The sequence below is a fragment of the Rhodospirillaceae bacterium genome (assembly GCA_040219235.1).
Taxonomy (GTDB): Bacteria; Pseudomonadota; Alphaproteobacteria; order Rhodospirillales; family Rhodospirillaceae; genus WLXB01.
In genome coordinates this window covers 519044-576051 of sequence record JAVJSV010000011.1, presented here as the reverse complement: position 1 = coordinate 576051, position 57008 = coordinate 519044, and the positions used below count along the sequence as shown (strand labels likewise).

The 57008-nt window shown below is 52.1% G+C and carries 56 protein-coding genes (2 of these 56 running past the window's edge); 15 read left to right on the top strand and 41 right to left on the bottom strand.

The window, feature by feature from the left end; all coding sequences use genetic code 11:
- Together RIC29_06710 and RIC29_06705 are read left to right on the top strand one after the other, a co-directional pair.
- Positions 1-703, top strand: partial view of a sulfotransferase gene (locus RIC29_06710; protein MEQ8734596.1) — the 3' portion only. Its footprint begins 1250 nt before the window's first position; 703 of the gene's 1953 nt are visible here — the last part of the coding sequence; its start codon lies off the left edge, out of view; it ends in the stop codon at positions 701-703.
- Positions 704-761: 58 nt separating this feature from the next.
- Positions 762-1946, top strand: a complete 1185-nt coding sequence (locus RIC29_06705; protein MEQ8734595.1) for a serine hydrolase — start codon at positions 762-764, stop codon at positions 1944-1946.
- A gap of 143 nt (positions 1947-2089) precedes the next feature.
- Here RIC29_06705 and RIC29_06700 read toward each other — a convergent pair whose 3' ends face one another.
- The 9 genes from RIC29_06700 to RIC29_06660 form a co-directional block, all read right to left on the bottom strand.
- Positions 2090-2287 carry a CsbD family protein gene (locus RIC29_06700; protein MEQ8734594.1) on the bottom strand — a complete coding sequence of 66 codons (198 nt, stop codon included), beginning with the start codon at positions 2285-2287 and terminating at the stop codon, positions 2090-2092.
- 157 nt (positions 2288-2444) lie between these two features.
- Positions 2445-2672, bottom strand: a complete 228-nt coding sequence (locus tag RIC29_06695) for a hypothetical protein (GenBank protein ID MEQ8734593.1) — start codon at positions 2670-2672, stop codon at positions 2445-2447.
- A gap of 341 nt (positions 2673-3013) precedes the next feature.
- Positions 3014-4444, bottom strand: coding sequence for a DUF3526 domain-containing protein (locus tag RIC29_06690; GenBank protein ID MEQ8734592.1), 1431 nt, complete (start codon positions 4442-4444; stop codon positions 3014-3016).
- Between the two features lie 10 nt (positions 4445-4454).
- Positions 4455-5870 carry a DUF3526 domain-containing protein gene (locus RIC29_06685; protein ID MEQ8734591.1) on the bottom strand — a complete coding sequence of 472 codons (1416 nt, stop codon included), beginning with the start codon at positions 5868-5870 and terminating at the stop codon, positions 4455-4457.
- Positions 5871-5926: 56 nt separating this feature from the next.
- Positions 5927-7561: a CopD family protein gene (locus tag RIC29_06680; protein ID MEQ8734590.1), complete on the bottom strand. Its 1635-nt coding sequence runs from the start codon at positions 7559-7561 to the stop codon at positions 5927-5929.
- 125 nt (positions 7562-7686) lie between these two features.
- The gene (locus RIC29_06675) at positions 7687-8343 is read right to left on the bottom strand and encodes a DUF1775 domain-containing protein (protein MEQ8734589.1); all 657 of its coding nucleotides are present in this window, start codon (positions 8341-8343) and stop codon (positions 7687-7689) included.
- Positions 8344-8441: 98 nt separating this feature from the next.
- Positions 8442-9686 (bottom strand): copper oxidase, encoded by a 1245-nt coding sequence (locus RIC29_06670; GenBank protein ID MEQ8734588.1) that lies wholly within the window; start codon positions 9684-9686, stop codon positions 8442-8444.
- The gene (locus tag RIC29_06665; protein MEQ8734587.1) at positions 9683-11113 is read right to left on the bottom strand and encodes a TolC family protein; all 1431 of its coding nucleotides are present in this window, start codon (positions 11111-11113) and stop codon (positions 9683-9685) included. Before RIC29_06665 ends, RIC29_06670 begins: the two co-directional genes overlap by 4 nt.
- Positions 11114-11200: 87 nt before the next feature.
- A complete protein-coding gene (locus RIC29_06660) occupies positions 11201-11593 on the bottom strand; it encodes a hypothetical protein (protein ID MEQ8734586.1) in 393 nt (130 codons plus the stop codon).
- Between the two features lie 166 nt (positions 11594-11759).
- Between RIC29_06660 and RIC29_06655 the strand changes: the two genes are divergently transcribed.
- The gene (locus RIC29_06655) at positions 11760-12623 is read left to right on the top strand and encodes an NmrA family NAD(P)-binding protein (GenBank protein ID MEQ8734585.1); all 864 of its coding nucleotides are present in this window, start codon (positions 11760-11762) and stop codon (positions 12621-12623) included.
- Positions 12624-12644: 21 nt separating this feature from the next.
- Here the strand turns inward: RIC29_06655 and RIC29_06650 are convergent, their stop codons facing one another.
- Positions 12645-12992: a hypothetical protein gene (locus tag RIC29_06650; GenBank protein MEQ8734584.1), complete on the bottom strand. Its 348-nt coding sequence runs from the start codon at positions 12990-12992 to the stop codon at positions 12645-12647.
- 201 nt (positions 12993-13193) lie between these two features.
- Here RIC29_06650 and RIC29_06645 point away from each other — a divergent pair, with 201 nt between their 5' ends.
- Positions 13194-14096: an NAD(P)-dependent oxidoreductase gene (locus tag RIC29_06645; protein MEQ8734583.1), complete on the top strand. Its 903-nt coding sequence runs from the start codon at positions 13194-13196 to the stop codon at positions 14094-14096.
- A 24-nt stretch (positions 14097-14120) separates the two neighbouring features.
- Here the strand turns inward: RIC29_06645 and RIC29_06640 are convergent, their stop codons facing one another.
- Genes RIC29_06640 through RIC29_06620 form a run of 5 tightly spaced genes read right to left on the bottom strand, consistent with a single transcriptional unit; the run spans position 14121 to position 19801 of the window.
- Positions 14121-16076, bottom strand: coding sequence for an FAD-dependent oxidoreductase (locus tag RIC29_06640; protein ID MEQ8734582.1), 1956 nt, complete (start codon positions 16074-16076; stop codon positions 14121-14123).
- A complete protein-coding gene (locus RIC29_06635) occupies positions 16073-16570 on the bottom strand; it encodes a cytochrome c (protein ID MEQ8734581.1) in 498 nt (165 codons plus the stop codon). The genes RIC29_06640 and RIC29_06635 overlap by 4 nt, the downstream gene beginning before the upstream one ends.
- A 35-nt stretch (positions 16571-16605) precedes the next feature.
- On the bottom strand, positions 16606-17391 hold the full coding sequence (locus tag RIC29_06630) for a glutaredoxin family protein (GenBank protein ID MEQ8734580.1): 786 nt from the start codon (positions 17389-17391) through the stop codon (positions 16606-16608).
- 16 nt (positions 17392-17407) lie between these two features.
- Positions 17408-18073 carry a hypothetical protein gene (locus tag RIC29_06625; GenBank protein ID MEQ8734579.1) on the bottom strand — a complete coding sequence of 222 codons (666 nt, stop codon included), beginning with the start codon at positions 18071-18073 and terminating at the stop codon, positions 17408-17410.
- Between the two features lie 48 nt (positions 18074-18121).
- Entirely contained in the window at positions 18122-19801 is a 1680-nt protein-coding gene (locus RIC29_06620; protein ID MEQ8734578.1) for an alpha/beta fold hydrolase, read from the bottom strand.
- 147 nt (positions 19802-19948) lie between these two features.
- On the opposite strand from RIC29_06620, the gene RIC29_06615 reads away from it, so the two are divergent.
- Positions 19949-20515 carry an ureidoglycolate lyase gene (locus tag RIC29_06615; GenBank protein ID MEQ8734577.1) on the top strand — a complete coding sequence of 189 codons (567 nt, stop codon included), beginning with the start codon at positions 19949-19951 and terminating at the stop codon, positions 20513-20515.
- Positions 20516-20838: 323 nt separating this feature from the next.
- Here RIC29_06615 and RIC29_06610 read toward each other — a convergent pair whose 3' ends face one another.
- From RIC29_06610 to RIC29_06595, 4 genes are read right to left on the bottom strand one after another with little or no spacing between them, the layout of a single operon-like run.
- Positions 20839-22134: a PLP-dependent transferase gene (locus RIC29_06610; protein MEQ8734576.1), complete on the bottom strand. Its 1296-nt coding sequence runs from the start codon at positions 22132-22134 to the stop codon at positions 20839-20841.
- Positions 22135-22175: 41 nt separating this feature from the next.
- Positions 22176-23138: a hypothetical protein gene (locus RIC29_06605; GenBank protein MEQ8734575.1), complete on the bottom strand. Its 963-nt coding sequence runs from the start codon at positions 23136-23138 to the stop codon at positions 22176-22178.
- Positions 23139-23163: 25 nt separating this feature from the next.
- Positions 23164-24138 carry a zinc-binding dehydrogenase gene (locus tag RIC29_06600; GenBank protein MEQ8734574.1) on the bottom strand — a complete coding sequence of 325 codons (975 nt, stop codon included), beginning with the start codon at positions 24136-24138 and terminating at the stop codon, positions 23164-23166.
- A 54-nt stretch (positions 24139-24192) separates the two neighbouring features.
- Positions 24193-25503 carry an MFS transporter gene (locus tag RIC29_06595; protein ID MEQ8734573.1) on the bottom strand — a complete coding sequence of 437 codons (1311 nt, stop codon included), beginning with the start codon at positions 25501-25503 and terminating at the stop codon, positions 24193-24195.
- A gap of 197 nt (positions 25504-25700) precedes the next feature.
- Here RIC29_06595 and RIC29_06590 point away from each other — a divergent pair, with 197 nt between their 5' ends.
- Positions 25701-26615 (top strand): alpha/beta hydrolase, encoded by a 915-nt coding sequence (locus RIC29_06590; protein MEQ8734572.1) that lies wholly within the window; start codon positions 25701-25703, stop codon positions 26613-26615.
- Between the two features lie 38 nt (positions 26616-26653).
- Here RIC29_06590 and RIC29_06585 read toward each other — a convergent pair whose 3' ends face one another.
- The 4 genes from RIC29_06585 to RIC29_06570 form a co-directional block, all read right to left on the bottom strand.
- On the bottom strand, positions 26654-27316 hold the full coding sequence (locus RIC29_06585) for a type 1 glutamine amidotransferase (protein ID MEQ8734571.1): 663 nt from the start codon (positions 27314-27316) through the stop codon (positions 26654-26656).
- Positions 27313-28302 (bottom strand): amidoligase family protein, encoded by a 990-nt coding sequence (locus RIC29_06580; protein ID MEQ8734570.1) that lies wholly within the window; start codon positions 28300-28302, stop codon positions 27313-27315. The genes RIC29_06585 and RIC29_06580 overlap by 4 nt, the downstream gene beginning before the upstream one ends.
- A gap of 93 nt (positions 28303-28395) precedes the next feature.
- Positions 28396-28902, bottom strand: coding sequence for a Dps family protein (locus RIC29_06575; GenBank protein MEQ8734569.1), 507 nt, complete (start codon positions 28900-28902; stop codon positions 28396-28398).
- Between the two features lie 91 nt (positions 28903-28993).
- Positions 28994-29200, bottom strand: a complete 207-nt coding sequence (locus RIC29_06570; protein ID MEQ8734568.1) for a hypothetical protein — start codon at positions 29198-29200, stop codon at positions 28994-28996.
- Between the two features lie 225 nt (positions 29201-29425).
- Here RIC29_06570 and RIC29_06565 point away from each other — a divergent pair, with 225 nt between their 5' ends.
- Positions 29426-29641, top strand: coding sequence for a hypothetical protein (locus RIC29_06565; protein ID MEQ8734567.1), 216 nt, complete (start codon positions 29426-29428; stop codon positions 29639-29641).
- 64 nt (positions 29642-29705) lie between these two features.
- Here RIC29_06565 and RIC29_06560 read toward each other — a convergent pair whose 3' ends face one another.
- Positions 29706-30689 (bottom strand): zinc-binding alcohol dehydrogenase family protein, encoded by a 984-nt coding sequence (locus RIC29_06560; GenBank protein MEQ8734566.1) that lies wholly within the window; start codon positions 30687-30689, stop codon positions 29706-29708.
- A gap of 108 nt (positions 30690-30797) precedes the next feature.
- Between RIC29_06560 and RIC29_06555 the strand changes: the two genes are divergently transcribed.
- Entirely contained in the window at positions 30798-31466 is a 669-nt protein-coding gene (locus tag RIC29_06555; GenBank protein MEQ8734565.1) for an HAD-IA family hydrolase, read from the top strand.
- Positions 31467-31476: 10 nt separating this feature from the next.
- Here RIC29_06555 and RIC29_06550 read toward each other — a convergent pair whose 3' ends face one another.
- The 8 genes from RIC29_06550 to RIC29_06515 all read right to left on the bottom strand — a co-directional run bounded on the left by RIC29_06550 (position 31477) and on the right by RIC29_06515 (position 39129).
- On the bottom strand, positions 31477-32826 hold the full coding sequence (locus RIC29_06550) for an MFS transporter (protein ID MEQ8734564.1): 1350 nt from the start codon (positions 32824-32826) through the stop codon (positions 31477-31479).
- A 120-nt stretch (positions 32827-32946) separates the two neighbouring features.
- Positions 32947-33711, bottom strand: a complete 765-nt coding sequence (locus tag RIC29_06545) for an SDR family oxidoreductase (GenBank protein ID MEQ8734563.1) — start codon at positions 33709-33711, stop codon at positions 32947-32949.
- 52 nt (positions 33712-33763) lie between these two features.
- On the bottom strand, positions 33764-34777 hold the full coding sequence (locus tag RIC29_06540) for a hypothetical protein (protein ID MEQ8734562.1): 1014 nt from the start codon (positions 34775-34777) through the stop codon (positions 33764-33766).
- A 64-nt stretch (positions 34778-34841) separates the two neighbouring features.
- The gene (locus RIC29_06535) at positions 34842-36695 is read right to left on the bottom strand and encodes a cytochrome c (protein MEQ8734561.1); all 1854 of its coding nucleotides are present in this window, start codon (positions 36693-36695) and stop codon (positions 34842-34844) included.
- Between the two features lie 142 nt (positions 36696-36837).
- Positions 36838-37476: a hypothetical protein gene (locus RIC29_06530; protein MEQ8734560.1), complete on the bottom strand. Its 639-nt coding sequence runs from the start codon at positions 37474-37476 to the stop codon at positions 36838-36840.
- 170 nt (positions 37477-37646) lie between these two features.
- Positions 37647-38276 (bottom strand): hypothetical protein, encoded by a 630-nt coding sequence (locus RIC29_06525; GenBank protein ID MEQ8734559.1) that lies wholly within the window; start codon positions 38274-38276, stop codon positions 37647-37649.
- Between the two features lie 132 nt (positions 38277-38408).
- Positions 38409-38978, bottom strand: a complete 570-nt coding sequence (locus tag RIC29_06520; protein MEQ8734558.1) for a hypothetical protein — start codon at positions 38976-38978, stop codon at positions 38409-38411.
- Between the two features lie 7 nt (positions 38979-38985).
- Complete coding sequence (locus RIC29_06515) at positions 38986-39129, bottom strand: hypothetical protein (GenBank protein MEQ8734557.1); 144 nt, start codon at positions 39127-39129, stop codon at positions 38986-38988.
- A gap of 298 nt (positions 39130-39427) precedes the next feature.
- Between RIC29_06515 and RIC29_06510 the strand changes: the two genes are divergently transcribed.
- Positions 39428-39910, top strand: coding sequence for a hypothetical protein (locus tag RIC29_06510; GenBank protein ID MEQ8734556.1), 483 nt, complete (start codon positions 39428-39430; stop codon positions 39908-39910).
- A 56-nt stretch (positions 39911-39966) separates the two neighbouring features.
- Here the strand turns inward: RIC29_06510 and RIC29_06505 are convergent, their stop codons facing one another.
- From RIC29_06505 to mutY, 7 genes are all read right to left on the bottom strand, one after another.
- A complete protein-coding gene (locus RIC29_06505) occupies positions 39967-41649 on the bottom strand; it encodes an FAD-binding oxidoreductase (protein ID MEQ8734555.1) in 1683 nt (560 codons plus the stop codon).
- Positions 41650-41796: 147 nt separating this feature from the next.
- Entirely contained in the window at positions 41797-42789 is a 993-nt protein-coding gene (locus RIC29_06500) for an MDR family oxidoreductase (GenBank protein ID MEQ8734554.1), read from the bottom strand.
- Positions 42790-42826: 37 nt separating this feature from the next.
- Positions 42827-43192, bottom strand: a complete 366-nt coding sequence (locus RIC29_06495) for a cyclic nucleotide-binding domain-containing protein (GenBank protein MEQ8734553.1) — start codon at positions 43190-43192, stop codon at positions 42827-42829.
- A gap of 79 nt (positions 43193-43271) precedes the next feature.
- Positions 43272-43637, bottom strand: a complete 366-nt coding sequence (locus RIC29_06490) for a cyclic nucleotide-binding domain-containing protein (GenBank protein MEQ8734552.1) — start codon at positions 43635-43637, stop codon at positions 43272-43274.
- A gap of 54 nt (positions 43638-43691) precedes the next feature.
- Positions 43692-45209 (bottom strand): peptide ABC transporter substrate-binding protein, encoded by a 1518-nt coding sequence (locus tag RIC29_06485; protein ID MEQ8734551.1) that lies wholly within the window; start codon positions 45207-45209, stop codon positions 43692-43694.
- A gap of 78 nt (positions 45210-45287) precedes the next feature.
- Entirely contained in the window at positions 45288-47597 is a 2310-nt protein-coding gene (locus RIC29_06480) for an NADP-dependent malic enzyme (GenBank protein ID MEQ8734550.1), read from the bottom strand.
- A 36-nt stretch (positions 47598-47633) separates the two neighbouring features.
- Positions 47634-48728 (bottom strand): A/G-specific adenine glycosylase, encoded by a 1095-nt coding sequence (gene mutY, locus RIC29_06475; protein ID MEQ8734549.1) that lies wholly within the window; start codon positions 48726-48728, stop codon positions 47634-47636.
- 127 nt (positions 48729-48855) lie between these two features.
- On the opposite strand from mutY, the gene RIC29_06470 reads away from it, so the two are divergent.
- The 5 genes from RIC29_06470 to RIC29_06450 all read left to right on the top strand — a co-directional run bounded on the left by RIC29_06470 (position 48856) and on the right by RIC29_06450 (position 54568).
- Positions 48856-49338: a DciA family protein gene (locus RIC29_06470; GenBank protein MEQ8734548.1), complete on the top strand. Its 483-nt coding sequence runs from the start codon at positions 48856-48858 to the stop codon at positions 49336-49338.
- Between the two features lie 102 nt (positions 49339-49440).
- On the top strand, positions 49441-50283 hold the full coding sequence (locus RIC29_06465; protein MEQ8734547.1) for a MipA/OmpV family protein: 843 nt from the start codon (positions 49441-49443) through the stop codon (positions 50281-50283).
- An 80-nt stretch (positions 50284-50363) separates the two neighbouring features.
- Entirely contained in the window at positions 50364-50969 is a 606-nt protein-coding gene (locus RIC29_06460; GenBank protein MEQ8734546.1) for a DUF6491 family protein, read from the top strand.
- A 262-nt stretch (positions 50970-51231) separates the two neighbouring features.
- Complete coding sequence (locus tag RIC29_06455) at positions 51232-54162, top strand: PAS domain S-box protein (GenBank protein MEQ8734545.1); 2931 nt, start codon at positions 51232-51234, stop codon at positions 54160-54162.
- Between the two features lie 16 nt (positions 54163-54178).
- Positions 54179-54568 (top strand): response regulator, encoded by a 390-nt coding sequence (locus tag RIC29_06450; protein MEQ8734544.1) that lies wholly within the window; start codon positions 54179-54181, stop codon positions 54566-54568.
- A gap of 64 nt (positions 54569-54632) precedes the next feature.
- Here RIC29_06450 and RIC29_06445 read toward each other — a convergent pair whose 3' ends face one another.
- The gene (locus tag RIC29_06445) at positions 54633-55553 is read right to left on the bottom strand and encodes a DUF1838 family protein (GenBank protein ID MEQ8734543.1); all 921 of its coding nucleotides are present in this window, start codon (positions 55551-55553) and stop codon (positions 54633-54635) included.
- The gene (locus tag RIC29_06440) at positions 55550-56473 is read right to left on the bottom strand and encodes a DUF1838 family protein (protein ID MEQ8734542.1); all 924 of its coding nucleotides are present in this window, start codon (positions 56471-56473) and stop codon (positions 55550-55552) included. The genes RIC29_06445 and RIC29_06440 overlap by 4 nt, the downstream gene beginning before the upstream one ends.
- Before the next feature lie 403 nt (positions 56474-56876).
- Between RIC29_06440 and RIC29_06435 the strand changes: the two genes are divergently transcribed.
- Positions 56877-57008, top strand: the beginning of a protein-coding gene (locus RIC29_06435) for a DsbA family protein (GenBank protein ID MEQ8734541.1). Its footprint extends 618 nt past the window's final position; only the first 132 of its 750 coding nucleotides appear in the window; it begins with the start codon at positions 56877-56879; its stop codon lies beyond the right edge, outside the window.

Genomic DNA, 57008 nt, shown 5'->3' with positions numbered 1-57008 from the left:
AGATGTGGCGGTGATGGAAGAGCGCCCCCCATTGGTGCAGGTGCACGAACGCCTAACCGCGTTGGAACTGAAGTCTGGAATCCCATTCACCCGGTTGGATGAAGAACAACGCCAAGCGGCCCGCCGGTATTATTTTGATATGGCGCGCACGTTTGTGCCCGATCTGGACAACCGACTGTTTATCGACAAATACCCCCTGAGCACAGCGAAAATCCGGATCATTAAACTGCTGTTTCCCGAGGCGCGCATTATCTTTGCCCTGCGTCATCCCTGCGACGTGGTGCTCAGCTGTTTCATGCAGCGTTTTGCATTGAACATGGCGATGACACATTTTACGTCTTTAAGTGGCGCAACTAATTTATACGCCCTGGTGATGGGGTTGTGGATCAAACACCATGCCGCACTGAATTTTAAAGTGCACACAATTCGCTATGAAGATGTCGTGCAAGACTTTGAATCTCAGATCAAAGGCGTATTGACCTTTCTCGGCCTGCCTTGGGACGAAGCCGTGTTGTCTTTTCATAAACATGCCCAGCAGCGCCACTTGCGTACAGCCAGTTCCAGTCAGGTCACACAACCTTTGTATACATCCGCGCTGGGCCGTTGGGAAAAATACGCAACGCATCTTGAGCCACACATGCACACCCTGCAACCATTCATAAAAAAATTTGGCTATGACAGTGATATTAGTGAGGGTAATTGACGCGAGACACAGGCCCCGGATGTTGTGAGACGGAACCGGGTGAGCGATAGTCCCTTGCATGAGTCACATTAAAACCTATGCGTTATTGAGTGTCGGTGCCATTTTGCTTTTGGTTACTGGCTTTGCTCTGAGCGAACGCGTTTTTCTCACCCGCTATCTCACTTACGAGGGGGACCCGCTGGCGTTACCCCTTGCCTGGTATGCCCCCTTAGAACCTGTGCGCGGTGCACAACAAGATGACCTGCCAATCGCGGATGCGCAGGACAGGCGTGTGCCGTCAGATGTTTTAGACTCTGTGACACAGTATTCTGCCGAGCAAGGGTCGCATTCTCTGATCATTGTTCATGACGGCGTGATTCAAACTGAGCAGTATTGGGGCGACGCAACGCGCGACACCCGCTTTAATCCCCAATCCATGTCCAAAGTTCTTGTTGCCTTACTGACCGGAATCGCGATTGACGAGGGGCATATTGCTTCAGTTGATGATCCGTTAAGCCTGTACATCGACGAATGGCGCGATGATCCGCGAGGCACAGCAACCATCCAGCAGACCTTGTGGATGACAGCCGGACTTGAACAATTATTAACGTCCTATGAGGTCCGTCCGTTTGGCCGGGGCGGTCGGTATGCGTTTGGCGATGATTTCATTGCTGAAGTTTTAGACTTAAAACTGAAAGACGCACCCGGCACCACATTTGAATACAACAACGACGAAACCAATGTCCTTGGCCTGGCGATTGAACGCGCCACCGGCAAACGTTACGCCGATTATTTATCCGAGAAACTATGGCAACCTCTGGGGCTGGCTGACGCTGCGCTATACGTGGACCATGAAGGTGGCACCTCATTTAAACACTGTTGCGCATTCTCGCGCCCCTACGATTGGGCCAAGATTGGTCTGTTGATTGCAAATAATGGCCAATGGAAAGGCTATCAAATTGTTTCAGCAGACTGGATAAATGCCATGACGACAGGGTCCCCGCTGAACAAAAATTACGGGTATTTGATGTGGCTTGGCAGCGATTACATCCGTCGTGGGAAATCGGCCCCGCCAGGCAGTGGTCTTCCCGTTGCACCGGAAGGCTATGCTGCAGATGATATGATTGTATTGCTTGGGCTGGGAGAGCAACGGGTATGGATTTCTCCGGCCAACAAATTGGTTATTGTGCGCGGAACGCGCACCTGGGCACCTTCATGGAACGAAACAAAGATTGCTAACATGATCTTGCGCGCGCTGCAGTAGGTGATGTTTGCAGTGCGCGGAACGTATCTGCTGAACAAGACCCCCGTTTATATTAAGTCAAAAAAGCCCCGTGCGCTGCATGAGGGAGGAGAGCGCCGCACGGGGCTGAATTGTTCTATCGCGTCGTGTTTTTTCTACGAACTTTAGCTATTTTTTTCAAACTCTTTCATCTCCCGTTCAACTTCGTCCTTAGCTTTGCCGTATTTTTCCTGAATTTTCCCAACCAAAATTTTACGATCGCCATTGATTTGATCTAATTCATCATCGGTCAACTGGCCCCACTTCTTCTTGATACGGCCTTTAACTTGTTCCCAGTTGCCTTCAATAATGTTCTCATCCATCTATGATCTCCTTTGAGTTCTGTGGCGTAGAAATTTTCTTTATGTGCGTAGAAAGCAGTTCGCCAGAGTTCCCGCCCTACGCTTATTCTGGCGCATCTTGTAAATGCTTGCTCTTTCATCAGAACATCTTGCATCAGCGAATTTCACATGACTCAGATTAACGTCCTGCGGCGGGCCGTTTTCCCTTGTTTTCCGCATCTTTTAGATCTTGCTTTTCCGCGCTTTCGACGGCTTTTTTTGCTTTCTTAGCCGCGTCGTCGACTTTGCCAGACTCAATGAATTTTTTCTGGCGCTCGTTGTAGTCTCGTGCGGCTTCTCGATTGCCTTCGCCCTGATTCGGATTTGGGTTGGCGTTTGATTTTTTGTTATCACTTTCGCTTGTCATAACATTCTTCTCCATTTGAAAGAGTTAAACCGCCCCTCTCTCTTCTATTCGCTTAACGATGTGGAAAGACAAAAGTTTCCAAAAAACTGTAAAAAATGCTGTCTCACATTTTTGTCTTAGAATCGGCATGAGACCTGTCTATTGGGTCTTCTAAGCCGTAACGACAGTTTGTCATCACGACTTCTCATGTAAGGCACGAATATCTGATTGATCTGTGCGACTATTGGTGTGAAATGAGTCTGTGCAGTGAAGGGATGGAAAAATGCCGCAGCGCAGCCACATTCAACGCTGGCGCGGTGTCGCCGAGTAATCGTGCAATTTATAGAGTGAGGTTGCGTAATTTAGACGACTGGATATCTTGCATAGCGACGCACCGACCAAACCCCGAGGACCAAAACGAACACCGCTAAGCCCATTGCCGGCCCGAGTGTTGATCGCGCCACCTTGTCGATCCCCCAATCACTGTAGTCAAAGGTAGGAATCTGATCGAACTCTTCGGACGTCATACGACTGCCCTTGACCACACGACTGGTAAAAAACCCACGCCAGTTTTCGTGGAAATCCAAAACCTGCGTAACGAAGTCTGAAAACCGTTCCGTACCCGTACCAGACACCCCATTTAAGGCGTTCTGAGCGACAATGGCCGGAGACACATATTGCAACAGATCCACCAGACCTTGCCGACGCGCGGCTTGAAGATCAAAGGCTTCAAGGAGGGGTTGAGTGGCCCGCTCCACGGCTGAGTCCGTGGCCATCACCTGTATAAAAAACTGATCAGCGTTGGCGTCTCCGCCCGCCATTTCAGGGTGGTCAAAGAAAAAGGCTTCACGGGATTCAGCGGCTTCCTGATCCGCGACCTCGGTCGCTTCGCGCATTTCCGTTGTTAATTCCACCCGCGATGGTGCCGGAAACAGCGTTGTGGCGGCCACATTCACCAGCGCCGGAATGACCACAACAAACACCAGCCACAGGTTGGCAAGAATCACACCATTGGTGACGGAAGGTTTGTTCCAGGCATTCACAAACAGCGCCAGGCCAAACCAGAAAAAGGCATAGAGCGAGACCACCAGAAACCATAACCCAAAGCGCGCCCACACAGCGGCGGAAGACAGATTAGGTTCCGTCAGCGCCACGGCGGCAAGCCCGACCACTAGCAACAGCAGGAAAATCAGCACCGCGCGGGCTGCGCCTTTGGCCAAAATAAAGGCTGTTTTGGAAACCCCATGGGCCAGGACGAGGCTAAGCACACCGCTTTCTTTTTCCCGCGACATCAGATCGAACGTGAGGGCAACGATGAAGATGGGGAGCAAGAAGACAATAACGAAGGCAACATCAAAGCTGCCCGCCAAGACGTTCAAAGGGTTTTGAATTTCGGTTTCGTTGAGGAAGGTGAGCGCCGGATGTGCTGTGACTTTGTAGTAAGTGGGCTGCACATCGGTCTGACCGATCGACAAACCGGCCAAAGGCGTTGGAGGTAAGACTGTATAGTGACTGAGCACCGACAAGCCCACAGCCCCCGGACTGGCGGCTGGCGGTGGGGGTTGAGAGGTGTCGGCTTCCCAGCGTTCAACAGATCCCTTTAACGCAGATTGCGTAACCATCTCATCGCTGTTGAGAGCGCTTCCCATTTCGGCCATCTGGTCGATGCGAGCGGCGCCATTGAGGGCGGCGAGAATGGTCAGCACCAGAAGCAAGCCTAGCACCAACCACCACATACGATTGTGACGCAGAATAACCCACTCTTGCGCGAAGACAGACCCAAAACCGTTCATCACACTCTCCCTAGCCCAACGTGACTTTGACTTTGCGCGCCGACAGCACACCGGCAGCGATTGAGAGGCCGAGCCACAAGAACATCACCATAAAACTAGGACCCAGCCGGGTGAGAATTTGGCCCAAGGACGCTTGCTGATATTCAAAAGGTTCGACAGAAGCCCACAACCCGGAATCAGCCCGATAATCAGCTTGGCCTGCTTCAGAGTTAAAGGTGATGTCATTGTTCATTTTCTCGATCAATTCACGGCGGTAGGTCTCGGCCTGACGGGTAAAATCGAGGTGGTGCGTCAGGGATGTGCCAGAGAGTTCCATTGAAGCGAGTTGTGCCGCCAAGCGCGGCGAAGCGACGCTAAAAGTTTGATGCAAACCGGTTTGCTGATCGAAGATGCCATGCAGCTCGGAATAATATTTATCGAAAACCTGATTGCCCAGTTTTTCCTGCAGATCAAAGATCATGCCTTGGAAATTTATAGGCAGTTCCTCAACCGTTTCGGCTTTGTACAGGGCCAGTGTTTGTTCCTGGCGTTGCTGCACAATGGTATCGGGGCTGACGCCATCCAAACCCGATTGCAACGCTTCTTCGATATTCTTTTGAAAGGCCACAGCGGTTGGCGTTGGGTAGAGCAATCGGGACACATCTGATGCGGCGCGCGGCAATACAAAGCTGGAGATCGCCCAGAACCCAACCATGACAACCAGGGCCGCCTGCGCTGATTTCACATTGGCGGAGACAGCCAGGGTCAAAAACAAAAAGATCAAAGCATAAACGATATAGACCAGCACAAGGACAACGCCATGCGCCAGATACGCACTGCCACCGGGACTGATTAACAGACCAATCAAGCCCAACACCAGAACGGGACCGATAAAAACGCCGAGTGCCGCGCAGGCCCCAAGCGCCTTGCCAAACAGCAATTGCACCGGCGAGATTTGCATGCTGAGCACCTGACGCAAAGTGCCAGCTTCCCGTTCCCCGGCGAAAGAGGGAAAGGCCAACAGGATCACCAGCAGCGGCAGGAGCATTTGCAGCGTAAAGGCGGCGGTCAGTTCCCCAAAACGGGCGATGGCGGTCATATCGCGAGCCGGCTCGCCCTCGGCGTCATTCTGTTTGTGCGCTTCGAGCCAGATCGAGACGCCCGTATAACTGCCGATGCCTGTGTCAAAAAACGACAACGGCGTTACCGGTTTAAACGCATACAAACCATAGTGCGCAGCCGCATGGGGGTTTTTATCGCCCTGGGCGGCGAACTGCATGTTGACGATTTCCTGAGCGGACGCACGTTCGGTGGAAATATCAGCAAAGCGCTGCGCCGCCGTCCCCAAGGCTGCCACCAGCATCACGGCCAGAATCCCGGCCGACCATTTGATTCGCCCGTCGCGAATGATTTCCCGAAATTCCTTTCGGGCCACAGTCAAAATCATGGTGCGCTCCGTTTCTTAGCTGCGCGTGTCCAGCATGTTTCTATTGCACTGGCACTTTATTTTACTGGCACTGTGGTGCGGAAGATTTGTTTGTCGAAGTCATCCACAAACGCATCAATGCGCACGTCCCACTCTCCAGGGATGATTAATTGATCAAACATGAAATGGAACATACCGGGACTGACCATTTCACCTCGTCCTTCAATGCCTTCAAGCCCAGCGGTCGGCAGCGCCCAGCTCATGGTGACGTCGACCATTTCAACCGGGTTGCCGGCATCATCTTTAAACTCGACCATGACCATATTAGAAGCGGTCGTGCTGGCCGGATCGACACTCATATCGGCCGTATATTTGCCTTTAACCACTGTGGCCTGGAAACCGCCACCCATCATGCCGGCCATGCCACCACCGCCCATTTCCATAGTGGCGCGCGGTGGGGTGACGAGCGTCAGTGAAACCGCGGCCCCGATGATCAAGACCATGGCCGCGTATTCCATTTTAATTGTCCGGCGTAATTTTTCGGGGGCTGCCGGATCCGCTTTCTCCAAAGCCGGCGTGAGTTTTATCTTATTGATGGCGGCCAGACCAAGCAGCGCCAGGAAAACAATGATTTTTAAGGTCAGACGCAGACCATAATCTGTGGAGAGCATGTTTGCGGGTGACTCAACCTGGAACCAGGTGATCACAGCGCCTGAAACAAACAAGGCACCGACAGTCCAGACAGCACGCTCGGAGAACTGTACCATCACCGCACCAGCTTCTTTAACCTCGGCCACTTGCGCGGTTTTCGCGAGCGGATACAACGCCGCCAACCAATAGGCTGCACAGAACAGGTGAACAGCAACCATGGTCGCCATCAGCCACACCGGTGGAGCCGTAGCCGCATGGCCCGTGACCAAGAAACTGCCGACCGCAACGACACTGCCGAGTGTTAAAAGGGCCGTCGGTTTTTGAGCCGGGTCTTTGCCAAAGGCAAAAAATAGAATCAGCAAACCGGGAATCCCAATTAACGCGCTGGGGGCAAGGGTTGAATTGAGGCTCTGCATCCAGCTGTCTAGCGAGAAAATGGCGGTGACCCCGCCAAGCATCATTTCGGCCCCTCCGAACCCTAACGCGAGGACGTAGGTGACTGCCGCGACGACGGCAGACAGACGACCCATTTTGTAGACCGACGCTTCAACTGTGGCCGGAATGGTCATGGTGAGGATGAACAAAGCTGCTCCCGCTGCGAGCAACATGGTCCCGTATTGGACAAAGCGATTGATGGCCACGGGCACGACCCAACCACTGGTTTCGCCGCCACCGGCGGCAACGTCTTCCATGGACGCAACAGCTTCACCCACTGCAAACACGACACTGCCGCCGACGGGGTGAGTATCTGCTGAAATCACGCGATAGGTGGCGATGTAAGTGCCATTTGGCAATTCACCGTTCAGCGGCAAGATCACATCGTAGCCATCCACACGCCACTCTCCCGGATCACCGACTTCCTTACCCGTGCGGTCCAGCACTTTGATGAAAATAGGACCGACGTTTTCATTGAAGTTGAAAATGACTTCCTTGGGAGACACATCGAGACTGGAATCTGCGGCAGGGTTTGAGCCCAGCAAAACAGCATGGGACCAAGCGGGACCAATAAGGCCAATACTAAGCGCGATGGCAGCCAAAAGCAGAGTGTACAAGCGAGTCATGAGTCTTCCCCAAAATCAACCAGCCCCCAGAGCTGGTATAGCAGCGTTTAGATGATACGAGAGTTTATCTCAAACGAAGGCGCACAGGCCAGCCCATCTGGCCAGCCTGTGCCCAAAACCGAGCCCTATTGGGCTTCAGCCGTCTGTTCTGTTGGTGTTGTGCCCGTCATTTCCAGATCTTCGCGTGACCATTCCCATGGGTACTGTGGCATCTCTGGCTTGTAGAGCACCGTGTAGGGGGCCGGATGTGCAGTTGAGCCCATAAACTCTTCAAACTTTTTGCCGAACTCGGGATCTTTTATGTCCAAAGCGGTTTCTGGCAAGTCTGTGTAGGGATCCCGGCTGTCGGCACAGATATTAACCATCTGCCAGAACAAAATTTTTCCGGGTTCATCGGGCAGTTTCGCGCGAAACTTAAAGCCTTCGAATCGGTTGTATGGGGTCACCGAGGATGGATTTTTCCAAATGATGGTATCAACCGTGCGCGTGATCGGGCGGCCCCCATCTCCGGCAACCGGCGGATTCACTTCGCGCATTTCCACTTCGACTTCCCATTCCCGCGTGTTCATCGGAGTGACGCGATAAACGCCCTCGGGAATTTTGACACGTACTTCTTTGACGTCTTCTGCCAAACAGCCGTGCGCCACACGCGCTTCCATATCCGCCATATAGCCAGCCGGTGCACGCAGTGTGGTCATGTAGTTGTGCGCGGACGCAGAAGTTGCGGCAAGGAGTGCGGTGGCCCCGGCGGCAACGGTTGTGCGTAACATCTTCTTCATCATAAATCCCTCCCAGGATGTGTTGGTTGTGTGGTGTGTAACGACCTAACGAACTGAGGAGTTATGAGCCAAACAGACCAGAAAAAGCCCACCCGAGTGTCTTAGGAAACCTTGTAAGCGACCGTGCCTGGTGGATTATCAAACCAGCCTGGATCGCCATCCCCGTCCAGGGTTTCCCGTATTTTGACGACTGTAAACATGCCGCCCATCTCTAAATTACCAAACGGCCCGTTGCCCATCATCATCGGCAGCGTGTTCTCCGGGCCCATCATATGCATGGAGTGATCCTGATGATCCCCCATGCCATTTTCCCCCATAGCCATGAACCCTGGCACTTTTTGCATGATCCGCATAGCCACCTGACTTTGATCGACCCCCAGCGGATTTGGCACATCGTGTCCCATGGCGTTCATGGTGTGATGAGAGAAATGGCAGTGAAACGCCCAATCGCCTGGAATCGCATCAAACTCAATATCCCGGGTTTGACCAACGCCAACGATTTCCGTGGTTTCAGAACGCCATTGGACCTCGGGCCAGCGCCCGCCATCTGAGCCGGTGACTTGAAACTGATGGCCATGCAGATGCATAGGATGATTCCACATGGACAGATTGCCGATGCGGATTCGGACCCGGTCTCCCGCCTGTGCAATGGGATATTCAATGGCTGGGAAAACTTTGCTGTTCATCGTCCACAAATCAAACTCGACCATCACGGCGGGATCGGGCCGGTAGGTACCAGGATGAATCGCCCAGTTGTGCAGCATAATCGCGTAATCGCGATCGATCTTCTTCGGTTCACCGCCTTTCGGGTGGATGATGAACATGCCCATCATACCGACCGCCAATTGCACCATTTCATCGGCGTGCGGATGGTACATATGGGTGCCATGCTGAATGAGGTCAAACTCATAGGCAAAGGTTTCGCCGGGGGGGATATGCGGCTGACTAAGACCGCCAACGCCGTCCATACCACTCGGCAGCAACAGGCCATGCCAGTGAATAGTGGTGTGCTCAGGCAAGTTATTGGTGACGAGAATACGGACCCGATCACCCTCGAACGCTTCTATGGTTGGCCCCGGCGTGCTGCCGTTGTAGCCCCAGCACTTGGCCGTCGTACCTGGCGCAAACTCATGCTCGATTTCCTCGGCGACCAAACGGAACTCTTTGACCCCGTCGTTCATCTCAAAAGGCAGCGTTGATCCGTTGAGGGTCCGCACCGGTGTATAGCCCGTTGCATTACGAGGCGTTGCGGCAACCGTTTGCGCTTCGGCATCGGAACGACCGAGTAACGCGGCACCCGCGCCGGCGACAAGTGAAGATAAAAGAGAGCGGCGACCGCGGTTCATGAGGCGTCTCCTAGGATTTTTGCATCTGTATTGTTTGGATCGGTCTCTGTCTGGGCTTGCTGGGGCCGATCCAGCTGACCACCAACCGCGGCCATCAGCTCGGCCCGCGCAATCCAATAGTCTGTCAGGGCTTCGAGATGTTCGCGGTACACTTCGTTCTCATGTTGCTCCGCTTCTAAGACCTCAAAGGCTCCGGTTAGCATGTAATTATATTCCGCCAACGTGAGTCTGGTGAGGCGCTGCTTGAGCGGCAAAAGTATGTCCAACAAATGTGCCGCCTTTTGACGATTCACGGTGAGCGCTGTTGTGGCCCGGCGCACGTCCGCGCGCACACTGGCTTCTTTGGCCACGAGTTCATCCTGTAGCTGACGCAGTTCGAGCAGCGCGTGGGTCACGCGGCCCTGCCCTTGGTCAAAAATAGGTAGCGGAAATTCGAGGCTGGGACCGATCAACCACTCACCCTCGGGCTCGCGTTCGGCGCTGACCCCAAGTTCCATATCATCGAGCAGCCGAAAGTTCTGCTCGAGCCCAAGATGATCTGCCGCGGCTCGGAGCCCAGCGCGCATGGCCTGGAGATCAAAGCGCTCGCGCAACGCCTGATCTTCAAGTGTTGCCGTGACCAGGGTCTGATCCGGCAACGCGGGTAAGCGAGCTAGCAAAGACCAATCTGCCGTTGATGGCAAGCCGAGCAACTCGATCAGGTCGATCTCTGTTGCCGCAACCTCTTGCTCAGCGTCCATAGATGCCACAGTGGCTTCTTCCGCATCGGCCTGAAATTCTACCAGTTCTAATTCGGTGATGTTGCCTGCCGTATGAAAGGCTTTGGCAAGATCTGCAGCGTCGCGGGCTGTGCTGGCGATGGCAGCAACAGCCTCGCGCTGATTGCGGGCACCGACATGGGCAAAGTAGGCCGAGCGCACCTCAGCCGTGAACGCGATCAGGTCCGCAGCAAGTTCCAGTTGAACGTTTTCGTATTCTGCTTGGGCGATTTTTTGACGCGCCGGACGCATCAACAAAGAGACAAAATTCTGCACCAGTCCAAATTCTAGGTTGGTGCCAGACTCGGTCGATGGCCGGACCATGACCTCGAACATGGGGTTTTCCAAGAGACCGGCCTCAACCAGGTCCGCCTGGGCAATACCAAGCTCGGCATAGCGGGCCTGCTGGCCGCGATTGTTGAGAAGCGCAACAGCAACGGCGGCCTCTGCTGTCAGCGGCTCTGACAACAACCCTTGAACCCGCGCATCAACAGCGGCGTCTTCAGCACCACCGGTGCGCCAGACAATGGGATCTGACGTGCGCGTGGCAATCAAGGTGCCAAAATCACGCACAGCGGCTTCAGGGTCTGGCGTTGCGCAGGCCGATAAGGCGGCTACAGCGATTAGAGGGAGGATGGATGATGTAAATTTTGAGCTGGCCGGAGCCATAAGATTTCTCTCTGCAAATATAACACATTCGTTAAAAGGTCAGGCGGTAACGGCAGCCTATGCCGTGCCTGGACACGCAGAGAGTTTTTAGAGGCGGAGTCTTTGGGTGGTCAGGTAAAGCTGAGACCCAGGCGGATCATGACCGGTGACCAGCACTAGCGCACGTGACACCTGCGGCGATGGCAGTGTGGTTTGATCATAGATGAACAGGTCAAATGTCAGATCAGAGGGGGTGCTGCGGTCGGACGGAACACCAAGCAACATGTGCAGGTCCGTTGCATCACAGACAGAGGCGCAGGCATCGCCCCAAAAATCTTGGGGTTGTGGTGCGCTGTGCTCAGCACAGGGTGCTGCTGCTAAATCTTGAGCTTGGGCTCCAGTAGCTGGATGCGACTGGGCAAAAACCGACACAACCAATGCCACTGCCAGCGAGAAGGCAGTGAAAGATGCGGTCAAAGCTTTGGTCAAACGACGCAGCATGGAATGTCCGGTGTTGTTATCTTGTGTATATTTATGACTCTGCTTCCCGCTACGAGTCTAGTGTTTCCGGTACAGTGCTCATAAAACCCCGATAAAATATTGATTCCACAGCACAAAAGAGCATGCTGCACCTCATCTATTTTATAAAATGAGAGCGAGTTCTGAGATGACAACATTGATCATTGGCGGCACAGGCCGCGTTGGCGGACCGGCGGCACAGGCGCTCGCGGCACAAGGCAAAGACGTGCGTGTCCTCACACGCTCGGCTGAAAAGGCTGACGCTTTGTCAGACGGCATTACTGGTGTTGTTGGAGATCTCGACACCGCAAACAGTTTGGCAGCCGCTTTCGACGGTGTCGATCAACTGCTGCTGATCACCGCCAATGGCGAGACAGAACAACAGCGTGGCACCAATGCGGTGCAGGCGGCGGTCGATGCTGGTGTGAAGAAGATTGTGTTCTTATCGGTTAAGCTTTCGGACGAAGCGATGAAGGTGCCACACTACGCCAGCAAGGTTGTCATTGAAGACGCCATTCGCGCCTCGGGCATCATTTCTGTCATCTTGCGGCCTGATTTCTTCTTTCAAAATGACCTGTTGCTGGGACGCGCCATTGCCGGTGCAGGCTTGTACACCATGCCCATCGGCAATAAAGGACAAAACAGAATCGATACCCGTGACATCGCGGATGCCGCTGCGCGCGCGCTAACCACCAAGGAGTTAGACAGTCACGATATCGCCTTGTACGGACCAAAAACCTGGACTGCGGACGAAATCGCCACGTTGTATGGTGAGCACCTTGGCCGGGAGGTGCGCTACGCTGGCGATGATCTGGACGCCTGGGAAGCAAGCTCCAAAGCGTTCATGCCGCCCTGGCTGCTAGGCGCTTTAAAAGCCGGGTTTGCCAAGATGCAAAAGATGGGCAGCGTGGCCTCTAACAATGAAATTGCGAAGAGTGAACAAGCTGTCGGACATCCCTTACGACGGTTTGAAGACTTCGTTGCCGAAGTGACGCCCGCCTGGAAAAATTAGCGGGCGTACTCCACGAACCTTTTAGTCTGTCGCTACAGGCGCACTCTGAGGCGACGTTGCAATGGTCGAAAGCGGTTTGCAGCTCTGTGTTGTGCATAGGCTGACAATTCCGGTCCAACGGTCGAGACGGTACATAAACGTGGTCTCGGATTTACCAGATGCAACGAGGTCATAGCGTGCAGAATACAGGTTCTGCGTCCATAATGTTGCACTCAAGATTAAGGTGGAGATGACAACTGCCCGGGACAAACCGGTGGGCAGGAGACGGCCCATCAGTCCCGTTTTCTTCGGCATCTTCGCCATTAGTGGTTCCTCATCCTCGGGAACCTTTGGGCGCGGTGGAATGATTTTGGTTTTTACGTCAGACATTTAAACCTCCTTCTCCCTGAGTTGGGCTGGCCGGAGGACACCGACCAATATGTAACGTTTGGGAGACACATATAGTTGCAGAATTTTGAATAAATTCTTAGGTCTTTAAATTAAAGCACAGAAAATAAGACTGCGATGGTCAAAATATGGCCTAATGAAACACACTGATGAGGATTATCCGATGAACTGGAGACCGAGAACATGACAAGCCTATCGCCTTACGCCCCTGCCGCAGATCGATCTTTAAAAGGGCGAACATTGTTCATCACCGGCGGCAGCCGCGGCATCGGGCTGGCCATTGCCAAACGCGCGGCTCAGGACGGGGCGAATGTGGCCATTGCGGCGAAGACCACCAAGCCCCATCCTAAGCTACCTGGCACCATTCATACGGCAGCGGAAGACATTCAACAGGCTGGGGGTCAAGCGCTGGCCATACAAATGGATTTGCGAAATGACGCAGAAGTGGCTGAGGCGGTCGCCGCAACGGTAGAGAAATTCGGCGCTATAGATATTCTGATTAACAATGCCAGTGCCGTGGCGTTGGGTGGCGTTGCAGATGTGCCGATGCGGCGCATCGACCTAATGCATCAAATCAATCTGCGTGGCACGTTATTGGCTGCACGCACCTGCCTGCCGCACCTCAAGGCTGGAACCAACCCACACATCCTAACGCTATCACCGCCGCCGAGCCTGGACCCGAAGTGGTACAAAGGGACTCTGCCCTACACCTTGGCGAAAATGGGCATGAGCTTTGCCACCATTGGCCTCTCTGAAGACTTTAAGGAACACGGTGTTGCCGCCAATGCCCTGTGGCCACGCACCGCTATCGACACGGCAGCCATCCGGCATGAGTTGGGAGGTGATGCCATGATCAAGCATTGTCGTACCACAGACATTGTTGCGGATGCGGCGCATGCCATTCTGACCCGCGATGCCAAGACCACCACGGGCAATTTCTTTCTGGATGATAAAGTTCTGGCGGAAGAAGGCGTGTCAGATCTGACATCTTACGCCGTTGAGCCTGGTCAGCCGTTGGTTCTGGATTTCTATTTAGATGCCGGCCCGGACGGCACCATGGACGGATACCTACGGCTGCCCATGTAAAAGAAGGGTCGCTTCGAAAGCTGCCTAGAGCGTCTGCGCCAATTTAATGGCATCGGACGTCGCCGCCCAAATGCCACGTGGCGCGACACAATCGCCAATCGCCAAGGCACCTTCAGGAACACTGTTCGCCGTGGTGCCTGTGTTCAACACAATGGCATCAAAGGGCCCAATGTGCTCTCCGTTGGTCAAGTGGACTGTATTGCTTACAACCTCTTTGACCATGCTTTCGGTAAGCACGGTGATGCCGTCCTGACGCAAACGCGGGGTCACCGATTTAATCTCCCACGTAAGAGTTAATGCGGCTTCTCCAAGAGAGCGCTCAGGCGTTGTCACTGTGACATGGGACACTGCCGGATCCGCCGCCAGTGTTTCCACTAGAGAGACCGCAGGCCAGCCGCCCTCTTCATCAATCACCAGAACATTGCCACTGACGCTGGATTTACCAGAAAGAACATCGCGTCCTGATGGCAAGCCTTCCTTGCCGGGAATGCCATCAAACAAATAGGGTCGGCGTTGCCATAGCGCCGTGTGACCAGGATCGGCACCGATGGCCCAGATCACGCTGTCGGCCTCAACGTCATCTTCTGACGTCACTTCATGATTGAGCACCACGCGGACTTGCAAGCGTTCCAGTTCGTCTTTCCACCAGGCCAAAGCAGGCAACATCTCCGCGCGATGCGGGGCAGAGGCCGCAAGACGCATTTGACCGCCCAGCTCCGCATACTTTTCATAAACGGTGACGCGATGGCCACGCTTGGCCAGAACCCGCGCAGCTTCTAAACCCGCGGGTCCGGCACCGATGACGGCGACAGATTTGGGAGCGCCCGTAGCATTCGTATCATTCAACTCTGTCTCACGACCAGCCGCCGGGTTGATAACGCAGGATCCAGGCATGCCACGGAATACAAAACCGACACAAGCTTGGTTGCACGACATACATGGGCGAATGGTATGAGCTAGCCCGGACTCCACCTTCCGGCCCCATTCGGGGTCAGCAATCCAGGTGCGCGCCATGGCAATAATGTCAGCACCACCTTCGGCGATAACCTGTTCTGCATCTTCCGGTGAGCGAATACGACCGGCGAGGACAACAGGCACGGAAAGCGCCTGCTTGAACACCTGACCTTCATCACGCAATTGCACGCGCGGTTGCGCCATATGTGGGATAGAGGAAGATTGCGGCGGCGACCAGCCAGATCCCGTCATCACGCTGACGTAATCCACCAGACCCGCTTCAGCCAGTGCTTTCATGTTGGCGGTGGATTCTTCCAGCCCATAATCCATGGGTGAGCCTGGAATATCGTGACGGGCGGAGGTGCGCACGCCGACCGCGATGGCATCGCCAACATTTTCCCGAACAGATTCGAAAATTTGACGAATGAAGCGTAAGCGGTTTTCGAATGAGCCACCGTAACAATCTGTGCGACGGTTCAACACCGGTGATAGGAACGATCCTAATAGGTAATCCGTAGACGTTTGTATTTCGATGGCATCCAGGCCCGCCTGCTTGCAGCGGGCCGCGGCCTCGCCATAAGCTTTGATCAGTTCGTTGATCTCGGCTTGTGTAATTTGTTTTGGCACTTCACCTGCCGTATTGGGAACCGGTGATGGTGCTAAGGCAACACCACCGCGAATAAAGCTATCTTTATGGCCGCCGTGCCACAGCGTGATCGCAAGTCGAGATCCGGCTGCACGAATATCTTCAGCTGTACGGCGCAAGCTCGGGATCACCTCATCGGTATACAGTCGAATACCAAGGCTACGGCTAACGGTGCTGGTGTGCACAGGCGCGGACTCACTGCCAACCATCGCCGCACCACCTTTGGCACGGGCCATAAGATAACCGTGAAAGCGATCACTAATTCCCACCTGTCCATCCCCCAGCGCCATGCCATGGCCGCTGACCACCGCGCGATGGCGGAGTTCAATTGGGCCAAGCTTTATGGGCGCAAGAAGGTTGGGATAGGTGGACTGGCTCATTGTGCGCTAGGAACGACGAAGTTGTAGTAGAAGGATGTGGGTGTTTCTGTGGGACCAAACGGACCTGGCACCTTGTTGCTGACCGGCTCCATGCTTTTCAGATAAGCCGCCAATGCATAGGCGTCTTGATCTTTTAAATTCGCAAAAGCGCGCCACGGCATCACCGGCGACAGTATGCGACCGTCAGGCCGCACACCCGTGCGCAGAGCGGTAACAATATCCTCTTCCGACCAGGACCCCAGACCGGTTTCCATATCGGGTGTGAGGTTCGGGCCATAGTACACACCCAGGCCAGGAATGCCGTAACCCACTTCACTGCCTGACAGACTTGGCCCATGCGGCGCTCCTATCAACACACCAGGTGTGTGACACTCAACACAGACCATGACTTCTGATAAATACTCGCCGCGCTCTTCCGGCGATTCTGCAAAAGCTGTTGAGGTGAAGGACAAACAAAAAAATGCTGCAGCAAATGCAAAAACTTTAGTCACCATGGGGGTGCTCCGAAAAAACCGTGCTGATAATCTGTCTAGCGGGTTTCAGCGTTCAGGGGAACCTCGTCATCATAGACATGATCTGGCAACGGCAGACCTGCGAGATCAGCCGTAGACAGATGATCTGATAGGGTAATATTTAGGCTTTCAATGACGGCTGCTAATTGGCGGGTGTGTTGCGCCATATGCCAAGCTGTGCGCTCTAACAAATCATCGACTGACTGCGCACCATAGTAGGTTTCGAGTGTTTCGGGAAGCCGGCTTCCAGCATTCGTACTATACCACCATGCCTGAAAATCGACTGCGACCAAAGCGCCAAAATCAGAAACAGCATCGCCATCACAAATAGCCTCGGACGGCTGACGTTCAAAAAACTCAAACGTTAGAACGCCACCCTTAGCCGCTTCGAGAAACGCCTGAGCGATGACAAAGATGTGATAGCTGAGAGCTAAATAGGTGCGGTCGCGACCCGGCAATTTTTTTCGCAGTACTTTAAGCGGCAACTGTCGCGCATGAGATTGCGCAACAGTCAGAATACGCTCAACTTTTGCAACCAATTCTGTAACGGCGAGACCTTTGGCCGGGCCATCAACTCCAACAAAGACCGCCACATCACGCAGGTTTTGGGCGAAGACAAAGCGTTGCCCCTGGGAGACAACGGGGACGGACTTCGCCCCGAGTGCCTGCAAAGCAGCCAAGCCATCGTCATCCGCAAGGACGTTGACGCTTTCAAAAGCCACAGCGTGCTGGGTAAGGAATTCCTTGGCTTTCAAACAACTGGAGCATCCAGGTTGCCAGAACACGCGGTAAGGCTCAGGCATGAATGGAGTCCTTGTGTTAGAAGGGCTTCACTTTACCCAGGAACGCTACGGTGGCAATGAGCGCATACATAGTGAGAACCGCGACCAGTGTTTTATTAATGGTCTTGGTGATGATGGCTTCGCGCTCGGGGGTCGAGCCATGTTCGGCCAATTCCATGAACGGTTTGATGAACGGGCGGAAACAAATGTCAATCGCCATGGCCGCATAAAACACACAACCAAACAGCAGAATTTTTACTGCGAACCAGCCTTCTTGAAGCGGCCCATTGCCAAATAACGACCACAACCCAACACCGACGTAGACCGTGCCAAGCACGCCTTCGAGGCCGAACTGTGCCAGCATCAGCTTTTCAGCTAGGGGCTTGCCTTCGTTCTGGCCAATTAAAATGACCATATAAATCCAGCCCAGACCAACGCCCCAGCCCGCCACAAATAACCACGTGGGGATCTCATAAAGCCCCAGAGAAGCCGCGAGATGGAGACCAACCGGAAAGATCAGCGCAAAACAAATGCGCGGCAGGAAATCAATAAGAAGACCCATCTTCATGATGGTGGCCCGGGTTTCAAAACTCAGGTCCACGCGTTTGGCATAAACCGCCGAGAGGAACACACCAACATCGGCACCAAGCCAGAACACGAACAGGAGAATGTGGATAAACCCCCAGACCAAATAACTTTCCATACTCTTTTCTCTCCTTAAAACGACGTACCAATTCGCTGCGATCCGGCATTACCGATCAAAAAATTCCACAATGGTTTGCGCAACACCAGCATGATCAGCTGGCATGTCCTTGACCGTGTAATCGGCTGGCCCAGAAGCAACTGCAGACTTGGTCATGGGAGACTCAGGGCCACCCAACAACAAAGGACATTGCATCTTAGGCAGGCGTTCCGACATGGGATAGCTAAAGTGTGCTTTGTATGCCGCCTGGTAAATATCATAAGCCTTGAACAAATCGAGCGTGCGGCGCTGAATTACTTCTGGATCAATATCGGGCTCGCCAAAACGTGAAATATTAGCCGCCTTGCGTTCGAACCACGGGTTAAACAATTCTTGATCGCGCACCATGTTCCACACAAAAATCCAATGGCCGCCGAAGTCATCAAAGGGAATATCTGGCGTGTATTTCGACGAAAAATCTTCGAGGGCCTGGCCGTTCAGTTCCATAGCCATAATGCTTGGCACCGCCACATGCTTAACAAGGTTTGGATGTTGCACAGCGAGTTCTACAGCGACCGTACCGCCGCCCCAGGTGCCGAACACGTCAATCTCATCATAGCCAAGGGCATGAACGGCTTCCGCCAGGAACGACGCCTGCTTTTCAACCGTCAGAGCGCCCATAGGGTTTTCAGACTCACCATTGCCGGGAAGGTCAATGGCCAGCACCGGACGCGTGCCTATCAGCGGCTCCATGTAGCGATCCATGGAAAAACTTGAGGCCGCTGAGGCGTGTATAAAGAGTATGGGGCGACCAGCTCCATCTGTGTTGCGACGACAGTACAATGACCCACCGCCAACTTGAACGTACTCGCCCCACAATTTGCCCGGCACTGGTTCTGTCTTGACGACTGACGGGGCCGGTTTTGGGGATGGGTTTTCTTTGAGAACACGCTTGAGAATATCTATGGCGTCGGGGCCAGTATCCGGACGATACACTTCAACCGAGTCCGACGGTGGCGGCATGCGGTCCAAGCCTTCATACAGAACATCAGTCTTGGGACTCATGATAATGCACTTTACCTGCATCTCTTTGACGGAGTTATTGGCATCTTGAGTAAAAGCTGCGCGGTAGGGCTTGCGATAGTCAGGGCCAGAACGCAGAAACTCAATCACCGCTGTTTGCAAACGCTCCGGTGGTGGCAATGTCGCATCCATACGCGAGGCTAAGTCTGTGCGGTACCAGGGGAAGAAGATGAGCTGTTCGCGAAAACGCGCCCACGTCCAGGTCAGGTGCGAGCCACTCCAATTGTACTCAAGGGGCACAAAATAATTTTCCAGAATTTCCACAACCAGGTCTTCGGGCATATTGACGTAGCCATTGACCACCCCAACCGTGAGTTTTTCGGGGTGACGCCAAGCCAGTTCTAAAGAGCAGACAGCGCCGGTGTGGAATCCATAGACCGGACATTTTTCAATACCCAGCACATCCATCAGGTCGGCGACGTTTTGCGCGTAGTCCGTCATCACCGGAGAGTCGAGTTCGAGCGGGTCTGACAAGCCGTTGCCTGGGGTATCGGGTGCGATCACCGTGTAATCGTTGGCCAAATCTTCAATCAGCGGAATATATTCCTGGGAGGAATTGGGAGATTGGTGCAACAGAATGACCGGCGGACCAGAGCCAGCACGGCGGTAATGCACCTGGCGCTCGCCGCGAATCGTAGCCATATGTCTAGTAATCTTGGCAGCCATGCGTCTTCTCCCATATCCGTAAGGGCCAGAGATTAACCAGTGAACCCCTGTTCTGACCAGAGGAACAGTGCAACTTAGAATTCTGGTTTCGCCTGATGGCTGGCGTTACAGTGTTTTCAAACATATTTATATTTAAAGGAGCACACCATGGACGGGTCATCCCTTCAACGTCGGACCTTAGAGGTCAAACCAGCAACACCTGAGGCCCTTGCCCCCTACGGCAAAATTTTAGGCGCCGGAACCGGAGCGCCCGTTGGCGTGAGTGACTTTTACGAGGGCGCCGTGGCCATTTCAGCACCCGTGGACTTTAAATCAGACGACGACACTTGTTTATCTCTCGCCACACTCCAGCCCCGAGCCTTTGAACTGAAATACCTGGAGCGCCATTTCAAACATACCCAAACCTTTATCCCCTTGGGCGGAAAACCTTTTGTAGCCGTTTTTGGCGCCCCGACCGAAGGCGAAATGCCGGACGTGGAGACCTTGGAAGCTTTTCGATTCGACGGTCAGGCCGGGTTCACCATGCATATCGGGACCTGGCACGAGTTCCCGTTCGCTTTGGAAGCCGATACCAACATGGTGGTGATTCTGCGCAGCGAGACGACTCGCAATCTCGCCACCGAAAACGTCAAAGATAATGAGGCTCATGGGCCGGATTTGGACAAAAAGAATCTGGCGCAACGGACCGGCATGATCTTTGAAATCGCCGTTTAGGACGGAATTCCAGGCAAAACCCACCGCAAAATAAATAAAAAAATAAATGTGGGAATAATTCCCACAAAGTGTTAGGTTCTAACCGTGCCCGTCAGCGCATGGCCGGACTGGACCCACCCAATGGTGGCATAAGGTCCGGCCCCTTTGACCCAAGCTGGCCCGAATTGCTGAAGTTCCGTTTTCCCTCATCGGGATCACGGTTGCGGCCTCGGTCAGAGAGAATTGGAATAGCCGCGGCCTCTTACCCGGCGCTTCCGTTTTTTCCCGAGGCCGCTTTTATTTCTGGGCCTGAAGGAGTCGCAGCTACAAACCCCCTTTAGACTTCAGACTTTCCCAAGGGCCTGTTCAATATCCGCGATAATATCGGCGGCATGTTCGATGCCGATCGACAAGCGCACATATCCAGGTGTGACTCCTGTGGCAGCCTGATCTTCCACTGACAATTGGGAATGCGTGGTGCTGGCGGGATGAATCGCCAGGGACCGGGCATCACCAATGTTGGCAACGTGATAGAGCAGTTCCAGTGAATCGATAAACTTACGACCAGCCTCAACGCCACCGTCTAATTCAAAACCCAACAAGCCACCGTAGTGACCATCGGCCAAATATGTATCGGCTCGGCGGCGTGCCTCGCCGTCCATCAACCCAGGATAAATGACCCGTGAAACTTTGCTATGGCTCTGAAGGAACGCAGCAACAGTGGCCGCATTTTCACAGTGCTTACGAATACGCAGCGGCAAGGTCTCTACGCCCTGGATGAACTGAAAAGCATTCATCGGACTCATCGATGCCCCAATATCGCGGAGCAAAATAACACGCGCTCTAAGAATATAAGCGATTGGTCCAAGCGGCTTCGCCGCTTCGATCCAGACAGCCCCGTGATAGCTAGAGTCAGGCTCAGATAACAATGGGAAACGCTCTTTATGGGCTTCCCAATCAAACGTGCCACTGTCGATAATTACACCCCCGATAGAGGTGCCATGACCGCCGATATATTTGGTGGTGGAATACATAACAATGGCGGCACCATGATCAATAGGACGGCAGATCAGCGGTGCCGCCGTGTTATCGACGATCAGAGGTACGCCAAGACTGCGGCCAATATCAGCCACTTCTTTAATGGGGAACACTTCCAACTTCGGGTTGGGCAACGTTTCCGCATAGTAGCAGCGGGTTTTGTCGTCGGTCAGCTTGCGGAAAGACTCCGGGTCTGACGGATTAGCAAAGCGCGCCTCGATCCCCAGTTGCTTCAGCGTATTGGCAAACAAATTCCACGTGCCACCGTAAAGATCCGTGGACGTGACAAAGTTGTCGCCGGCCTGACAGAGATTGAGGATCGCAAAGGTCGATGCAGACTGGCCTGAGGCAACTGCCAGGGCCGCAACGCCGCCTTCCAAAGCGGCGAGACGTTGCTCGAGCACGTCATTGGTCGGGTTCATAATGCGTGTGTAGATGTTCCCAAGCTCAGCGAGCGCAAAGAGATTGGACGCATGTTCCGTGTCGCGAAACTCGTAAGACGTCGTCTGATAAATGGGGACGGCAACGGACGTGGTGGCTGGGTCAGACCGAAAACCAGCATGAAGCGCGAGCGTGTCAGGGTGCAATTTACGGTCGGTCATATCATATTCCTTAATTTAAGCGTTAGTATTGAGGCCCAGAGTTACTTGCGCTCCAGGCTCGCACGGTTATTTGTCAGGGATTGCACCTCAGCGTTCTCAAGAAAATCTTGAGCAGAGGCATCGTCTTTGAGATACGCGTCTAGGAACGCTGTGGATGTGCCCCGAATGATGGAGAGGCCTTCGTGGTCAGGGGTTCCTCCTGCTGTTTCGCGACAGATGAGACCACCGTAGTAGTGATCCCCCTCGTCCAACACAACGCCATAGCTATTGCCCGGAGGGGTTTCAAAATAAGCGGCCATACGCCAGGGCCAAGGATGTACCGGTCCCCTGCCTGTCGCGCCCAAATCTTTCGTGCCACCCGAAGAATAAACAGGCCCCGTATAACGTGCGAAAGCGCCCTCGGCGATGTTCGGCAATGGTCCGACACCACTCAGCACCACAGCCACATCGTAACGATCATCAGCGACATCCAGGAGTTCGCTAGTGTTCGGATCAACTATATCAAGGCCCGTCATGGTTAGCGCAATTTGACCACCGAAAGAATGGCCTGCCGCCGCAATATGATCGCGATCTATTTTTCCTTTTAAGCCTGGGACTGCGGTCTCAATGTTGTCCAGCATATCCAAGATATAACTCATGTCTTGGACGCGTTCGCCAACCAAGTCCTTACCTGCAAGGTCCTGAAACCCGAAACCGTTGGATTCTGAATCAAGATGCAGCGGTGAAATTGTGACGTAACCATGGGACGTCCAATGGTCCGTCACGGCTGTGTACATATTCTTCGGACATAAAGCGCCCTGTGAAAACACGACCAATGGATAAGGCCCAGCACCCGCCGGCCAGGTGACACGCACCGCAAGCGGAATCATCCGACCCGGCCTGTCCAGCACGACGGGATAGGTCACATTGACATCTTCTTCTCCACGCAACGACTTGTAGATATCTAAGACACCCGCATGAGCGGGCAGAGTTGTAGCCAGTGCGATTAAGAGAACGCGAAGCATAGCCCCTCCGAACGCCGGGCGCCTATTAGTCCTGAGGCACGGCTAGAATGATTTTACCAAAGTGATGCCGTTCGCCGACCATCTCGTGGGCTCTGGCCACTTCTGAAACAGGCAGTACGGTATCGATGATGGGACGGAACGTGCCATCTTTAAACATCGGGATCGCCTCATTGCGGAAGCTTGGGATAGTCTCAGGTACATATCGCGCTGAGCTATCAATGCTCATTGAGAGAAGCTGGATATTGCGGGCACCGATATTCAAACTAAAAGTGACCATGCGACCGCCGGTGGAGCCGTACATCGCAATGCGGCCTTCATGACCCATAGATTCGATCAGATCTGAGGCGGTTTCTTCGCCAATGGTCATGCAACCAACATCCAAGCCTTTGCCTTCGGTCAGTTCCATCACCCTTTCATGGACGTTTTGGGTTTTGTAATTGATCAACGCATCGCAGCCATACGCGGTGGCTTTGGCCAGTTTCTCGTCCTGACTCGCAGTTCCGACCACCCAGCAGCCTTTGGCTTTCGCGATTTGCAAGGCAGCCGTGCCGACCGATGACGCAATAGCTTCAATGAGAACTTTTTCACCGGGCTGGGCTTTGGTCACGATGTGCAAAGCGTGCCATGCGGTGAGCCAGCCCACACCAGCCGCAGCCCCTTGCTCAAACGTCCAACCATCGGGCAATGGAAACGCATGGTAGTCCTGAATCAGACATTTCGTGGCATGAGACCCGCGACCACGGAAAAAGACTTTATCGCCCACCGCACAACTGTCGACGCTCGCGCCAATGGCGGACACAACGCCCGCACCTTCGAGCCCAAGTATGATCGGCGAGGCCAAGCCTGTGTACGTTCCAGCGCGCATACGCGTCTCGGCAAAGTTGACGCCCGACGCATGCACATCGACCACCACTTCGTCTGGACCGGGCACGGGGTCTGGGATATCGGCCCACTGCATCACTTCTGGGCCACCAAATTCCTCGACCAGCCATCCCTTCATAATTTTTCTCCGTCTCGCATTCTTAATTCTAGGTTCAATGTGTCTGGGTTTACGTTAGGTCTGCGTCCGCATTTGGCGATCAACTTCCTCAACTTCTAGGCCCGACGGTATTGGCTTAAGTCTCAAGTATAACAACCCGGCCACTGCCAATGGAATGCCCACGACAACCGAGAAGGTCATGTTCCAATCGAAAAACTGAACGCCATAGGTGACGACCAAAGGTCCAATCGCAATGCCAAGGTTCACGGCCAAACTGGAACAAACCGCAAGCCCCGTGGCCCGCAGATGCGTTGGGAAAACCTCGGCGATATAGGCGAACTTCACAGCAGCTGTGCCGTAAAAGAACGTCGTCGCGATACACAACACGATGAGGGTGTCCCAATATCCGGACGTAAACCACACCATGCTAAGAAATGCAGCCGCACCCAACAAAGTAAAGAGGGTCACTGTGGTGCGGCGGGTTAGCACAAATTCACCGGTGACAGCCGCCACGACATAGCCGACGACGGCCACAGCATTGGCATAGCCGACAATATAGGTGGCATCGGCCTGAGCTAAACCACGCGACTCAATCAAGAATGTCGGCAACCACAGCGAGGCAGCCCCATAGGCGATCACAAAAATAAACTGAGCGATGAACAAGGTGACCGTGCGCACCCGTATATCCGGGGCGAACAACGCCGCCACTTTCGCCTGACTGGACTGACCGGAAGAGGAAGTCTTTTGCGCCTCGGTTTTATGACCCTCAAAACGTTTGGTTTCTCGCAGAAACTTATGAATCACCCAAATAAAAGGGATAGACAACAATCCGACAAGGAAAAGCGGGCGCCAGCCATAGGATTCTAGCATAGGCGCAGCGAACAAAGCCGCAAAGAAGGCTCCCAGAGGAAATGCAGTTTGCAACATGCCGGCCATGATGCCGCGATACCGTGCCGGTGCCTCTTCGGTGACGATTGCCCCGGTGGTGGGATACAACGCACCACCCGAAGAAATCGCAAAAGCCCGCAAGATCGTCATAACAACGATACCCAGCGAGAACGCAACACCCCCAACCACTATCTGTGCTGCACTCTCAGGCACAATGGCATGAGCGGCAATGAACAGTGAGGACGTTACAGTGATGATCATCAACATATGTTTGCGACCAAATCTGTCCGTTAGCGTGCCGATATAAACCTGCAAAATAGCGCCCACGGAATAGGACACAGCCACGACCCAGCCCATAGCCTGAAGACTCACGCCAAAGGTCTCCCGGATGGATGGCAAAGCGTATGAGAATAACGCCAAGTCTATTTGGCTGAACAAATAGGCCAAATGGCAGACGATAAAGGCTTGCAGCGGATAACCGCGAATTTGAGACCACATGAGACGGGAAACACTCAATTGAACGGGGCTGAACCCTAACCCAGGACAAGGCCCCTGTCGCCCCTAGACGTATGAGTATGATGCTGAAACGCCTTAAATACGTTCAGATCAGAACCGGGCGCTGCACACTCTGTGCTCTATAATGCTATGGTCAGATATATGGTGTAAGCTGAACCGTAGAACTTGAGGACGCAACGATGAGAATATTTCTAGGTGGTATAATTTCAGCGATGCTTATGTCTTGGACCGCCCACGCCACCGACTGGGTTTACGAGACTATTCCAGCGGAAGATGGCGTACCTTTGGTTGTGGCTGAAACCGGCAATCCTGACGGTCCTTCGATTTTGTTTATCCACGGTTTTTCTCAAAGTATTTTATCGTGGAAAATGCAGTTGGATGATCCGGGCCTTCAATCCAAGTACCGGATGGTGGCGTTTGATCTGCGCGGCCATGGAGCATCGGGTAAACCCTGGACATCCGAGGACTATGAAAGCCGGGATTGGGGTAGTGATGTCGCCGCCGTTATTGCCACTAAGAATCTGGATAAGCCGGTATTGGTCGGGTGGTCTTTTGGCGGCTCGGTGATGACGGCTTATTTGCGGCATCACGGCATGGAAGATGTCTCAGGTTTGGTTTTTGCGGCGGGGGCTATGTCTTTGTCTGGCGGCTCTTCATTCAGCGCTGAGATGACGGCTGAACAAGCTGAGATGATGAGCCGTATGGGTATGATGATGTCACCGGACGTCGCTAAAAACCTGGACGGCACATCGGCTTTTGTTGAGAGCTTATCGGCAAAACCGCTTGATGCAGAAACCCAGCGGGAGGCGCTTGTGTATAACATGATGATGCCAGCTTATGCGCGCATGGCGATGTTTGCCAATCAAACCTCCTACGAGGATTTGGCGGGTAAAATTACATTGCCGACGCTGCTTATTCACGGCGACGCGGATGCGGTTGTTGAGTTTGAATTAAGCGTGGTAAATCAAGGGCTCATTCCAGGTTCAGAGCTTGCGCGCTATGAGGGGATAGGCCACGCGCCATTCTTAGAAGACCCGGCACGGTTTAACAAAGATGTTGCGACGTTCACGGACCGCGTAAATACGCCAAAGTAAACCCGCACCGCCGACCTGAGAGGTAACCGGATCAGATACTAGGCGGCAGCGTCAACCAAGCCACGAAACACATTCACCTGATCCTCTCGCCAAAACAGAATTTCGGGGTGCCATTGGACGCCGACATAAAAGCGGTCGCCGCGGTGTTCAATCCCTTGGGTGATCCCAAGCGTATCCCGGGCACACACCTCTAGCCCATCGCCGAGCCGCTCTACTGACTGGTGATGAAGGCTGTTTACCCGAATACAATCGCCCTCACCTATGAGGTCGAACAGGCAACTCCATTCATAAACCTTAACCATTTTGCGTGGCCAGATTGAACGGTGACGCCTTGGACCACCGTGTTGCACGTAGCTATCTTGGTTTAAAGTACCGCCGTGAAAAATATTCATAAGCTGTGAGCCACGGCAAATTCCAAAGACAGGCAAGCCCTTCTTATCGGCAACGGCCAGAGCCTCAAGCTCTAAACGATCACGCTCACCATCTGGTACGGCCTTAAATCGCAACTCGTCATCATATAATACGGCGTCGATATCCTCGCCGCCGCCAATAAGAAACCCATCCATGTCGGCAAGTTGGGATTCGTCGCCAGGACGGGTTGCAATGGGAGTCCCACCAGCGCGCCAGATCGCCAAACAGTTCAACCAAGTGAGAAGTTTACCGCCACGCCTGGGGCCGGTGACGGCGATCTTGGGCTTCATGATTTATCTTCCGCAGAACCAAAAACCCGATGCCAGAAACTGTCGTCCGTCGCGAGGGTATTGAGAAAAGCATCCGCCGCTTTTCGCAAAGCCTTAGCGTCCGCGGCCAGTTGTTCCACTTCAACCCAACGATTCCACTCTGTCACCACAGACCAGGAGTCATCGGACAATTTCATATTGGGCAAGCGGTAGTGATAGGTCGGTCGGGCTTTAATTCGCGCATCGTTGAGCGCCTGAACGATGCGATCTTCATCGAGGTGTTTAAACAGAGGTAATAGATCCAATTCCCGATTGCGGGTCGGATTATGCTCCAAGTAGTCATCAATGAGTTGCTTTAAGTCAGGCTGGTAATCAGATGCGAGGAGCAGGTGCATATACGACTTCGGGAACGGATCTATGAAAGGTAAGACTCTGCGCGTTAAATCCACCTCGATGGAGGCCCGCAAATCTGGCGAGGAAATAACATAAGCTTGTAAAACGCTCGTTATGTCCTTGGGGTTCGTGCTTGCGACTTCTGGATTTAGGTGAAGACCGAAACCAGCCACAAAAGATTGGTCAGTGCCCCGCGCTCCGTCCTCTCTGAGAGCATCCAAGATAGGAGAAAACGTGTCCAACTCCGTGTAGGGCATCGGTGGACCGACAATTTCAGTCGGCACAATCCCTTGACTGAGATCGCCCACAGCCTTACTGACGGATTTGTCTATTTCGGCAAAAAAAGAGTCTGCATCCGCCGGATCTTGCCACTCTTCGCGCGGGTGCGCGTATTGGCTATCAATTTCAATGACAAACTCAGAAAAATCCGGCGTATCTACTTTGTAGCGATGCTCTGAAAGCGCCTTAATTTCACCGCCGCAAACGGATTGGACGATTTGGGCCGCTCGTTCAGCTGTCACCCCCCCAAATTCAAGTTCAACGCCAACACGACGTATTTTTCCGTCTGCTGTTTCTGGATTTGGCGGGTCGTTTACTTGAGGTGAATATGTCATCGCAATACTTTATCATTTAATACAGCTGCAAGGGAGCCACGTTCACACATGACTCCCTCGTTTTCTTAGCGGCGGCTTAATGGCTTTTGAGAATTACTCGGCCAGCGTTGAGCGCAACATCCATACGGCTTTCTCATGAAACTGCATGCGTTCCGTCAGCATATCGGCCGTGACCGAATCTTTCAGGTCGCCGGCAATCTCGGCGGTTTCACGCAAGCGACGCACAATTTTTTCATGATCATCTACCAGAGTTTCAATAATCTGCTGAGCCGTTGGAGACCCCTTCTCTTCTTCAATCACCGTCAAGGCTGCCATATCGGTGAAACTGGCCGGGGCCGGATGGCCAAGACTACGGATTCGCTCAGCCAAGTCATCAGCCGCTTGAAAAAGATCTTCATAATGCTCTTCTGTCATAAGGTGGACAGTACGAAACATCGGACCAACGACGTTCCAGTGATAGCCGTGGGTCTTAATCATTAGTGTATAGGTATCAGACAGCAAGCCAGACAGACCGTTAGCAAGACGCGTTTGATCTGTAGGTGCAATACCGGTCTTGGTTTCAACAACGTCAGCTTTTGGATTTAAAACTGTAATACTCATCTCGCGTGCTCCTTTCGAGAGTTATTAATCGGTGTGTGAAAAATCGAAATCCTAGACCGCGCTGATGAAAGCGCAGGTCATACGCGCAGTATTAATTATTTTTGCTTGTGTTTTGCGCGTGACCAGCATCGGAAAATGCTGAAGAACGAGATTGTTCCGAAATTTGAGAAATCAAATTTCTCACCGAACGATCTTCATTCATTAGTTGAAAAACCGCGCCTCTGCCATCTTCGTCCAAGCGACCTGACACATAGTCACGCAGGTCTTGCTCGGTGACAATTCTTAGGATGGCTTGCATGGTCTCCTCTGGTGTTTCGATTTACGTAACACCGCAAATATTAGCGCCATGTTTATATTTTTCAATAAAAAACGTGTACGTATATAGTACAGATTACTTAATATACTGAATAGTAACAATATACGTACACTAGATTACTTACACAAAGCCTGCAAGTATAGTAACTGGAGTTGCTGATGTAACTGGAGTAAGTTTCGCAATCTTCACGATACGAGAGCGTTGTCCATGCCTGATGAAAAACCACTCAAGCGCACAGAAAAACTGCAACTTATGCTCGATGACGACGAGCTAAAGGCAATCGATGACTGGCGCTTCACGCACCGCATGCCGACACGCGCCGCCGCCATTCGAGAACTCTTGCGCCGCGGCCTGCTCACCGAAGAGTTTGATAAACCAGAAACAGATGTCCCAACCGGGGACTACAGAGTCATTGATAAATGATGGAGTAAACGTCCGCGCAGATAAGAACAAGTTACCGGACAACTCACGCTTTATTTGATTTTATCTAAATCTGACCACCAACCGTGAAAATCGTGCGGCCCGTTGTGCGTCGGTTTTCGAAATCGTCATGGGCTTGGGCGATCTGACTCAACGGCCGAACGGGATTAAGCGGATAAATCCAGTCTTTTTTATCGAGCTTTGAATGAATTTCTGCGAACTCAGCGCCTTTGGTTTTGGCCATGGCGTGATATTGCACAAAACCACGCACCCCCGCCGACGCCCCAATTAACCCAGAGATATTCACCTCGGGTGCTTGACCCGCCATCGCGCCAATGTAAATAACTTGGCCCAGAGGCGCGAGACACGCAAGATTCTTAGGTGCATCAGGTCCTGCATTTCCATCAATAATGACATCGGCCCCATGACCGTCCGTGAGACTTTTGACCGTGGCGGGCCAATCAGCGTCTTCGCGCTCGTTGATCAGGTGATCAGCCCCAAACTGCTCGGCCCAGGCGATTTTTTCAGCACTTCCGACAAGACCGATCACTTTACATCCAGCATCTTTGGCAATCTGCGTTGTCATCACGCCAACAGCACCAGCGGCAGAATGAATGACGACCACGTCGTCCTCCTGCACGCGCGCCATAGTATGCAGCATATGCCAAGCCGTGAAAGTAGAGGTGAAATAGACCGTGCCAATGGTCCAGTGAAACTCGTCCGGAATTGCCACCAAGGAAGACTTGGCCGCAACTGCATAATCAGCACAGCCACCCCAAGACCCAGCAACAGCAAACCGCTTGCCAATCAAATCAGCATCGACACCAGGACCAACGGACTCGACCCGACCAGAATATTCATATCCCAATGTAAAAGGCATATCTGGCACACCCCATTTGATGCGACCCGCGCGCGCATGGGTATCTAGGGGGTTCAACGCGCAGTATGCGACCTGAAGCAATACCTGCCCCTCGCCCGGTTCAGGCTTAGGAATATCGGAGATTTTAAGGGTTTCTGGTCCGCCGTTTTCTGTAATCACAACTGCGCGCATGGTGTGCTCCCTATTTTCAGAAATAGACTTTATGATCTGTACACTCAGAGATAAGTGAAGGCGGGCGAGCGGTCAACGACCAGCAGAGGCCCTGTTAGAGAAAGACAAATGAAAGCAGTAATTTTTGATTGTGACGGTGTTCTGGTGGACAGCGAGATACAGTCTGTACGGATCGGCCTAGCCGCCGCACGAAAGCTTGGCCTGACCTATACAGAAGATGAGTACATCCATCGATTTATCGGCACGACAATGGACGCGTTTTTCACCACACTAGACGCAGACCTTTTTGATACGTTTGGTGTGCGGTTATCGGAAAATTTTGTCCGCACATTGCTCGCAGATGAAACGAAGAAAATAGATTCAGAATTGACTGCAATTGAAGGTGTTGGGGAGGCGATAAGAAAAATTAACAACCCCTTAGCCGTCGCATCCTCATCTGGACCAAAACGCCTAAGATTCAAACTTAAGAAAATAGACCTGCTTACGACCTTCGATCCGCATATTTACTCGGGTGAAGAGGTGGAGAACGGAAAACCGGCACCTGACTTATATCTGCATGCTGCCGCACAACTCGATATTCCAGCTATCGATTGCTTCGCAGTGGAAGATAGTGTGCATGGTGTCGCCTCCGCAAAAGCAGCAGGCATGACTGTGATTGGCTTTACCGGTGGTGGTCACTGCCTTTCAGGGCATAACACTCACCTTGAGAAAGCTGGTGCAGACGCAGTGATTACGCACATGCGTGAGCTTTCACAAACCCTCGCTGCTTTCGATTAAGGCTGCTCGATCAAATCTTGGATGCCATTACTTCCTGGTATGCGGCGCGGTATGGCGCAAGGCAGCGCCATAGAAAAAATGCCGAGATCGGCGCAACGACAGCAACAGAGATTGAGAGAGAGTATCTGACCGCTTCATCATAGCCGAACACAAAATCCGTAATTGCAGCAACAACGGTTGGCGCCAAACCTATTCCCGCGAGATTAACAAAGAACAGGAACGCGGCAGAGATCATGGCACGCATGCGATTCGGCGTGATCAATTGTAATGCGGCAGTGGCTGCCCCCCAGGGGAAACTGGCAAAGAAGGTCAGGCCAGCAATGCCAATAAGGGCCAATGTGATGTTGTCTGTCAGAGGAGCCAGAACCCCAAAAGGCAAGGTGCAGAGTACACCGACAATACCAGTTCTAACTTCTGCATCGACTTTGCCCGTCTGACGCCAGTATCCAGCAAGCATGCCGCCTGCGGTGACTCCTAACAGCCCAAACACCACAACAATGAGACCGTAGCTTCCACCAACCTCACCCGGTGTCCAACCGAAATTCCGAATGAAGTGTGTGGGTATCCACGCGGCGGTACCAGTCCAAATAAAGGCGTACATCGCGAAGCCGAGAAAGTGATACCCATAGGCTTTCGGGCGTGTCGACATAAAGCGTATGGCCCGCCGGATATGCCCGCCAAGACCTAGTTGCAGTTCAGACTCGCCTGTTGTGCCTAAGCGTTTTGGTTCGCGGAGGCTCAGCGCCCAAAGCGCAACCAGCACGCCTGGCAACCCGACATACATGAACGTCACCTGCCACGGCTCAAGATGCCCAATAACGGGCAGGTCAAGCGCCGGTGTAATTTCAATAATTGCGCCACCGATGACCAGTGCCAATCCAGAGCCAATAAAAAGGCCAGTGTTATAGACGCTGAACGCGCGGGAAAGTTTTGCCGGTTTAAAATAGTCGGTGACCAACGAATAAGCCGAGGGCGATAACGCCGCTTCACCGATGCCAACACTGACACGGGCGATAAACATTTGCAGAAAGGAGTTGGCCAAACCACACGCAGCAGTCGCCATGCTCCACAAAAAGATACCGATTGAAATGATGCGTACACGATTACCCCGGTCTGCCAGCCAACCGATGGGCATACCTAGCAATGTATAGAACAGCGCAAACGCCAAGCCATGCAGCAGACTGATTTGGGTGTCAGTTATATCCAGTGAGGCTCTGATCGGTTCGACCAGAAGAGTTAGTATCGTGCGGTCAATGTATGAAAACGCATAGGCAATGACCAACACAGCCATCACATACCAAGCATATTTTTCATCGGGATAATCTTCTTCCCCGACGCTGACTTGCGTTTGGTCACTCATCCGATGCCCCCTTGCGCTGATACCAAAAGAGATGATGCCTTACATAGCCGAAGACCGCGACATATAAATGTCAACGCCTTTGGTTATGAAAAAGTCTTAGTCAGAGGCATTTCTCTTCGGTTAGATCATGTCCCACGGAAACACCATTTCTGCATCTACAGCAGCTAAAATTTTGCCGATGGTCCCGTTGTCATCAATGACGTTGACGACCAACTCTGCCAGGTCTGCTCGATTGATAAGACCGGACGTTTCACGGCTCTCACTTAAGTAGGCCCGACCAGTCGCAGGATCGGACTTCAGAGCACCCGGGCGGATAATGGTGTAGTCGAGACTACTGGACATAAGATGATTCTCAGCTTGCGTTTTCAGGGGTAGGATATCTTTTAGAAAGCGCTTTGCTGGCAATGGTGCAGCATCATAGCTATCGCCAGAGCCTATGGTTGTCATCAAGACCATGCGCTTAACACCTGCGGCCTCAGCCGCATCAAAAATATTACGGTTGCCTAAATAATCTGGCCGGGGGTCGCAACTAAAGCAGGCAATAGTCGTGACGACTGATGTGTAGTCTTTATTAACAAAAGCTGCCTGCACTGAAGGCAGATCAAGCGCATCACCGACAACCAGTTCAACACCAAGGGCTTCTAGATCTGAGGTATCAGAGGATTCTCGAACAAAAGCGGTCACGCGATCCCCACGGTCCTTAAGAATTTTTGCCGTTTCCAGACCCGAGTTACGAGTGGCCCCAAAAATCAAAACATGATGCCCCCCTTCTGGAGGCGGACTCACCTGCGTTTCATAGACGGGGTATTGATTGGGAATGAACGAATAAATCACCACAGCAGCGAGCAGTACGACAACGAAAAGGCCAATGCGTTTGAAAGTCATTTTTGAAGTCCCTGTATTCGAATAATTATTCGACTGATATATTAAAAGGATGTTATCCGGGAAACTGTGCAACACCAGACAATGAATTATTTTGTCCAATATAGGCGCTCTTGACCACTTCGCCGGTCTCGATGCTCAAAAGCACAACCTGGCCGGTGAAAAAATTACCAACAATCATGTTCTTGCCATCAGTAGACGGTGCGCTGGCAGCCCATCCTGAACTGTCCATGTCATAATAGCGCACAACATCGCCGGTGTTTTGATCAAGCAATACCAAACCATTACCTGTGCTGATGAGCAAAGAGCCATCCAGCATCTGCATCATGGTGAGCACCATGAACACATTTTCATCTTCATCAAAAACCTTAAGATCAGGCAGTTGTGTGCGATTCTTGAGATCATATTGCATTACCCGATTACCGGTTTCAGAAATATAGATTATGCGTGTGTCATTGTCGGTGAGCACAGTAGAGGTTACGCCATGGATGCCAGCAACGCCGCCGTGAACCTCGGTGGGGTATTCTTCGAGCAACTGAGCATCTGAACTAAACTTAAAGACCCAGCCATCGCCAATAACGTCGCGCCCAGGCAATAGATTGAAAACCGTGGTGTTAGAAGCGATCTGAATCTCTTTGCCGATGAGATGCTCCCCAAATAAGAGGCTGCCGTTCTGCGCGAAGGTGACGCTGCTCAAAGTGCGGTCGGAGAATTTGCGTACAGGCTTTTGGACACCATCGGTACCGATTTCGACCACTGCGGGTGTGCCCTGTGCAAAAGCCCAGAGCGTCCCATCTGGTGCCACAGATAAACCGCCAACTTTATGCTTGGTGCCTTTGGTATAAAGCACACCCTTCTGATTGAGATCCGAGTCATACTGGAAAATCCGCCCCGTCCCCATGTGATCGTCCGTTGGGACATCCATAATGGTGGCAGCGACAAAGATGTCACCAGGTGCAAAAGGTTGAAATGTTGAAACCAAATCATCTGCGGCCTTCGGCGTTGTCAATGACATCCCGAGCGTTATAGACGCCACCGCCATTCCAGAAAAAGTCCGTCGATTAGTCATTTTGCTCTCTCCCATTAAATTGCGCCTGATATCTTTCTGATCACACCAAGCGTTATTTTTCAGACTAGCCGCGACCAGCCTGAGCCGCACAGCGTATCGTTGGCAGTTGCGATGCCCCTTCAAAAACCCACACATAGTTGTCTGAAGAACGCTCTTTTGGGTCAACAAACCCATTGGCATTCAAATCGCAGAAGTAGTCGAGCAGGTCGCCAACAGGTGGCTGCGCTGGTGCCCATCCCGTTTTCACGCCATCAAGCGCCGCCAGGTCACTTGCCCCGGCAGACTGAGCATCCGATGACCAATAACTGCCTTGCTCTTCGCCTTCGACAGTGAGGCCAGAAATCCCACCTGTGGAACCGTCAGAGATTACATCACTAGCAGCGTAGCTACGCTTCACGCTGCCGTTGTTGCGACCGACCAAGCCACCAACAGCATCACTGCCACTGACAGACCCCGCAGCATAACTGTTGCGCACATCGCTCAAAGAATTGAAACCGACGAGTCCACCAATGTTGCTGCCATCGCCTTCCACACGGGTTGTGGCATAGCTGTTACGAACTTTGCCATCAGTGTTCATCCCGACCAAGCCACCGAGATCATTGCTACCGATGATCGCGCCCTCGGCGTAACTGCTGAGAATAAACCCAAACGTATTCAGACCGACCAAACCTCCCAGACCACGGCTCCCGGCAACCTGCATGTTCGCGCGACTGAAATAGATGGCACCGCGCATATCACCAACAAGCCCGCCAATAGCTTGGTTTCCAGAAACCGTGCCGGAAGCTTCGCTGTATGCGACAAAGCCGCCGCTGCCGCCGACAAGACCGCCCAGCGCCAATTCACCTGCAACATCACCTTGCACGCTACATTGGTAGATGATTCCAAAATTGCTGCCTACCAAAAGGCCGACACCACCGCGCCCGACCACCTTTGCATCTTCGAGAACTACATTCCGCACAGTGCCGGACTGACCTAACACGCCAAATAAGCCGATACCGCCGCCATTGGGCTTAGAAATCCGCAGACCCTGGATTGCAAAGCCTTGCCCATCGACAATTCCTTGAAAGCCATAACGATCAAAACTGATCATGCAGTTGCCTTCCGGGCCACAGTCGCCAATGGGTTCAAAGGCTGAGATAACTGAGGCGTCAAGATCACGCACAATTTGATAATTACGCGCCATCCGGGTTGCTTGACCGAGAGTCGATTGAGCACCTTCGACAGCACCTAGATTGCCGATCGCTTGAAGTTGATGAATGTTACAGACCTCGTAGTAACCATCGCCACTCACGTCTGCGATGAATTCGCCAGGATCATCTGGCGCGGCATCGTAAGCATCAGCCAGGCCGTCATTGTCTCGGTCCTGGTTAGAGTCGCCAGAGATATTTGCACAAACGGTGTCGCTCACGACCTCAGCCATCTGTGCCGCATCATGCTTGGCCTGCGCCAGCATCGCGTTGTATCTGGCAATCTCATCACTGTGATCGAACTTGGGCGCTTGCCCACCTCCCTGAGGCGGTCCTCCAGAGGGCCCCTCACCTCCAGCACTTTCTGGGATGCCATCGCTTTGACGCTGACGAATTTCGCGCCGGGTTAAATAGCCGGGCTGCACCGCATAATAGGCCGCAATATCTTCCAGCTCTTGATCCGTTTTGCCAAGAACCGAGCCGCGCATCAAAGAGTGTGTGCGACTGCCCTCACGATACTGCTGCAACGCCAAAAAGATGTAGCGCTCGTGTTGACCACCGATTTTTGGGTTGATTGGCGACGGGCTATAGCCGTCAGGCCCATGACAGGCAAAACAGTCGCGCGCCAACCGCTTACCGCGTTCGGGATCACCTTTACCAAACCCTGGACCAGCGAGTCCGCCAATCAACGCGAAAGCGAGGAAACCTAAGAGTGCTCTTCTTAACTGCATAAAGGGTCTCACTTCCTGGAATATACGAATACCACTCAGCAGATGATGTTAGGCCGATCCGAGGCAGCTGTGCATCTCACAAAAAAAGGGGCCACTGCATGCACAGGCCCCCTTGTTTAGCTGAATATGCATCAGGATAACCCTAGCGCATCGAGACTTCTTCAAAGTTTTTGATACGTACTGTGATCAAGCGCGTTTCTGGATCCCAGGGGTCAACCTCCAAAGGAACACCGAGCACTTCGCCATATTTTTCATACCGAGGCTTTAGCCACACATTATAAATTTCTTCTTCCGTGAGATCGTGCTGCCCCATACGAACGGTCTGTTCAAGCACATGACCAAACGGAGACACAAAACGGCGCACACCCGGCTGCATTTCAGTCTGCAAAACCAGCTGGAAGTGGCATGTCGTTTGTTCAAAGACGGCTTTCAGCGCCAGTTCTTTATCACCTGTTTTTTCGATCATCATTCCCACACGCTTAAGCATGGGGCTTTGCACACGGATTTCCTCGTCAACCACTTCAGCAAGCAAATCATGGTCTTTCGCAAACTGAATATGACCAAGAGTCATCTTAACCAACGCATCATTGACCTGATGTTCATAGGCATTGCTGGAATGATTAAGCGTTTTAAACACCATTTGCATGATGTCGCCCAGTTCTTCCGTGCGATGCGGAAAGGGCGAGTACTGCCCGACTTGACGGTCAGCCGCAAAAGCTGACGACGAAAGAACAATTGCAATAGCTCCGCAAACGGTGGCTTTAAGCATACGTGGGATCATGGTGGAACTCCGAAATAATCATGGCCTGGACATGCAGTTCATTTGGTAATCATACCTGAAGCCGATTACTGCAAATAGGCCGTAAAAGATGGCCACGGCGCCTGACCGAACGGAGAACAGGCCGCGCAAAAGCCTTATGCCCTATAGGTTTGAGTGGATTCAACTCTGTGTCAGACAAGCCTGACGGTGATGTAGCCGTCGGCATCAACATCAGAAATGTCTAATTTCAGTCCAAGCTGAGCTGCGTACCCGTGATACCTCGGCTTAGTATAAATCTCGTGAATCTCCTCGACCGTCATGTCAAATTGACCAATGCGCTTGCCAAATTCCAGAACATAACCAAAGGGCTCCTGATAACGGCGCAGCCCCGGCTCGGAGTCCCACTCGTCAAGCATCTGATAAAAACACGATGTGCGATCAAACATCGCAATCATACCAAGCTCGGTCTCACCCGTTTCCTCAATCTTACTTCGAATGCGATCGAGCATCGGCAACATTGTCTGTTGGTCTTTTATGATCATCTCGTCGAGCAACCCATGATCTTTGGCGAACTGAATGTGAGACAGATGCGCTTTGACCAACGCATCGTTAAAGTAATGTTTGTACGGCATGGTATCGGCCATAGTTTTTAAAACCACGTTGACCGCTCGGCCAAACTCTTCTTCGCGGCCCTGAATGGCCGAGGGCATGGCCAAGGTCGGATTCGGACGGCCCGCTTCTGACTCTTTCCCAACACCTGCCGGTGGACCACCCTTCGCTGCGTCGGGCGCTTCAAAAATTCGGGCTGGTTGTTTGGTCATTTCGCGACTCCTGCAAGCGTGCTTCAGCGATAACTTAATACCAGTCACAGACTCCAAACAGATAGATCAGGCAGCAACGCTCTTCTTGTCCGAACTGAAGATAGACAGCTGAGAGTCTGGGTTCGCAAACCGCTATGGTGCGCGGGGACTTTGATCTGGCGTTGATTTAGTAAGCTTTGGCGTGGATTGACCGAAAACGTCAACTAAGGATTTAGCCAGCGCAAATGTCGTAGCCCGCCGTCCACTGCCATTATCGGGGCCGGACACATGCCCGACCCATAAGTTAGATTGGCCTGGCTGGTAAGCTGACATGCGGAGGGTAAAGATGGCCGCCCCGGGCTCAGCTTCGGTATTGTTAAACTGCATCTGGACGCCACGATCGTTGCGACGGGCATCCATGCTGCGCAGGCGATCATCGTTGGTAAACGCGTTGCGGGCACTGACACCCGGTAGAGGTGCAGACCCTTCAACGGTGACAACAACGGAGCCCCGCGGTGCGACAGCGAAGCCTTTGGCTGCCAGAAGCTTAGAAACTTCTTTCACCAAGTCGCGTTCCAGCGGCAGGTCACGCCCGGCACGCACCTCAAGGACGGCGTCGGATGGCAATTCAGCAAACGCAGTTGCTGCTAGACCAGGGCTTGATTGGGCGAAAGCGTTAGCAGGCATCGCTGCCAAAAACAGTGATAAGAAAAGATAAGTCATGATCCTATTAACTGGTGTCACCTTCGATCCTAACATTCAGCGCTGTAAGGGCATCACCAATGGGTATAAATCGGTTGAGTCCAACGGACACATTGTTGATTGTTGCACCTTGCACCGTCATGCCAATAACGTTGCCCTTATAATCTAACATTGGCGATCCAACTGCCTACTTCCCCAGACCCAAGCTGAAGCCAAACAGCGCCGATAGATTCACTAAGTCAATGACTCCATCACACCCCGAAGGCGGTGCTGTTGGTAGCGTGTTCTAATTTATAACGGGCTTCGCACGCTATAGAAGCTATCTCGATAAGATAAACAGAACCATACATAGGTTGTTAAAGTAGGAAAAATAAACTCAATCAATTAGGGTGTTTTTCGAATCGACTCAATCTAGGTTTTATGTGAATAATTTGTGGATTATAAAAAATTCAACTTTCAGGGGATGGCCAATGAGTTACCGCAGTTTATTTTCCTTAGCAACCATGGCGATTGCAGCGCTAACATTACAAGGATGTGCATCTATAGTTAATGATGCAAACATACCTATTACCGTTAGTTTCTCAGATGGGTCAGAAGGAGATTGTACTTTCCGAAACAAAAGAGGGGTTTGGCGTTCTGACATACCGACAGACGGCGTAATGATTCGGCGTTCAGATGACCCTCTAACTTATGACTGTGAAACTGAAGATGGGCGAGAAGCAGTTGGCTCAATCCGAAGTGAGATGGAAGGTGAAAAGTTAGCCGCAAGCGTCGTATTTTTCGACCTTGGAATTACCGACGCGATCACTGATAAGCACAGAACCTACCAAGGAAACGTTGTCATTCCTCTTCGTGCTCGTAAGCCAGATAAGGCCGCTGATAGTTCGAGCGCAAGTGAAGATATAAACGAATCAGAGCCAACTGATAACACTTCAGAAGATTCAGAATTATAGTTGCCGACGAGTTTATTTATAAATCTCGCTCGTAACATTGAGTTGAACCAGGCCCGTTAAAGCTTCAGCGCGCCTGGGTTCATCAGGCCGTTGGGATCAACCACTGCTTTGATCTTCTTGAGCATTTCCCACGCTTCAGGTTTGCGGCTCTGGTCATAACGATACAACTTGCCAAGCTGCATGGAGACCGCGCCGAGATCCGTAAATAGCTGACTGAGATCGTCGCGCATGGCCTTGACGATGGCCCTCCCCTCTTCATCGGCGTCGTGAGTTGGCAGTTTCGCGAGATGCTCGGGACGCATGACCCCCTCATACATTTTAAGGCGCGCATCGGGCCAAAACCAAACCGGCTCTATCAGGAAGCCATAATTGCCGACGGTGACCAAAAGGAATCCGTTGCGAATGCCGTGCCGTTCTTTCAGGTCTTTGTATTTGTCGTAGAGAGCCGTTACCGCATCTAGCGCTTCAACAGCCTTAGAGTGCGGCACAATGCAATGCAACGGCACCCAACGCTCGCCGCTTGGCCCAAGAATTGAATCCGGCGGTAAGAACGGTTCGGCATGACAGATCTTGGTGATTGACGCCGGAAGTGGACGCCCGCCAACCTCACGCGCAATGGCTTTGGCCTGCTTGATTTTATCGTCAACGCCACCCTTAGTGTGATCCTCAACGGACACATGCACACCGTAGAAGACGTCTTTCAAATAGTTTCGCCCTGCAATAGCGATTTGCAGGCCGTCCATCACGCCGGACTCTTTGATCACTTTAAATAACGTCCCGACATCTTTGAGGAGATCGGTTTCACCTTCGGTGACGCGCGCAGACTGCTGATTTTTATCGAAGCCCATGGCCTCTGTGGCCAACCCTTCACGGCTAAGGCGTGACAAAGCTGTCGCCATGTCTGCATAGGTATCGAATGCATACGCCAAATGGCGACGGTGTTTGGGTCTGCGAATCAAGCGCAAGGTCGCCGTCGCCTTAATCCCCAATGCACCGGCATCAGCCAGGAAAGGTCCCATAAGGTCAGGGCCATAATGCTTCATGAACGGCAAGCCACCCTGGGTCGCATGTGCGCCAACAGGAAGTACGGTACCGTCAGCCAAGACCACATCCATGCCCAATACTTGTTCTACGGCGGAGCCATAAAAGCCAGAACCGAAAAACACGGAGTTTTGCGATAAAGCACCACCAATGCGGCTTTGGTACCCAGAAAGCGGGCCCCAATATGGCGTGCGCAAACCTTTTTCTTTGAGCGCATCATTCAGTGCCGTCCATGTGCAACCACACTCAACGGTGACATACATATCGTCTTCATTGATCTCGATAATGCGATCCAGCTGCTGGGTATCGACAGTGATTGAATCGGGCTGGGTGTGAAGATACCCATCCGTATACGACATGCCGCCGCCCCGAGGCACCAGGGCTACCCGAGCATCGTGACAGGCCGCTGCTGCTCGCGAGAGGTCTTCAACAGATTTCGGAGCTATGGCCGCCAACGGCGTTTCAAAACTACGGAAGGTGTCTTCAGCAAAGAACGCCCGAGTGTCATCATCCGACTTCACCTGATCTGCGCCGAGAATTTGTGTCAGCTGATCCAGCAAACCCTTGTGACCTGCTAAATCAACACCAGGCTTGGTTGCCCCTGGTGGGATAGGCTCGATGTCATATCCTGGCACGGTATTTGGTGCGACAGGCGGCAAAGAAAGATCGGATTTAGAAGTGCGTGCGTCGTCAGGCATGAGTATCCCTGCAGGTCTTATGGTTTCAGCATATGGACCCTGATTGTCGCGCGACCTTAAGCGATGAGCAAGAGTGGATAATTACGTGTTCACGTCATAATTCTCACGCGTTCACGTCGTAGTTTTTACGCGTTCACATCGTAGTTTCTACGCGTTCACATCGATAACAATCCGACCACGCACCTGACCTTTGAGGATTTCTTCACCCAACTCAGGCAAACGGGCCAAGGGCTCGACCGTTGTCATGGCTTCAAGCTTGGACATGTCCAAATCCTGGGCAAGGCGCGCCCAAGCCTGATCACGTCGCGCTGAGGGACAGGTCACAGAATTGACGCCAAGCAAGCGGACTCCCCGCAAAATGAATGGCATCACAGTCGTCGGCAGATCAGTCCCCCCGGCGAGTCCACACGCGGCGACCGCGCCTTCGTCTTTGGTTTCAGCCAAGAGTGTCGCCAAAGTTCTCGACCCAACGGAATCCACACCACCAGCCCAACGGCCTTTTTCTAGGGGGCGGGCATCACGGTCTAAAACGTCGCGGCCGATCACTTCGGCTGCGCCAAGTGATTTCAGATAGTCTGCTTCCGATTTCCGGCCTGATGATGCAACGACTGTGTATCCAAGCTTAGCCAGCAAGGCGATGGCCACAGACCCAACGCCACCAGCGGCGCCCGTCACAACAATTTCGCCTTGATTAGGTTTAATACCAGCATCTTCCAACGCCAAGACACACAGCATCGCGGTATAACCAGCTGTGCCGATGGCCATTGTGTCTTTTAAGGAAAACCCATCGGGAACCCGCGTGAGAAACTCAGACTTGATGCGTTGTTTCTGGCTATAGCCACCCCAGTGGGACTCGGACAAACCCCAGCCGTTAACAAGGACTTTATCGCCAGGTTTGTAAGAGGTGTCGGCAGACTCCAACACCGTCCCTGCCAGATCGATACCACCGACCATTGGGAATGAACGCGCAATCTTACCCTTGCCTGTAACGGCCAGGCCATCTTTGTAGTTGACCGTCGAATATGCGACTTCGACCAGAACTGGCTCATCCGGCAGAGCCTCAAGCGTGAGTTCTCTAATTGAAGAGGTGTAAGTGCCGTCTTTATTATCGATCACCAGAGCCTTGAAGGTCTCGGTCATGCCGTATCCTTTCGAGAATTTCAGTCGAGGGGCAGCGTCAGCCGCGCGTGAGATGGGAGGTGGTATCGCGAAGACGCTGAACAATCAACCGGATCAAGCGGCGCATAAAGGGGTTGAGCCGCTCAAGCTGAGCCTCAAATTCTGTGTTTGAGATTTCTGCAACTTCCAAATCCTCAGAAACCGTAGCGGTCGCCGTTCTTGGCGTATTGCCGATCATGGACATCTCGCCAACAATTTCGCCTTTACCAACCTTGGCAAAGTTACGTTCTTTTCCATTGGAGTCCGCCCGGCTGAGTTGAAGCTCGCCAGAACTGATTAAATAGCAGCTTTGAGCTGGATCACCCTGGCGAAAGAGAACGTGGCCAGCCTTAAAGGTCTGCTTTTTGAGTGGGGCATCGGACATAATTTCTTACCTATTGCGAGGGATATGGAACTATGCCGCGCGAGCGTTCTGCTCGTCAATTACCCAACGACGAGGTCACTTAGTTGCGGGTCAGGTCGGTTGTTGTATTGCGCAGTCTTTGCACAATAAGTCGGATGAGTCGCCGCATGAAGGGATTCAATCGATCCAACTGCGCCTCAAATTCTTTGCGAGAAATCACCGCCAATTCGACATCTTTAACAACTGTCGCGGTAGCAGTGCGAGGCGTGTCGCCTATCATCGACATTTCGCCAATGATCTCTCCTTTTCGCACTTTGCTAAAGGAGCGGTCTTCACCAGCACTTGAGGTTCGACTAAGGCTTATTTCGCCTTCTCGGACGAGATAACAGTCATCCGCCACGTCGCCTTGACGGAACAACACATGACCAGCCAGATAAGTTTGCGTTTTGATTGAGCTATCAGTCATACCATCAACCATCAGGATCGCAGTTACGACTATGCAGCGAGATACCTCGACTCGTCAATCAACCTTAGAAACATTGGGGTCGCGCTTGAGATAGCGGCTCAGGTGTACATCTCGAGGATTGTCGATCCAGCCAATGATTTGCTGGGAGACTAAATTTTTACTCACCCCATGAAACAAGGGCGCGATCGGCGTGTCCGTCAGCAAGAGCGCCTCCGCCTGGGCCAAGAGTTGGGCACGGGTGCCATAATCAATAGCCTGGGTTGCGTCTTTCAATAGTAAGTCATATTGCGGATTACGGTACCTTGCATAATTGGATGTGGTCGATGTGCTTTGCAAAACCGCAAGAAAATTAGCTGCGTCGTTAACATCCGCCGCCCATCCGGCATACCCGATTTCAAAATCACCGCTGCGTAGACGAGAAAACAGCACTTTGCCTTCTGTGTTATTGAGTTCGACTTCAACGCCCAAGGGCCGCCACATGGCTGTTATCGCCGCTGCGACTCTGCGACGATCTTCCGCAGAGGATAAACTATACGTCAGTCGCAAAGGTGAATCTGGCCCATACCCTGCCGCCGCCAACAGCTCGCTGGCTTTGGCGCGTCGCTTCACCATCGTCCAAGAGGTTGCATCAGAGCGTGGTGGCTCATAGCCAACAACAGCAGGCGGTACAAAACTATAGGCGGGTCTTTCGCCCGATCGCAAAACGCGGTCCGCCAATAGCTCTCGGTCAATTGCGAGGGATAACGCTTGCCGGATCCGGACGTCGGCTAGGACGGGATGCTCTGTATTAAAAGTCAGATAAAAGGTGATGAGATAATCCGCGATGCGTGTTTCGCCGGGTAGATTTTCAAGGAGCCACGGTGTGCGGGCTGTTGGAAATTCCAGACTAGAATCTAAAGCGCCAGCCCGAAATTGAGCCACAGCCGCTGACTGATCTTCAGTTGGGAGATAGGTGACGTGTTCGAAAAACAGTTCCGCCAGATCGCGGTGCAGTGGATTGGCTATCAGCTTGACACGATCTTGTGGCCGCCAATCCTTAAGCGTATAGGCTCCATTTGAAACCATGGTGCCTGGCGCTGTCCAAGCATCATCTTGCGCTTCTATTACATGCTTGGGCACCAGCACCGCAAAGCCGTTTGAGAGAAGTTCTGGCAAAAAGGGTGCGGGTGAATTCAGCGTTATCTTCACTTCATGCGTACTGCTTGCCCGCACACCGAGATCAGTTACCAGCTTGCTCCCCCGCGTGATGGCCTCTGCATTCTCAATCGCATGAAATAAATAAGGGTACTGGGATGCCGTGACAGGATTTAATAAGCGCTGAAAAGAATAGACCACATCATCTGCCGTAAGCGGAACACCGTCTGACCATTTTTGATTTGGACGGAGCAAAAACGTCCACGTCAACCCATCGTCAGAAACGCTCCAGCTTTCAGCAGCCGCAGGCGTGGGGCGACCACTAGCGTCGGGTGACGTTAAGCCTTCAAAGAGATCTAAAATGATGTTTTGTTCATAAACCGTAGAGATGCGATGCGGATCAAGGCTCGCGGGATCTTGGTGATTCCCGCGAGTCAAAACATCAGCAGAAGACTGCGTTATTCCCGATGCCAACGCAGCAAGCAGACACAAACTTATATAAGCACAGCGCATCAGTTACCGAATTTTTGAACGCGATTGCACTTGGGCGTCGATGACCGCAAGGGCCGCTAAATTTACAAGTCCTCGTGATGTAACCGATGGCGTTGTGATGTGCCCCGGCTTGTTTACGCCCAACAAAATCGGTCCAACATGCAAGCCACCGGACAGCGTGCGAGCTAAATGGAACGCGGTGTTGGCTGCATCAAGACATGGCATAACCAACAGATTTGCAGGGCCTTCAAGTTTTGAGTCTGGAAACACACGCCGGCGCAATTCTTCATTCAGTGCAAAATCAGGCTGCATTTCACCTTCGACCTGAAGATCTGGGTATTCTGTATGCAGCCGCTCCATGGCCGCCCGCATCTTGAGCGCGTTTGCGTTCTGCGAAGCTCCAAAAGTAGAGGTGGCGATCAAGGCCACGCGCGGCACTAGACCGAAGTCTGCAACTTTTTTAGCCGCCCTTACGGTTAGATCAACGATAGCATCAACTGACGGATTCTCAGAAACATAAGTGTCGCAGATAAAGATGGGTCCTCGATCTAAGACAAGAAGCGATAGGGCTGATGTTTCTGGCACACCAGAACACAAACCAAGCACTTCCTCGACATACTTCAGATGCCATTTGTATTCACCGTACGTGCCACAGATCATTGCATCTGCATCGCCTTTCTCAACCATCAAGCTGGCAATAACCGTTGAGTTGGTGCGAACGATGGTACGGGCAGAGTCCGGCGACACGCCTTTGCGCGCCATAATGCTGTGATAACTCTGCCAATAGTCCCGATAGCGATCATCGTCTTCTGGATTGACGATTTCAAAATCTTTGCCTGGCACGAAACCAAGACCTAGCTTTCGCGCCCGGTGGGAGATAACAAGCGGGCGACCAATCAAGATCGGGGTGGCGATTCCGTCATCAAGCAGGACCTTCGCCGCGAAGAGAACACGATCATCTTCCCCTTCTGCAAAAACCACCCGCTTTGGCTCTTCGCATGCCTTGTCAAAGATTGGCTTCATGACCAACCCGGTGCGGAACACAAACTGCTCAAGCTGGTCGGTATAAGCTTCAAAGTCTTCGATCGGTCGCGTTGCTACGCCTGAGTCCATCGCTGCCTTGGCGATGACGGGACAAATGTTTGAGATCAAACGCGGATCGAAGGGCTTTGGAATGAGATAATCCGGGCCAAACCGAAGGGTCTGCCCTCCATAAGCCGCCGCAACCACCTCAGAACTGGCCCCTTTTGCCAGGTCTGCGATTGCACGGACACAAGCCGCTTTCATTTCCTCATTAATCTCAGTCGCGCCGACGTCAAGCGCTGCCCTGAAGATGAATGGAAAGCATAAAACATTATTGACCTGATTGGGATAATCGGACCGTCCCGTGGCAATGATAGCGTCCGGCACGGCAGCCAATACATCTTCGGGGCGGATTTCAGGCTCTGGATTGGCAAGCGCCATAATAATAGGTGCTTTGGCCATGGTCTTGACCATGTCACCCGTCAAAATTCCCGGGGCAGACAATCCCAGAAAAACGTCAGCATCAACGATAGCCTCAGCCAATGTGCGCGCTGACGTATCAGAAGCATAATCAGCTTTTTGATTGGTCATATCTTCGGTACGGCCTTTAAACACAACACCTTTGTGATCGGACAGAATAACGTTCTCGCGTCTGAGACCCAACGCCAGCAACTGATTGAGACAGGCAATACCCGCCGCTCCGCCGCCTGTCGAAACGAGTTTTATATCCGCTATTTTTTTCCGAACCAGACTCAACCCATTGATGACTGCCGCTGCCACAACAATGGCCGTGCCATGCTGATCGTCATGAAATACGGGGATGTCGAGGCGCTCGCGCAAAGCCTTTTCAACAATGAAGCAATCAGGCGCTTTGATATCCTCTAAATTGATGGCGCCAAACGTCGGTGAGATCGCCGCAATGATATCAACCAGTTTTTCTGGATCGTTTTCATTAACTTCAATATCGAAAACATCAATACCTGCGAATTTCTTGAACAGGACCGCTTTCCCCTCCATCACAGGTTTGGAGGCCAACGCACCAATCGCACCAAGACCCAGGACAGCGGTGCCGTTGGTAACGACCGCCACAAGATTTCCGCGGCTGGTCAGATTTGCCGCTTCTGCAGGGTCAGCGACGATAGCATCGCAGGCTGCGGCAACGCCAGGCGAATAAGCGAGGGCAAGATCACGTTGATTGGCAAGCGGTTTGGTTGCCGTAACCTCTAATTTCCCTGGCTGGGGATAGCGGTGGTAATGCAAGGCATCACTGCGCAATTTATCCTTCGCGTCGGTCGCTTGCTCGGTCGACATGGTTTATCCCCTCTGCTTCAAAACATATCTCACTTTTTAATATCCCACTTTAAGGGCGTGCTTGACTACCTTGCGCATAACAGAGGGCAAAGCATGATCCCCTAATGCATCAAGGTGTACCCATACGTAATCTGCTTGAGTACCAATCCCGGTTGCCTGTTTTTCCGTTAGAACAGCAGAGCGGGTTTCAAGTTCCAAGTTAAAATGCGTGAACGTATGACTGACCCCCCCTTCCAATGGGGTCCATTTAGACCGTCCGATCTTGATCGGCGCCTGAGAGAGGACCGCCTCATTGCTGAGTATCTCTGCCTGCCACGAGGTGGATGGCACCTCCATCATACCACCCAACAAACCTTTCTCTGGGCGACGCCGAAGGAGAATAGCGCCATCTTGCCGCGTCAACCAAAAACAAACACCACGGCGTGTTGGCTTGCTCTGTTTTGGAGATTTACGTGGCAGTTCTGCCGCGATGCCAAGTTTTCGCGCTTTACATGGAGATTGCCAGGGGCAGATCACGCAAGATGGAGATTTCGGTGTGCAAACCGTCGCCCCGAGATCCATCACTGCCTGTGCATAGTCTCCAGGACGATGATCCCTAGTTAGGCTAGCTGCCAATTCGATTAAGACTGTTTTAGACTGCGGTAAGGGCTGCTCAATTGCAAAAACACGTGTCATGACGCGTTCGACGTTGCCATCAACCACAACCGCGCAGCGATTGAACGCAATAGAAGCAATGGCCGCTGCCGTGTATGGGCCAATGCCGGGAAGAGACTTCAAAGCCTCTTCAGTGTCAGGAAACACGCCACCATGGTCATTCGTGATCATCTTGGCACATTTATGAAGGTTACGCGCCCGAGCATAGTAACCGAGTCCAGCCCATTCTGTGAGAACATGATCCAGTTCAGCCTGCGCTAGATCTTCAACCCTGGGCCAACGCTCGAGAAACCGCTCATAATATGGTTTTACCGCAGTCACAGTCGTCTGCTGCAGCATGATTTCACTGAGCCAAACAGCATAAGGACTTGCCGTTTCACCCGGCAAGGCACGCCAAGGTAAACGACGCCGGTGACGGTCGTACCAGTCCAGCAATTCTTCTGGCTTTGGCGAACTGGGTTTGCGTGCAGAAGCCATTGAGCGGCGCAAGTGTCCTAATTATTTTAAATGTTCATGATAACTACAGCATAAAAAGTCTGGCAGCTGCGCTACACTGAATCCTATGAGTCTTAGACCAAAAAGAAAAGGGCGGGATACCGTCGCAATGCCGGAGCGGATCGCGCGCGGCCTGCTCGGCGTGTCGGCTGTTACAAATAGAATTACTAAACCGGTTTTGGGCAAAAGGGGTTTTGTCGCAGGCGATATTGTCTCCCGCTGGCATGAAATCGTTGGCGCCGAACTCGCTGCTGCTTCAATACCCGAACGTATTCAATTGGAACGTGGCGCTCGCAGTAATGGAACCTTGCACCTGCGGGTCGCAAGCGGCGCAGCAGCAGCCCTCATCCATCCTCAGCTTCCCTTGATTATGGAACGTATCAACGGCTTTCTTGGCGCAGGCACTGTTAGCCAAGTGAGAGTCATTCAAGCCCCACTCCCTAAACGTATTGTCAGAAAGCCCATTCCGCGCGCGCGGCCTCTGACCGCTGAAGCACTGGCAGAGGCTGACACACAGATTGGCGCGTTAGACTCAGACCCGCTGCGCCAGGCATTGGCGCGACTTGGTGCCCGCTTGAAAGAACGAAAGTGATCCGACCGAGCCTAATGGAATGTGGCCCGGACTCTATACGCGACTCCCCTTTTCCCGTATGATTTGTTTACGATCAGGGCGTTTTCGGACTCAGGGGGCGGCATGCGGATTTATCTCACTTTTGCGGCAGCGCTATTGGCGGGCAGTCTCAACCAGGCCCAAGCACAATCTTTTGATAGCCTATTGAGCAACGTGACAGAAACTGTCAGTGACATCACAGACGTTGTTTTGCCGGGCGTAACGAATCTCAGAGTCGGACTGGGGCCAGTCATCGCGCCAGCTTACGAAGGATCTGATGACTATAAGATCAAAGCAGCCCCTCTCATTTCTCTGCGATATCGTGATCTCATCCAGGTCGACAACAACAATATCCGGGTCAATGTATTTGGCCGAGACAGCATTTTTCAATCCAACACATTTAAAGCCGGGCCATTGCTCAAGCTGGACTTCGGACGCGACGAGACTGACAGCCCGGACTTGGCTGGACTCGGAGACGTCGGCACCAGCATCGAATTGGGCGTATTTGCAAGCTACACTGTGGGACCAACCCGGGCACGAATTCGGGTGCAACATGACGTTATCAGTGGGCACTCGGGCATGCGCGTGATTGGTGATTTAGGCGTTGCCGTATACCGATCAAACGCACTCACCGTAACCAGCAATTTGAGCGCCACCTGGAGCGACGGCAGCTATATGGACTCTTTTTTCGGGGTCTCTGCGGCTCAAGCTCTGGCGTCTGGCCTCCCAGCGTTTGATGCCATGTCTGGCCTTAAAGACATCAGCCTTGCCTTTGGTGGCAATTACACGGTGTCCGACCATTGGGCATTGGTTGGCAATGCGGGTTATTCCAAGCTCTTAGGAGACGCAAAAAACAGCCCAATTGTAGCGATCCAAGGTTCATCAAGCCAATTCGTTGGTGGAATTTTTGCCGTATACAGCTTTTAGTCTGAAGACGCGGCAAAAGACGATATTAAATCAACGTGATCCTGCCCTACAAAATCCATATTCTTTGGTATGATTGGATCATGAAACTGAAATCAGCAACCATTCGTGACATGCCGTCGAACCAAACACTCCAGGCCGAGAAGCTCTCAAATCATGGGGTGTCGATAGGGACACCCCATGCGTTTGGTGGTCTTTTCAGTGCAGCAATCATCGCCGCCCTGGCGCTTACACTTTTGACAAACCCAACACTTGCCTATGCGCAAGAAACGGATAAGCCTAAGACGGCTAATGATGAAGGGTATGTTCTTGAGCAATATCCAGACTCTCTGCCGCAAACTACAAATCAGTGCATTTTCTTTCGTACCTTGTACGACTGGAAGCCCCTAAACCGGCACAACCTTATTGTATGGGCCCCAAGTCGAAAGCATCCCTATCACTTGCAGTTGGACCGACCGTGTCAAAACCTGCGTTTTGCGCACACCATTGGGTTTACGTCTACAAATGGTCGCTTATGCGGCTTCGGTGGAGATTCGATTTTGGTCACCAGCGGTGGCGGTCGGCCTGACAGATGCCCAATCGGATCAATCACAAAGCTTGATGAGGCTGGTTTGGAACGTTTGTTAGCGCAAGGACGCGGTCGAACACTAAGGGAAAAACGCGAGGCTGAAGCAGAGCCTAACCAATAAGCCCCGTAAAAATCACCTCAAGCCCTCATTTTTCTATCAAAATTGGCATTTTTCGGCCCGCTATCCAAGAAACCGTCGCGGCTCACAACATGAGCACCAATAGTCTAATTTCACTTCAATGGCAGACTGTTTAGCTCTGAAAATTTCTGACATTTAACGACGATGACATAACCCACGGCAGAAAAGGGCTTTAAAGCTTTCGGCCTTGCCGCTGTCTGTGACAAGCCTGACAATAGGAATCGTCAACACAGGTTAGAATTGCATGCCGCAGACATCTGAAAAATTCATACAAAGGTTTACCATCGCTTATGCGTCTGCACTGCTTCTGATCGCCAGCGTGATTGCCGGGTCAGCGTTTCTTCTGACCAGCGCGACAACACAGCAAATTGGTGATGCAGCCGTCATTAATATCAGTGGCAAACAGCGCATGCTGTCCCAACGCATCGCACAGTTTGGGCAACGACGCGTGCAAGAAGGTTCAAGTTTATCGGCAGAGGCATTGGAAACACTTGCACGCCAAATGCTGGCAGACCACCAAGCGCTGATCAAAGAGGATGAAGATATGGGGGTTGTTAAACCCCTTCCGGAGTCGGCCTGGCCTTTCTATTTTGACGAACCACACAACCTCGACAAACGCGTTCGCGCTTATGCAGCCAATGCCATAGCCCTCGCGGCTATTGAAGACAGCCGCAGCGAACAAGCCTTTCGACTGTTGGCCGCGATTCAAAAAGAAGCGGAAGCGCCACTTCTGGAATCTCTCGACGCTGCCGTCAGCCACTATGAGAAAATTTCCACAGATAAAACGAATACTACCCTTGGTGTGGGATTGGTTATTGCCACACTTTTGATCGCAATGCTGGCCAGTGTCGGACTGTTTTTATTTCGACCGATGGTCAAACGTGCGCAGAGAGACGTATCGCGCATTGTCGATCTGGCCGCAGCTGTAGAAGCAAATGAAAAACGCCTTAGTTCCATTATGAAAACTTTGGCAGATGGCATTGTATCGATTGATAACAAAGGAACGATTTTATCATTCAACCAAGCTGCAGAGATTATCTTTGGGTACAAAGATAAAGAAGTGCGCGGCAAGAACTTTAGGGTTCTTCTACCAAGCGACGAGCGACGTGGTGGTATGGAATACTTTGGTGAATCAATACGGCGGCAAGCCAAGGGTAATTTAGGAGAACGCAAAGGAGGCGCGCGCGAGATCGTGGCCCTTCGCAAAGACGGTCGTGAATTTTCCATGGAACTCTCTGTCAGCAGTCTAGAGATTGACGATTCCCATATTTACACCGCCGTTGTCCGAGACATCACCGACCGCAAGACTGCAGAGACCGTGTTAAAGCGCCAAGCCTGGGTTATGGAGAACATTGCAGATGCGGTCATTCTGGCTGATCCTGAAGGCCGCATTATCGACTGCAATAAGAGGGCTCAAGACCTTACAGGATACGACAGAATTGAATTGCTTGGCACGCCGGTGATGGAGCTTATGGCAAACCGCTCGGAAGAGATCCGCAGCATAGCTCAAAGTGAGGCTCGCACCCTTACGGACAAAGGCGAGATATGGCGGCAAGAATTCGAAATCAAACGTAAAGACGGCAAGATTCGTGTGTTCGACAACACAACCACTGGCATGTTCGACGACCGCAGCCGTTTAATTGGTCGTATTTCAGTGAACCGTGATGTGACCGAGCAACGAGAGTTGGACCGTGTAAAAAACGAGTTTATCTCTGTCGTCAGTCACGAATTACGTACGCCATTAACTTCTATTATGGGGTCACTCGGCCTCATCAAAAGCGGTTCTGTTGGTGAGATGAGTACGGACCTGGGAAGTATGATCAACATTGCTTACTCAAACAGTGAGCGACTGGTGCGATTAATTAACGATATTCTCGACCTCGAAAAAATCGAGGCGGGCCGAATGAACTTCAACTTAGCACCGGTTAAAGCTATGTCACTGCTAGAAAATGCCATAACTGAGAACACCGGCTATGCAGAAAAAAATAATGTGGCCATCAACATAACTGACCCTGTCAAAGACATAGTTGTAAACACAGATATAGATAAAACGGCGCAGGTCTTTGCGAATTTGCTTTCAAACGCCATCAAGTTTTCACCTGAAAATACATCAGTTGAAATAGGTGCCAGAAGAGTGAGTGACCAGATACGCTTTTTCGTGCGTGATTACGGTCCTGGAATTCCAACAGCTTTTCGAGCTTCAATCTTTGGCAAATTCTCGCAGGCGGACTCTTCAGCAACCCGTAAAAAGGGTGGCACAGGGCTTGGGCTGAGCATCAGCAAAACTATTGTTGAACATCTGGGTGGGCAGATCGGTTTTGACTCTACTGAGGGTGAGGGCTCAACCTTTTACTTCGACTTGCCAGAGGTTACGCCGGCAGCACAACAAAACCTTGTCGCTTTTGTGCACCATAAATCAGCCTTGGTTGTTGAAGATGATCAGGATGCGGCAACTCTGCTGCGCATGATCCTTGAACAAATGGGCCTAACTGTTGACGTAGCCCTGACATTGGGCGTTGCTGAAGGTCTTGCTTCAAAGCAACATTTTGATGTCATTACTTTGGACCTGGGGCTTAATGGAGCTTGTGGCGTTGACCTTCTGGACTCATTGGCAGAGTCTGAACTGAACAGAAACACGCCAGTTATTGTTGTGTCCGGCAAGCGCCAAGAGGATATAACCGCCTTAGCAGGAGGTGCTATAGACTTAGCTGGCTGGATTCGCAAACCGGTTAAAGTTGAAACACTGAAGGCCATTTTACGGAAATGTTTAAGCGCCAACCTCTCTGACAAACCACACATCTTACATGTTGAAGACGACTCAGATGTTCGGGCTATCGTTCAAAAAATTTTGGGAAACACCGTACATATCACGCGCGCAGAAAACCTTAGCGCAGCACGCAGCATATTGTTGAAAAGTGGTCAGATGTTTGACTTAGTTCTGCTTGACTTAGCACTTGGTGATGGGCGCGGTGAAGAACTTCTGCCCAATCTCAGAACAATCAATGGGAAGCATATACCTGTGATCGTGTTTTCGGCCAATGATCTGGACCAGTCATCAGCCATTGAGAAGGTCACGCATGTTTTACAAAAATCAAGAACCAGCAACGATGATCTTTCCGCGTGCGTGATTTCTGCTATTGAGAGACATCAGCGAAATCAAACCGCAATCTCGTAGGGCTTTAAATTTCAGCATGGCAAAAAATTTAGAAAAAATTCTGCACGTTGAAGATGAACCTGACATAAGAGCCATAACAAAAATGGCGCTTGAAAAAGTTGGGCACCTCAATGTGGAAAGCTGCGAATCTGGCAAGGTCGCGCTTGAACAAGTAGCAGCTTATGCGCCCGATCTCATTTTGTTAGACGCCATGATGCCTGATATGGATGGCCCGGAAGTTCTCAAACAATTGCGGGAGAGAGAAGATACGAAACATCTGCCGATTATCTTCATGACCGCAAAAGTGCAAGCGAGTGAAATCGAAGCCTACAAGGCCATGGGAGCTTTGGATGTGATTGCCAAACCCTTTGACCCAATGAGCTTACATCAACAGATCAAAGACATTTGGGCCGCGGCACAGTCGTAATTAACGTATTGTACCAAAGTAAAACGCCCAGGCATTGCCCGGGCGTTTTTTTCGATTTGAGAATTTAGTCTTTCTCTTCAGCTCGCCAAGTGTCGATTGCCCGCTGGGTTACCGTCCACGACGTTTCATTTGGACGCATATCATCCAGAGGTGGCGCGGAAACATAGGCGGGGTAGTTGGTTTTGATTTCTTTCTTAACAACGTCAGGCAAGTCTTCCCAACTGTCGAGCCGCAGACCAGCAGTATGAAAAATCACGACGCCATCCCGATCTCCCATCTTCATCCAAGGGAGAAATTTTGAAACCCGAGCCCATGAAATAACCCGGTCTTTCACGAAATTCGCGTCACCATCTAAGAGATCTTCGACGGGCGTTGCACCCGTGCCGAACTCCATCGCGTGATAGGTTCCTCCGACATACTCCTGATAATCGCCCGCAAGTGGGTTATCATAAAATAACCGTGCCGCACCGCCACCGTTGAGATACATGCCTCCCAACTCAATGGCCTCGAACTTCGCCCGTGGCGTGCCGTCATCATTATAGGCATAAACCGGGAAACGCCCGTCTCCGACCTGCATATTTACGGGGTCATTGGCAACCTGAATGACCTGCACCTCTTCGTCTGTCCAGGGGTTTAGCCATGTATCGACAACTTCATTTGTTTTGGGGTCCAGGTAGAACATGACCTCACGTGAAACTGCGCGATATCCCATACCCTTTTTAGAATCTTCGAGAATGTCACAGGCCCGCACATTCATACCTTGCACATTAAACAAATGACGATCTTTCTCGCCGGGACGGCGACTATACATTTTACCTTCCCACCAAAAAATCGCTTCGTCACCCTCAACCAATGAGCAACTCTGCTTGATCTGCATCTTTATAACGTCATTAGGATCATTTGGGTCCAAGCGTTCGGCGGCGGCAGTAAACGGCATTAGCGCGCACACACCAGCAGCAAATCCTATTGAAAAACGGTTCATCATTTCATTCCTCCCTCGGCGTTGCGCGCATCAAACACCTGCTTGAAATAACTCCAGCTTGTGACATTTGGGCGGGCATCGTCCAGCGGTGGCGGCTCTTTGTATGTCGGGTAATTCTTTTCAATTTCAGCCTTGATGCGCGTTGGTAGCGCGTCGTAGCCGTCAACACGTCCTCCAACAGTGGTAAAAATCATCATGCCGGTGCGGCCCTCCATCTTCATCCACGGGAGCCATTCTGAAAACCGTGCCCAAGACAAAACATAACTGTCGAGCTTGTCTTTGTCAGAATCAAAAAGGTCGTCGGCATATGTGTAGGAGTTCAGAGCTTCCATCGCGTGATACTTGTTACCAACGTAAGCTTGATAGTCGCCGGCCAACGGGTTTTTGTAATAGAGTGGCGCTTCTCCACCTTCGATGACGCGATTGCCAATGATTTTAGCGTCAAACGTGTAAGGTGTCCCATCTGCTGAGCGTGCATAAGACGGACCACGCATATTGACGGGATCGTTGGCCACATGGATGACTTCAACCTCTTCTTTGGTCCAAGGATTTACCCAGGTGGTCATAACCTCATTGGTGTCAGGATCGAGATATAAAAGAATCTCTCGCGATACAGATCTGAACCCGTGGCCTTGTTTGGGGTCATCGAAGTTCTTGCAGGCCCGGATGTTCATGCCTTCGACGTCAAACAGGTGGCGGTCTTTCTCTCCAGGGACACGGCTGTACGCAGAGCCCTGCCACCAATAGATGATCGGCTCACCTTCCTTGAGCGAACAGTTCATTTTTTGGGCGGCCAAAATCGCATCATCTGGATTGGCTGGGTCGAGCATTCGAGCACTTACGGTTGCAGCCATCGTCAAGCCAATGGCAGTCGTCGCGAAAGCAGCCCAATACCGAACCTTAAGTTTGCTCGAATGTGTCATTGAGATCCCCTTCCTCTGACGTCATTTAAGTGGAGTCGCAAAAAACCTACTCAAAGTTAAAGCCTCTGCTCTTCCCTGTACCAATGACAATCGGAAGGTCAGCCATCAGATTGATGGAATAGGTTTTCATAAAAACATAACTGTGTCGAATAATACCCTAATATTTATCATTATTATAAATCAATCTCCTATTTTTTCTCATATCAGCAAATTATCGCCTTAATCGTGGAATTTTCCTTGCAAGATTGGCCTGCATTAGCGACTGATACGCGCTCGAAATTGAACTATTTTGCCTAAGATTTAGAAACACGTGCCCCTTGCAGGCTGAATGACAGCCCGCCTAAAATAGCTACGCTTAGTGGCTCTATCTTATTCGACCCACTTCATATTGTGAGGAAAACCTGTGAAACCCTTTGCTTCCACCATTTTTGGCTGCGCCTTTATGGCTTTTGCGCTGGTCGGCACGACATCGTGCGCAGAAGAAGATAATCCTGAAAGCGCTGCAGCCGTTGGCCAGACTCAGGGCGACTCGACC

What these genes read in the sequence shown, in the direction of transcription:
- RIC29_06525 (MEQ8734559.1), bottom strand. Translation starts at nt 38,276, where the DNA reads ATGACCAAACAACCAGCCCGAATTTTTGAAGCGCCCGACGCAGCGAAG.
- RIC29_06635 (MEQ8734581.1), bottom strand. Translation starts at nt 16,570, where the DNA reads ATGGTGACTAAAGTTTTTGCATTTGCTGCAGCATTTTTTTGTTTGTCC.
- RIC29_06675 (MEQ8734589.1), bottom strand. Translation starts at nt 8,343, where the DNA reads ATGATGAAGAAGATGTTACGCACAACCGTTGCCGCCGGGGCCACCGCA.
- RIC29_06445 (MEQ8734543.1), bottom strand. Translation starts at nt 55,553, where the DNA reads ATGATGAACCGTTTTTCAATAGGATTTGCTGCTGGTGTGTGCGCGCTA.
- RIC29_06700 (MEQ8734594.1), bottom strand. Translation starts at nt 2,287, where the DNA reads ATGGATGAGAACATTATTGAAGGCAACTGGGAACAAGTTAAAGGCCGT.
- RIC29_06590 (MEQ8734572.1), top strand. Translation starts at nt 25,701, where the DNA reads ATGAGAATATTTCTAGGTGGTATAATTTCAGCGATGCTTATGTCTTGG.
- RIC29_06470 (MEQ8734548.1), top strand. Translation starts at nt 48,856, where the DNA reads ATGCCGGAGCGGATCGCGCGCGGCCTGCTCGGCGTGTCGGCTGTTACA.
- RIC29_06480 (MEQ8734550.1), bottom strand. Translation starts at nt 47,597, where the DNA reads ATGTCGACCGAGCAAGCGACCGACGCGAAGGATAAATTGCGCAGTGAT.
- RIC29_06565 (MEQ8734567.1), top strand. Translation starts at nt 29,426, where the DNA reads ATGCCTGATGAAAAACCACTCAAGCGCACAGAAAAACTGCAACTTATG.
- RIC29_06625 (MEQ8734579.1), bottom strand. Translation starts at nt 18,073, where the DNA reads ATGGAAAGTTATTTGGTCTGGGGGTTTATCCACATTCTCCTGTTCGTG.
- RIC29_06695 (MEQ8734593.1), bottom strand. Translation starts at nt 2,672, where the DNA reads ATGACAAGCGAAAGTGATAACAAAAAATCAAACGCCAACCCAAATCCG.
- RIC29_06515 (MEQ8734557.1), bottom strand. Translation starts at nt 39,129, where the DNA reads ATGTTAGATTATAAGGGCAACGTTATTGGCATGACGGTGCAAGGTGCA.
- RIC29_06640 (MEQ8734582.1), bottom strand. Translation starts at nt 16,076, where the DNA reads ATGAGCCAGTCCACCTATCCCAACCTTCTTGCGCCCATAAAGCTTGGC.
- RIC29_06585 (MEQ8734571.1), bottom strand. Translation starts at nt 27,316, where the DNA reads ATGAAGCCCAAGATCGCCGTCACCGGCCCCAGGCGTGGCGGTAAACTT.
- RIC29_06670 (MEQ8734588.1), bottom strand. Translation starts at nt 9,686, where the DNA reads ATGAACCGCGGTCGCCGCTCTCTTTTATCTTCACTTGTCGCCGGCGCG.
- RIC29_06545 (MEQ8734563.1), bottom strand. Translation starts at nt 33,711, where the DNA reads ATGACTTTCAAACGCATTGGCCTTTTCGTTGTCGTACTGCTCGCTGCT.
- RIC29_06535 (MEQ8734561.1), bottom strand. Translation starts at nt 36,695, where the DNA reads ATGCAGTTAAGAAGAGCACTCTTAGGTTTCCTCGCTTTCGCGTTGATT.
- RIC29_06575 (MEQ8734569.1), bottom strand. Translation starts at nt 28,902, where the DNA reads ATGAGTATTACAGTTTTAAATCCAAAAGCTGACGTTGTTGAAACCAAG.
- RIC29_06560 (MEQ8734566.1), bottom strand. Translation starts at nt 30,689, where the DNA reads ATGCGCGCAGTTGTGATTACAGAAAACGGCGGACCAGAAACCCTTAAA.
- RIC29_06605 (MEQ8734575.1), bottom strand. Translation starts at nt 23,138, where the DNA reads ATGCTTCGCGTTCTCTTAATCGCACTGGCTACAACTCTGCCCGCTCAT.
- RIC29_06685 (MEQ8734591.1), bottom strand. Translation starts at nt 5,870, where the DNA reads ATGATTTTGACTGTGGCCCGAAAGGAATTTCGGGAAATCATTCGCGAC.
- RIC29_06570 (MEQ8734568.1), bottom strand. Translation starts at nt 29,200, where the DNA reads ATGCAAGCCATCCTAAGAATTGTCACCGAGCAAGACCTGCGTGACTAT.
- RIC29_06680 (MEQ8734590.1), bottom strand. Translation starts at nt 7,561, where the DNA reads ATGACTCGCTTGTACACTCTGCTTTTGGCTGCCATCGCGCTTAGTATT.
- RIC29_06500 (MEQ8734554.1), bottom strand. Translation starts at nt 42,789, where the DNA reads ATGACCGAGACCTTCAAGGCTCTGGTGATCGATAATAAAGACGGCACT.
- mutY (MEQ8734549.1), bottom strand. Translation starts at nt 48,728, where the DNA reads ATGGCTTCTGCACGCAAACCCAGTTCGCCAAAGCCAGAAGAATTGCTG.
- RIC29_06615 (MEQ8734577.1), top strand. Translation starts at nt 19,949, where the DNA reads ATGGACGGGTCATCCCTTCAACGTCGGACCTTAGAGGTCAAACCAGCA.
- RIC29_06440 (MEQ8734542.1), bottom strand. Translation starts at nt 56,473, where the DNA reads ATGACACATTCGAGCAAACTTAAGGTTCGGTATTGGGCTGCTTTCGCG.
- RIC29_06645 (MEQ8734583.1), top strand. Translation starts at nt 13,194, where the DNA reads ATGACAAGCCTATCGCCTTACGCCCCTGCCGCAGATCGATCTTTAAAA.
- RIC29_06610 (MEQ8734576.1), bottom strand. Translation starts at nt 22,134, where the DNA reads ATGACCGACCGTAAATTGCACCCTGACACGCTCGCGCTTCATGCTGGT.
- RIC29_06520 (MEQ8734558.1), bottom strand. Translation starts at nt 38,978, where the DNA reads ATGACTTATCTTTTCTTATCACTGTTTTTGGCAGCGATGCCTGCTAAC.
- RIC29_06665 (MEQ8734587.1), bottom strand. Translation starts at nt 11,113, where the DNA reads ATGGCTCCGGCCAGCTCAAAATTTACATCATCCATCCTCCCTCTAATC.
- RIC29_06580 (MEQ8734570.1), bottom strand. Translation starts at nt 28,302, where the DNA reads ATGACATATTCACCTCAAGTAAACGACCCGCCAAATCCAGAAACAGCA.
- RIC29_06655 (MEQ8734585.1), top strand. Translation starts at nt 11,760, where the DNA reads ATGACAACATTGATCATTGGCGGCACAGGCCGCGTTGGCGGACCGGCG.
- RIC29_06510 (MEQ8734556.1), top strand. Translation starts at nt 39,428, where the DNA reads ATGAGTTACCGCAGTTTATTTTCCTTAGCAACCATGGCGATTGCAGCG.
- RIC29_06460 (MEQ8734546.1), top strand. Translation starts at nt 50,364, where the DNA reads ATGAAACTGAAATCAGCAACCATTCGTGACATGCCGTCGAACCAAACA.
- RIC29_06660 (MEQ8734586.1), bottom strand. Translation starts at nt 11,593, where the DNA reads ATGCTGCGTCGTTTGACCAAAGCTTTGACCGCATCTTTCACTGCCTTC.
- RIC29_06540 (MEQ8734562.1), bottom strand. Translation starts at nt 34,777, where the DNA reads ATGACTAATCGACGGACTTTTTCTGGAATGGCGGTGGCGTCTATAACG.
- RIC29_06455 (MEQ8734545.1), top strand. Translation starts at nt 51,232, where the DNA reads ATGCCGCAGACATCTGAAAAATTCATACAAAGGTTTACCATCGCTTAT.
- RIC29_06555 (MEQ8734565.1), top strand. Translation starts at nt 30,798, where the DNA reads ATGAAAGCAGTAATTTTTGATTGTGACGGTGTTCTGGTGGACAGCGAG.
- RIC29_06530 (MEQ8734560.1), bottom strand. Translation starts at nt 37,476, where the DNA reads ATGATCCCACGTATGCTTAAAGCCACCGTTTGCGGAGCTATTGCAATT.
- RIC29_06620 (MEQ8734578.1), bottom strand. Translation starts at nt 19,801, where the DNA reads ATGGCTGCCAAGATTACTAGACATATGGCTACGATTCGCGGCGAGCGC.
- RIC29_06490 (MEQ8734552.1), bottom strand. Translation starts at nt 43,637, where the DNA reads ATGACTGATAGCTCAATCAAAACGCAAACTTATCTGGCTGGTCATGTG.
- RIC29_06595 (MEQ8734573.1), bottom strand. Translation starts at nt 25,503, where the DNA reads ATGTGGTCTCAAATTCGCGGTTATCCGCTGCAAGCCTTTATCGTCTGC.
- RIC29_06495 (MEQ8734553.1), bottom strand. Translation starts at nt 43,192, where the DNA reads ATGTCCGATGCCCCACTCAAAAAGCAGACCTTTAAGGCTGGCCACGTT.
- RIC29_06550 (MEQ8734564.1), bottom strand. Translation starts at nt 32,826, where the DNA reads ATGAGTGACCAAACGCAAGTCAGCGTCGGGGAAGAAGATTATCCCGAT.
- RIC29_06650 (MEQ8734584.1), bottom strand. Translation starts at nt 12,992, where the DNA reads ATGTCTGACGTAAAAACCAAAATCATTCCACCGCGCCCAAAGGTTCCC.
- RIC29_06600 (MEQ8734574.1), bottom strand. Translation starts at nt 24,138, where the DNA reads ATGAAGGGATGGCTGGTCGAGGAATTTGGTGGCCCAGAAGTGATGCAG.
- RIC29_06465 (MEQ8734547.1), top strand. Translation starts at nt 49,441, where the DNA reads ATGCGGATTTATCTCACTTTTGCGGCAGCGCTATTGGCGGGCAGTCTC.
- RIC29_06690 (MEQ8734592.1), bottom strand. Translation starts at nt 4,444, where the DNA reads ATGAACGGTTTTGGGTCTGTCTTCGCGCAAGAGTGGGTTATTCTGCGT.
- RIC29_06505 (MEQ8734555.1), bottom strand. Translation starts at nt 41,649, where the DNA reads ATGCCTGACGACGCACGCACTTCTAAATCCGATCTTTCTTTGCCGCCT.
- RIC29_06450 (MEQ8734544.1), top strand. Translation starts at nt 54,179, where the DNA reads ATGGCAAAAAATTTAGAAAAAATTCTGCACGTTGAAGATGAACCTGAC.
- RIC29_06705 (MEQ8734595.1), top strand. Translation starts at nt 762, where the DNA reads ATGAGTCACATTAAAACCTATGCGTTATTGAGTGTCGGTGCCATTTTG.
- RIC29_06630 (MEQ8734580.1), bottom strand. Translation starts at nt 17,391, where the DNA reads ATGCCTGAGCCTTACCGCGTGTTCTGGCAACCTGGATGCTCCAGTTGT.